General features: G+C 73.7%; 55 protein-coding genes and 3 riboswitches (1 of these 58 running past the window's edge). Of the genes, 29 read left to right on the top strand and 26 right to left on the bottom strand.

Translation table 11 applies throughout. The features are described 5' to 3' along the window. Positions 1-167: the final stretch of an iron-sulfur cluster insertion protein ErpA gene (gene erpA, locus OO57_RS12095; protein ID WP_033219641.1), read on the top strand. The gene continues 187 nt to the left of window position 1, outside the view; 167 of the gene's 354 nt are visible here — the last part of the coding sequence; its start codon lies off the left edge, out of view; the stop codon is at positions 165-167. A 95-nt stretch (positions 168-262) separates the two neighbouring features. On the opposite strand, the gene OO57_RS12090 is transcribed toward erpA, so the two are convergent. Next, positions 263-883: a hypothetical protein gene (locus OO57_RS12090; RefSeq protein WP_033252385.1), complete on the bottom strand. Its 621-nt coding sequence runs from the start codon at positions 881-883 to the stop codon at positions 263-265. Between the two features lie 104 nt (positions 884-987). Continuing rightward, positions 988-1206, bottom strand: coding sequence for a hypothetical protein (locus OO57_RS12085; RefSeq protein WP_033252384.1), 219 nt, complete (start codon positions 1204-1206; stop codon positions 988-990). A 204-nt stretch (positions 1207-1410) separates the two neighbouring features. Between OO57_RS12085 and OO57_RS12080 the strand changes: the two genes are divergently transcribed. Continuing rightward, a complete protein-coding gene (locus OO57_RS12080; protein ID WP_033252383.1) occupies positions 1411-2388 on the top strand; it encodes a carbohydrate kinase family protein in 978 nt (325 codons plus the stop codon). Positions 2389-2434: 46 nt separating this feature from the next. Here OO57_RS12080 and OO57_RS12075 read toward each other — a convergent pair whose 3' ends face one another. Then, a complete protein-coding gene (locus OO57_RS12075) occupies positions 2435-3850 on the bottom strand; it encodes a cysteine desulfurase/sulfurtransferase TusA family protein (RefSeq protein WP_033252382.1) in 1416 nt (471 codons plus the stop codon). A 365-nt stretch (positions 3851-4215) separates the two neighbouring features. On the opposite strand from OO57_RS12075, the gene coxB reads away from it, so the two are divergent. The 4 genes from coxB (at position 4216) to OO57_RS12055 (ending at position 8736) form a co-directional block, all read left to right on the top strand. Further along, the gene (coxB, locus tag OO57_RS12070; RefSeq protein WP_033252381.1) at positions 4216-5076 is read left to right on the top strand and encodes a cytochrome c oxidase subunit II; all 861 of its coding nucleotides are present in this window, start codon (positions 4216-4218) and stop codon (positions 5074-5076) included. Continuing rightward, positions 5073-6851 (top strand): cytochrome c oxidase subunit I, encoded by a 1779-nt coding sequence (ctaD, locus tag OO57_RS12065; protein ID WP_033252380.1) that lies wholly within the window; start codon positions 5073-5075, stop codon positions 6849-6851. The genes coxB and ctaD overlap by 4 nt, the downstream gene beginning before the upstream one ends. Beyond that, positions 6848-7264 carry a cytochrome c oxidase subunit 4 gene (locus tag OO57_RS12060; protein ID WP_033252379.1) on the top strand — a complete coding sequence of 139 codons (417 nt, stop codon included), beginning with the start codon at positions 6848-6850 and terminating at the stop codon, positions 7262-7264. The genes ctaD and OO57_RS12060 overlap by 4 nt, the downstream gene beginning before the upstream one ends. Before the next feature lie 230 nt (positions 7265-7494). After that, positions 7495-8736 (top strand): L,D-transpeptidase family protein, encoded by a 1242-nt coding sequence (locus tag OO57_RS12055; RefSeq protein ID WP_033252378.1) that lies wholly within the window; start codon positions 7495-7497, stop codon positions 8734-8736. A 60-nt stretch (positions 8737-8796) separates the two neighbouring features. On the opposite strand, the gene OO57_RS12050 is transcribed toward OO57_RS12055, so the two are convergent. From OO57_RS12050 to OO57_RS12030, 5 genes are all read right to left on the bottom strand, one after another. Continuing rightward, positions 8797-9162, bottom strand: coding sequence for a GntR family transcriptional regulator (locus OO57_RS12050; protein ID WP_033252377.1), 366 nt, complete (start codon positions 9160-9162; stop codon positions 8797-8799). Positions 9163-9267: 105 nt separating this feature from the next. Continuing rightward, positions 9268-10929: a cytochrome b gene (locus OO57_RS12045; protein WP_033252376.1), complete on the bottom strand. Its 1662-nt coding sequence runs from the start codon at positions 10927-10929 to the stop codon at positions 9268-9270. Further along, positions 10926-11981 (bottom strand): ubiquinol-cytochrome c reductase iron-sulfur subunit, encoded by a 1056-nt coding sequence (locus OO57_RS12040; protein WP_234337316.1) that lies wholly within the window; start codon positions 11979-11981, stop codon positions 10926-10928. The genes OO57_RS12045 and OO57_RS12040 overlap by 4 nt, the downstream gene beginning before the upstream one ends. A gap of 8 nt (positions 11982-11989) precedes the next feature. After that, entirely contained in the window at positions 11990-12811 is an 822-nt protein-coding gene (locus OO57_RS12035; RefSeq protein WP_033252374.1) for a c-type cytochrome, read from the bottom strand. 91 nt (positions 12812-12902) lie between these two features. Beyond that, positions 12903-13523 carry a cytochrome c oxidase subunit 3 gene (locus OO57_RS12030; RefSeq protein WP_030460978.1) on the bottom strand — a complete coding sequence of 207 codons (621 nt, stop codon included), beginning with the start codon at positions 13521-13523 and terminating at the stop codon, positions 12903-12905. Between the two features lie 304 nt (positions 13524-13827). Here OO57_RS12030 and OO57_RS12025 point away from each other — a divergent pair, with 304 nt between their 5' ends. From OO57_RS12025 to OO57_RS12015, 3 genes are all read left to right on the top strand, one after another. Further along, the gene (locus OO57_RS12025; protein WP_033252373.1) at positions 13828-14253 is read left to right on the top strand and encodes a hypothetical protein; all 426 of its coding nucleotides are present in this window, start codon (positions 13828-13830) and stop codon (positions 14251-14253) included. Between the two features lie 120 nt (positions 14254-14373). Then, positions 14374-15447, top strand: coding sequence for an anthranilate phosphoribosyltransferase (gene trpD, locus OO57_RS12020; protein WP_106973964.1), 1074 nt, complete (start codon positions 14374-14376; stop codon positions 15445-15447). Positions 15448-15680: 233 nt separating this feature from the next. Then, a riboswitch (SAM riboswitch) is annotated at positions 15681-15798 on the top strand. 48 nt (positions 15799-15846) lie between these two features. Continuing rightward, positions 15847-17211: an aminotransferase class V-fold PLP-dependent enzyme gene (locus OO57_RS12015; protein ID WP_033252372.1), complete on the top strand. Its 1365-nt coding sequence runs from the start codon at positions 15847-15849 to the stop codon at positions 17209-17211. A 3-nt stretch (positions 17212-17214) separates the two neighbouring features. On the opposite strand, the gene OO57_RS12010 is transcribed toward OO57_RS12015, so the two are convergent. Then, positions 17215-17496 carry an Lrp/AsnC family transcriptional regulator gene (locus OO57_RS12010; protein ID WP_033252371.1) on the bottom strand — a complete coding sequence of 94 codons (282 nt, stop codon included), beginning with the start codon at positions 17494-17496 and terminating at the stop codon, positions 17215-17217. Then, complete coding sequence (locus OO57_RS12005; RefSeq protein ID WP_081973626.1) at positions 17493-18296, bottom strand: rhomboid family intramembrane serine protease; 804 nt, start codon at positions 18294-18296, stop codon at positions 17493-17495. The genes OO57_RS12010 and OO57_RS12005 overlap by 4 nt, the downstream gene beginning before the upstream one ends. Positions 18297-18447: 151 nt before the next feature. Between OO57_RS12005 and OO57_RS12000 the strand changes: the two genes are divergently transcribed. The 5 genes from OO57_RS12000 (at position 18448) to OO57_RS11980 (ending at position 24406) form a co-directional block, all read left to right on the top strand. Then, on the top strand, positions 18448-18714 hold the full coding sequence (locus tag OO57_RS12000; RefSeq protein WP_033252369.1) for a hypothetical protein: 267 nt from the start codon (positions 18448-18450) through the stop codon (positions 18712-18714). A 180-nt stretch (positions 18715-18894) separates the two neighbouring features. Beyond that, positions 18895-20298 (top strand): NYN domain-containing protein, encoded by a 1404-nt coding sequence (locus OO57_RS11995; RefSeq protein ID WP_033252368.1) that lies wholly within the window; start codon positions 18895-18897, stop codon positions 20296-20298. Between the two features lie 186 nt (positions 20299-20484). Beyond that, complete coding sequence (locus tag OO57_RS11990; RefSeq protein WP_033252367.1) at positions 20485-21522, top strand: C40 family peptidase; 1038 nt, start codon at positions 20485-20487, stop codon at positions 21520-21522. A gap of 379 nt (positions 21523-21901) precedes the next feature. Next, positions 21902-22055, top strand: a riboswitch (cyclic di-AMP (ydaO/yuaA leader). A 10-nt stretch (positions 22056-22065) separates the two neighbouring features. Continuing rightward, a complete protein-coding gene (locus OO57_RS11985) occupies positions 22066-23136 on the top strand; it encodes a C40 family peptidase (protein ID WP_033252366.1) in 1071 nt (356 codons plus the stop codon). Positions 23137-23344: 208 nt separating this feature from the next. Beyond that, entirely contained in the window at positions 23345-24406 is a 1062-nt protein-coding gene (locus tag OO57_RS11980) for a C40 family peptidase (protein ID WP_033252365.1), read from the top strand. A gap of 1338 nt (positions 24407-25744) precedes the next feature. Here OO57_RS11980 and OO57_RS11970 read toward each other — a convergent pair. Together OO57_RS11970 and OO57_RS11965 are read right to left on the bottom strand one after the other, a co-directional pair. Next, positions 25745-26650 (bottom strand): carbohydrate kinase family protein, encoded by a 906-nt coding sequence (locus OO57_RS11970; protein ID WP_033252364.1) that lies wholly within the window; start codon positions 26648-26650, stop codon positions 25745-25747. 74 nt (positions 26651-26724) lie between these two features. Then, complete coding sequence (locus OO57_RS11965; protein WP_051777325.1) at positions 26725-28095, bottom strand: glycosyltransferase 87 family protein; 1371 nt, start codon at positions 28093-28095, stop codon at positions 26725-26727. A 257-nt stretch (positions 28096-28352) separates the two neighbouring features. On the opposite strand from OO57_RS11965, the gene OO57_RS11960 reads away from it, so the two are divergent. Next, positions 28353-29495, top strand: coding sequence for a glycosyltransferase family 4 protein (locus tag OO57_RS11960; protein ID WP_033252363.1), 1143 nt, complete (start codon positions 28353-28355; stop codon positions 29493-29495). A gap of 161 nt (positions 29496-29656) precedes the next feature. On the opposite strand, the gene OO57_RS11955 is transcribed toward OO57_RS11960, so the two are convergent. Further along, complete coding sequence (locus tag OO57_RS11955; RefSeq protein ID WP_033252362.1) at positions 29657-31453, bottom strand: AMP-dependent synthetase/ligase; 1797 nt, start codon at positions 31451-31453, stop codon at positions 29657-29659. A 248-nt stretch (positions 31454-31701) separates the two neighbouring features. Here OO57_RS11955 and OO57_RS11950 point away from each other — a divergent pair, with 248 nt between their 5' ends. From OO57_RS11950 to OO57_RS11930, 5 genes are all read left to right on the top strand, one after another. After that, positions 31702-32133, top strand: coding sequence for an SRPBCC family protein (locus tag OO57_RS11950; RefSeq protein ID WP_033252361.1), 432 nt, complete (start codon positions 31702-31704; stop codon positions 32131-32133). Positions 32134-32141: 8 nt separating this feature from the next. Beyond that, a complete protein-coding gene (locus OO57_RS11945) occupies positions 32142-33308 on the top strand; it encodes an ArsA family ATPase (RefSeq protein ID WP_033252360.1) in 1167 nt (388 codons plus the stop codon). Positions 33309-33335: 27 nt separating this feature from the next. Then, positions 33336-33674 carry a DUF5304 family protein gene (locus tag OO57_RS47375; protein WP_033252359.1) on the top strand — a complete coding sequence of 113 codons (339 nt, stop codon included), beginning with the start codon at positions 33336-33338 and terminating at the stop codon, positions 33672-33674. 196 nt (positions 33675-33870) lie between these two features. Then, positions 33871-34812, top strand: a complete 942-nt coding sequence (locus OO57_RS11935; protein WP_033252358.1) for an ROK family glucokinase — start codon at positions 33871-33873, stop codon at positions 34810-34812. Positions 34813-34989: 177 nt separating this feature from the next. After that, complete coding sequence (locus OO57_RS11930; protein ID WP_033252357.1) at positions 34990-35751, top strand: endonuclease/exonuclease/phosphatase family protein; 762 nt, start codon at positions 34990-34992, stop codon at positions 35749-35751. 65 nt (positions 35752-35816) lie between these two features. On the opposite strand, the gene OO57_RS39380 is transcribed toward OO57_RS11930, so the two are convergent. Together OO57_RS39380 and OO57_RS11920 are read right to left on the bottom strand one after the other, a co-directional pair. Then, entirely contained in the window at positions 35817-36488 is a 672-nt protein-coding gene (locus tag OO57_RS39380) for a hypothetical protein (protein WP_051777322.1), read from the bottom strand. Between the two features lie 10 nt (positions 36489-36498). Continuing rightward, complete coding sequence (locus OO57_RS11920; protein WP_033252356.1) at positions 36499-37278, bottom strand: alpha/beta hydrolase; 780 nt, start codon at positions 37276-37278, stop codon at positions 36499-36501. A 177-nt stretch (positions 37279-37455) separates the two neighbouring features. Here OO57_RS11920 and OO57_RS11915 point away from each other — a divergent pair, with 177 nt between their 5' ends. The 3 genes from OO57_RS11915 (at position 37456) to OO57_RS11905 (ending at position 40252) form a co-directional block, all read left to right on the top strand. Continuing rightward, positions 37456-38271 (top strand): lysophospholipid acyltransferase family protein, encoded by an 816-nt coding sequence (locus tag OO57_RS11915; protein WP_033252404.1) that lies wholly within the window; start codon positions 37456-37458, stop codon positions 38269-38271. 207 nt (positions 38272-38478) lie between these two features. Further along, the gene (gene macS, locus OO57_RS11910; RefSeq protein WP_051777337.1) at positions 38479-39591 is read left to right on the top strand and encodes a MacS family sensor histidine kinase; all 1113 of its coding nucleotides are present in this window, start codon (positions 38479-38481) and stop codon (positions 39589-39591) included. Further along, on the top strand, positions 39581-40252 hold the full coding sequence (locus tag OO57_RS11905; protein ID WP_033252355.1) for a response regulator: 672 nt from the start codon (positions 39581-39583) through the stop codon (positions 40250-40252). Before macS ends, OO57_RS11905 begins: the two co-directional genes overlap by 11 nt. A 13-nt stretch (positions 40253-40265) precedes the next feature. On the opposite strand, the gene OO57_RS11900 is transcribed toward OO57_RS11905, so the two are convergent. The 5 genes from OO57_RS11900 to OO57_RS11880 all read right to left on the bottom strand — a co-directional run bounded on the left by OO57_RS11900 (position 40266) and on the right by OO57_RS11880 (position 45422). Next, positions 40266-41141 carry a transporter substrate-binding domain-containing protein gene (locus OO57_RS11900; protein WP_033252354.1) on the bottom strand — a complete coding sequence of 292 codons (876 nt, stop codon included), beginning with the start codon at positions 41139-41141 and terminating at the stop codon, positions 40266-40268. A gap of 9 nt (positions 41142-41150) precedes the next feature. Then, entirely contained in the window at positions 41151-42128 is a 978-nt protein-coding gene (locus OO57_RS11895; protein ID WP_033252353.1) for a lipase chaperone, read from the bottom strand. A 1-nt stretch (position 42129) separates the two neighbouring features. Beyond that, positions 42130-43020 (bottom strand): trypsin-like peptidase domain-containing protein, encoded by an 891-nt coding sequence (locus OO57_RS11890; protein WP_033252352.1) that lies wholly within the window; start codon positions 43018-43020, stop codon positions 42130-42132. Then, complete coding sequence (locus tag OO57_RS43755; RefSeq protein WP_051777318.1) at positions 43017-43367, bottom strand: CU044_2847 family protein; 351 nt, start codon at positions 43365-43367, stop codon at positions 43017-43019. The genes OO57_RS11890 and OO57_RS43755 overlap by 4 nt, the downstream gene beginning before the upstream one ends. A 117-nt stretch (positions 43368-43484) precedes the next feature. After that, entirely contained in the window at positions 43485-45422 is a 1938-nt protein-coding gene (locus tag OO57_RS11880; RefSeq protein WP_033252351.1) for an anthranilate synthase family protein, read from the bottom strand. Between the two features lie 305 nt (positions 45423-45727). Here OO57_RS11880 and OO57_RS11875 point away from each other — a divergent pair, with 305 nt between their 5' ends. Beyond that, positions 45728-47059, top strand: coding sequence for a class II 3-deoxy-7-phosphoheptulonate synthase (locus OO57_RS11875; RefSeq protein ID WP_033252350.1), 1332 nt, complete (start codon positions 45728-45730; stop codon positions 47057-47059). A 136-nt stretch (positions 47060-47195) separates the two neighbouring features. Next, entirely contained in the window at positions 47196-47444 is a 249-nt protein-coding gene (locus OO57_RS11870; protein ID WP_033252349.1) for a (2Fe-2S)-binding protein, read from the top strand. A 17-nt stretch (positions 47445-47461) separates the two neighbouring features. Here the strand turns inward: OO57_RS11870 and bfr are convergent, their stop codons facing one another. Next, the gene (gene bfr, locus OO57_RS11865; protein ID WP_030461011.1) at positions 47462-47944 is read right to left on the bottom strand and encodes a bacterioferritin; all 483 of its coding nucleotides are present in this window, start codon (positions 47942-47944) and stop codon (positions 47462-47464) included. A 298-nt stretch (positions 47945-48242) separates the two neighbouring features. Here bfr and OO57_RS11860 point away from each other — a divergent pair, with 298 nt between their 5' ends. Then, entirely contained in the window at positions 48243-48872 is a 630-nt protein-coding gene (locus tag OO57_RS11860; protein WP_033252348.1) for a sulfite oxidase-like oxidoreductase, read from the top strand. Positions 48873-48897: 25 nt separating this feature from the next. Here the strand turns inward: OO57_RS11860 and pknB are convergent, their stop codons facing one another. From pknB to thiO, 5 genes are all read right to left on the bottom strand, one after another. After that, the gene (pknB, locus tag OO57_RS11855; protein ID WP_051777315.1) at positions 48898-50634 is read right to left on the bottom strand and encodes a Stk1 family PASTA domain-containing Ser/Thr kinase; all 1737 of its coding nucleotides are present in this window, start codon (positions 50632-50634) and stop codon (positions 48898-48900) included. A gap of 15 nt (positions 50635-50649) precedes the next feature. Beyond that, the gene (locus OO57_RS11850) at positions 50650-50973 is read right to left on the bottom strand and encodes a hypothetical protein (RefSeq protein WP_158715099.1); all 324 of its coding nucleotides are present in this window, start codon (positions 50971-50973) and stop codon (positions 50650-50652) included. Positions 50974-51124: 151 nt separating this feature from the next. Beyond that, on the bottom strand, positions 51125-51916 hold the full coding sequence (locus OO57_RS11845) for a thiazole synthase (RefSeq protein WP_033252346.1): 792 nt from the start codon (positions 51914-51916) through the stop codon (positions 51125-51127). 3 nt (positions 51917-51919) lie between these two features. After that, positions 51920-52129 (bottom strand): sulfur carrier protein ThiS, encoded by a 210-nt coding sequence (gene thiS, locus OO57_RS11840; RefSeq protein ID WP_063737541.1) that lies wholly within the window; start codon positions 52127-52129, stop codon positions 51920-51922. Further along, entirely contained in the window at positions 52126-53280 is a 1155-nt protein-coding gene (gene thiO, locus OO57_RS11835) for a glycine oxidase ThiO (protein ID WP_033252345.1), read from the bottom strand. Before thiO ends, thiS begins: the two co-directional genes overlap by 4 nt. Continuing rightward, positions 53276-53388: riboswitch (TPP riboswitch) on the bottom strand. Its footprint overlaps the gene before it by 5 nt. Before the next feature lie 82 nt (positions 53389-53470). Here thiO and OO57_RS11830 point away from each other — a divergent pair. The 3 genes from OO57_RS11830 to thiE are packed head-to-tail and all read left to right on the top strand — an operon-like array spanning position 53471 to position 55707. Continuing rightward, positions 53471-54676, top strand: a complete 1206-nt coding sequence (locus OO57_RS11830; RefSeq protein WP_051777312.1) for an NAD(P)/FAD-dependent oxidoreductase — start codon at positions 53471-53473, stop codon at positions 54674-54676. 21 nt (positions 54677-54697) lie between these two features. Then, positions 54698-55063 (top strand): Rv2175c family DNA-binding protein, encoded by a 366-nt coding sequence (locus OO57_RS11825; RefSeq protein WP_033216844.1) that lies wholly within the window; start codon positions 54698-54700, stop codon positions 55061-55063. Beyond that, the gene (thiE, locus tag OO57_RS11820) at positions 55060-55707 is read left to right on the top strand and encodes a thiamine phosphate synthase (protein ID WP_033252344.1); all 648 of its coding nucleotides are present in this window, start codon (positions 55060-55062) and stop codon (positions 55705-55707) included. The genes OO57_RS11825 and thiE overlap by 4 nt, the downstream gene beginning before the upstream one ends. Positions 55708-55802 lie beyond the last annotated feature (95 nt).

The following is a 55802-nucleotide window of genomic DNA, read 5'->3' as shown; positions in this document are numbered from 1 at the left end:
ACGTCGTCAAGGACTTCAACGGTGTCAAGGTCGTCACCGACCGGATGAGCGCCCCCTACCTGGGCGGCGCCACCGTCGACTTCGTGGACACCATCGAGAAGCAGGGCTTCACGATCGACAACCCGAACGCCACCGGCTCCTGCGCCTGCGGCGACTCGTTCAGCTAAGCCCCAGCAGGCTCGGCACGCGCCGAGGGCGGCTCCCCAGCACGGGGGAGCCGCCCTCGCGGCGTTCCGGGCGCGGTGACCGCGGTCACCGCGGCTCAGCGCGGGTCGCCGCCCGCGACGCCGGCCTGCGGCGGCACCTGCTCGCCCGTCGCGGTGTCGACCACGCCGCCGCCGGTCATCGGCTCCGACAGCGTGACGCCGACCTCCTGCTCCTTGACCACCTGCGGGCAGGCCTTGCCGGGCTCCGCGGTCTGGGTGATCACCACCCGCAGCCGCACCACCGGCGGGGCGTCCTCCTCGACCCGGACGCCGTACTTGTCGCAGATCCCGGCGGTGAAGAACACCGTCAGCCGGGTCGGGCCGTCCTGCCGGTAGCCGGTCGCGGGGATCTTCACCGCGGTCGGCGGGCGCTCGCCGACGGCTATCCCGGGCGTGGTCGACTGCGGCGCCGAGGGCTGCGGGCTCGCGGCCGCGGACGGGCTCGACTCCGCCGGGGCGGACGCGGACGCGGAGGGCGAGGCGGCGGCGGACGGCGAGACGACGGGGCTGCCGGGGACCGGGCTGACGGCCGCTCCCGACGAGGGCCCGGCGGCGGCCCCGCCGGAGCTGCCGCACGCGGTCAGCAGGCCGGCCGCGAGGGCCGCACCGGCGAGCGCGGCGGCCGCCCGGCGCGCGCGGGGGGTCTTGGTGGAGACGGCTGCGGTGCTGTCGTCCATGGTCTGCGTTCCTCCCGAGGGTCGTGCGGCACCGCCGGGAGCGGCACCGCGCGGGTTTGACGTGCCCCGGAGGAAACCGGTTCCGCGGAGGAAGGCCGGGACCCCTAGCCGCCGTACTCCGGCATGCCCGCGACCACCCGGCGCGCCGCCACCGGCACCCGGACGACCGGCGCGGGCGGGGCGGAGGCCGCCGGGAGCGGACCGGCGACCGGCCAGAACCGGCCCATCCGGCGCGAGGAGTCCAGCAGTTCGGCCAGCGTCTCGGACTCGGGGGCCTCGGGGCGGCGGCCCGGCAGCCACCCGGAGGACTGATCGATCACCATGCGCGAACCAGCTCCGATCGCCGTGCCGCGGCCACGGCGCCGCGGACTGGGCGGGGGCCGCGTCCGGCCCCCGTACTGGCGACCCTAGGCCGATGCGCGGCCGGAAGACAGCCTTACCGACCGGTAGCACCCCGTCGGTCCGGGTACCGTAGGCGGGTTGTTGCCCCCAGCTCCGGCCACGGCCGGGCCGCCAGAGGAGACCTCGTGCGCATCGCCGTCGCCGGCTCGATCGCCACCGACCACCTGACGACCTTCCCCGGACGCTTCTCCGACCAGCTGGTGCCCGAGCAGCTGCACACGGTCTCGCTGTCCTTCCTGGTCGACACCCTGGACATCCGCCGCGGCGGGGTCGGCCCCAACATCGCCTTCGGCATGGGCGTGCTGGGCCTGAACCCGATCCTGGTCGGCGCGGCCGGCGGCGACTTCGCCGAGTACCGCAGCTGGCTCGACCGGCACGGCGTGGACACCGACTCGGTGCACATCTCGGAGACCCGGCACACCGCCCGTTTCATGTGCACCACCGACCAGGACCACAACCAGATCGCGTCGTTCTACACCGGCGCGATGGCCGAGGCCCGCAACATCGAGCTCCAGCCGATCGCCGACCGGGTCGGCGGCCTCGACCTGGTCCTGATCGGCGCGGACGACCCGGCCGCGATGGTCCGCCACACCCAGGAGTGCCGCACCCGCGGCTACGCCTTCGCGGCCGACCCCTCCCAGCAGCTGGCCCGCCTGGAGGGCGAGGAGATCCGGGAGATCGTCGACGGCGCGGCCTACCTCTTCACCAACGAGTACGAGGCCGCCCTGATCGAGTCCAAGACCGGCTGGTCCGCGGACGAGATCCTGGAGCGCGTCGGCACCCGGGTCACCACCCTCGGCGCCAAGGGCGTGCGCATCCAGCGCCGCGGCGAGCCCGACGTCGTGGTCGGCTGCCCCGCCGAGGAGCGCAAGGCCGACCCGACCGGCGTCGGCGACGCCTTCCGGGCCGGCTTCCTGGCGGGCCTCTCCTGGGACCTCGGCCTGGAGCGCGCCGCCCAGGTCGGCTGCATGCTCGCCACCCTGGTGATCGAGACCGTCGGCACCCAGGAGTACGAGCTGCGCGGCGGCCACTTCCTGGAGCGCTTCGAGACGGCGTACGGCCCGGCGGCCGCGAAGGAGATCGCCTCCCGCATCGCCCGCTGAGCGGAGGGCCCGCCGGGGTCCGGCGGCAGCCCGGGCCCCTGGCGTCTCACGCCCTCCGCACCAGGTAGGCCGTGCCGCGGGCGCCCCCGTACTCCGTGGCGGGGGCCTCGCCCGCGTAGGTGTGGCCGCACATCTCGCACCAGGCGGGGATGTCGTGGCGGGCCGCCTCGTCGTCGGACAGGACGGCGACGCGGCCGCCGGGGGCGACCTCGCCGATGCGCTTGGCGAGCTCGATGACCGGGATCGGGCAGCGCTTGCCCAGGGTGTCGAGGACCAGCTCCGGCTCCGGCTCCGATCCCGCCGCCGGCTCCGCGGCCGCGGCCGGGCCGGGCGCCGGGAGGTCGAGGCCGAGCGGGGCGCGGACCTCGGCGACCACCCGGGGCAGCACGTCGAGGAAGGCGTCCACCTCGGCGCGGGTGGTGCCCGCGGGCAGCGAGACCCGGAGGTTGCCCTCGGTGAGCACGCCCATCGCGGCCAGCACGTGGCTGGGCGTCAGGGTGCTGGAGGTGCAGGAGGAGCCGGAGCTGACCGCGAAGCCCGCCCGGTCGAGCTCGGTGAGCAGCACCTCGCCGTCCACGTACAGGCAGGAGAAGGTCACGAGGTGGGGGAGCCGCAGTTCGGGGTGGCCGACCACCTCGACGGCGGGGACGAGCTGCGGGACGCGGTGGCGGACCAGGTCGACGAGCTCCCGCAGCCGGGCGTTCTCGGCCTCGGCCCCGGCCCGGACGGCGCGCAGCGAGGCCGCGGCGGCGACGATCGCCGGGACGTTGGGGAAGCCCGGCACCCGGCCGCCCTCGCGGTCGTCGGCGGGCAGCGCGGAGGAGAACCGGACGCCCTTGCGGACGGCGAGCACCCCGACGCCCGCCGGGCCGCCCCACTTGTGGGCGCTGGCGGCCAGCACCGACCAGCCCGCCGGGACGGGCAGCCGCCCGGCGCTCTGCGCGGCGTCGACCAGCAGCGGGACGTCGCCGAGCAGCGCGGCGGTCTCGGTGACCGGCTGCAGGGTGCCGACCTCGTGGTTGGCGGACTGCAGCACGGCGAGCGCGGTGTCGGGGCGCACCGCGGCGGCGAACTCCGCGGCGCCGACCCGGCCGTGGCGGTCGACCGGGACGGAGGTGGCGGCGCCGCCGTCGGCCTCCCAGCGCTCGGCGGCGTGCAGGACGGCGGAGTGCTCGACCGCGGAGTGCACCAGGTGGGCGCCGCGGCGGCGGTGGCCGCGCAGGGCGCCGAGGACGCCCAACTGGAGGGCCTGGGTGCCGGATGCGGTGAAGGCGATCTCGTCGGCCCGGGCGCCGAGCGCCTCGGCGACGGTCTCCCGGGCGGCGTCCAGCAGCATCCGGGCCTGCCGGGCGGAGCGGTGCAGCCGGGCCGGGTCGGCCCAGCCCTCGTCGAGGGCGGCGAGCAGGGCCTGCCGGGCGACGGGGTGCAGCGGGGCGGTGGAGGCGGCGTCGAAGTAGGGCACCCGGCCACCGTAGACGACGCCGCGGCTGCCCCTTACGGGGTGATTCCTCCCACCCCCGCGGGGTGGCCGACGGTCCGTCACCCGCGTGTCGTAGTACGGTCGCCCGTTCGGTCGTGAGAGGCTCGGACGTCCGCCATGACCTGCGACTCCATCCGTCCCGCGGGGGTGGTTCACCCCACGGGGTGCCGAACGGGTAGCCGGGCGGCGCGTTACCAGGGGCTGCCCGTGAGTGCCGCATAAGGATGGAGTAGCGTTTGGCCCGCATAAGCATTCAAACCGTGCCCGTGGCCGGACCGCCGAGGAGACCCTGACAACAGGCTCCTCCCGGTGGTGCGTTCGCGGGCGAGACTTCGGGAAGGCGCTACGTGAGTCCCAACGGCTCCGACCGCTCGCCGCGGCGCACGATGCGGCGGAAGCTGCCTCAGGCGCTGGCACTGGGCCTCGTCATCGCGACCGCCACCGGCTGCTCGGCCAACGACCTGCCCAGGCTTGGCCTCCCCAGTCCCGTCACCAAGGAAGGCCCGCTGGTCCTTCACATGTGGCAGGGCTCGTGGATCGCGGCCCTGGTTGTTGGTGCATTGATGTGGGGTCTGATCCTCTGGAGCGTGTTCTTCCACCGGCGCAGCCGCACCAAGGTGGAGGTCCCCGCTCAGACCCGGTACAACGTGCCCATCGAGGCGCTGTACACCGCGGTCCCCCTCGTCATCGTCTCGGTGCTGTTCTACTTCGTCGCCCGCGACGAGGCCACCCTGACGAAGGTCGACGCCAAGTCGCAGCACACCATCAACGTGGTGGGCTTCCAGTGGAGTTGGGCGTTCAACTACGAGAACTCCGAGATCCCGGACCCGGCGAGCACCACCGCCGCGTACGAGGTCGGCAGCACGGGGAACGCCCCGACGCTCTACCTGCCGATCAACGAGACCGTGAAGTTCCGGCTGACCTCCAACGACGTCATCCACGACTTCTGGCCCGTCAACTTCATGATGAAGATGGACGTCGTGCCCGGCGTGGTGAACGAGTTCCAGGTCACCCCGACCGCGCTCGGGACCTACCGCGGCAAGTGCGCCGAGCTCTGCGGCACCGACCACTCGCGGATGCTGTTCAACGTGAAGGTCGTGTCGGCCGCCGACTACGAGCAGCACCTCAAGGAGCTCCGCGACAAGGGCCAGGCCGGCGCGGTTCCCGCAGGCATCCTCCCCACCACGGGAAGTAGTGAAGAGAAGTGACCATCCTCAACGAGCCCGCCGCGGCCGGTGGGGGAGCCGGGGCCGTCACCTCGGGGACCCCGCGGGTGCGCAAGCCGGGCAACGCGATCATCAAGTGGCTGACCACCACTGACCACAAGACGATCGGCACGATGTACCTGGCGACCTCGTTCGCCTTCTTCCTGATCGGTGGCGTGCTCGCCCTGGTCATGCGCGCCGAGCTGGCCCGCCCCGGTACCCAGATCCTGTCGAACGAGCAGTTCAACCAGGCGTTCACCATGCATGGCACGATCATGCTGCTGATGTTCGCCACGCCGCTGTTCGCGGGCTTCGCCAACTGGATCATGCCGCTCCAGATCGGCGCCCCCGACGTCGCCTTCCCGCGCCTGAACATGTTCGCCTACTGGCTGTACCTGTTCGGCTCGATCATCGCGGTGGCCGGCTTCCTCACCCCGCAGGGCGCCGCCGACTTCGGCTGGTTCGCCTACTCGCCGCTGTCGGACGCGGTCCGCTCGCCGGGCATCGGCGCCGACATGTGGATCATGGGCCTGGCGTTCTCCGGCTTCGGCACCATCCTCGGCGCGGTCAACTTCATCACCACGATCATCTGCATGCGCGCGCCCGGCATGACGATGTTCCGGATGTCGATCTTCGTCTGGAACGTCCTGCTGACCGCCGTGCTGGTCCTGCTGGCCTTCCCGGTCCTCGCGGCCGCGCTGTTCGCCCTGGAGGCGGACCGCAAGTTCGGGGCGCACGTCTTCGACCCGACGAACGGCGGAGCGCTGCTCTGGCAGCACCTGTTCTGGTTCTTCGGCCACCCCGAGGTCTACATCATCGCGCTGCCGTTCTTCGGCATCGTCTCCGAGATCATCCCGGTCTTCAGCCGCAAGCCGATGTTCGGCTACTCCGGCCTGATCGCCGCGACCATCGCCATCGCCGGCCTCTCGGTGACGGTGTGGGCGCACCACATGTACGTGACCGGACAGGTGCTCCTGCCGTTCTTCTCGTTCATGACCTTCCTGATCGCCGTCCCGACCGGTGTGAAGTTCTTCAACTGGGTCGGCACCATGTGGAAGGGCTCGCTGAGCTTCGAGACCCCGATGCTCTGGACGGTCGGCTTCCTGGTCACCTTCCTGTTCGGCGGTCTGACCGGCGTGCTGCTGGCCTCGCCGCCGATCGACTTCCACGTCTCCGACTCGTACTTCGTCGTCGCGCACTTCCACTACGTGGTGTTCGGCACCGTCGTCTTCGCGATGTTCGCCGGCTTCCACTTCTGGTGGCCGAAGATGACCGGCAAGATGCTGGACGAGCGCCTCGGCAAGATCACCTTCTGGACGCTGTTCGTCGGCTTCCACGGCACCTTCCTGGTCCAGCACTGGCTGGGCGCCGAGGGCATGCCGCGCCGCTACGCCGACTACCTGGCGAGCGACGGCTTCACCACGCTGAACACCGTCTCGACCATCAGCTCGTTCCTGCTCGGCCTGTCGATCCTGCCGTTCCTCTACAACGTCTGGAAGACCGCCAAGTACGGCGAGAAGGTCGAGGTCGACGACCCGTGGGGCTACGGCCGCTCGCTGGAGTGGGCGACCTCCTGCCCGCCGCCGCGGCACAACTTCACCACCCTGCCGCGGATCCGCTCCGAGTCCCCGGCCTTCGACCTGCACCACCCGGAGATCGCCGCGCTGGACTACCTGGAGAACCACGGTGAGCCGGCCAAGCACTTCGAGGGTGTGACCCCCGCGCAGTACGACCGTCCGTCGCTGGGCAAGGGCAAGAATGAGGGTGACGCCCGATGAAGGAGCAGGGAAAGATCTTCGCCGGTCTGGCCGTGTTCGTGCTGGCGATCGCCATCACCTACATGGTCTGGACCGGTAAGTCGGACCACGGCCTGGAGGCCGCCGGCACCACCGCGCTGTTCCTGGCCTTCGGCCTGTGCGCCTTCATCGGCTTCTACCTGGCGTTCACCGCCAAGCGGGTGGACACCGGCGCGGGCGACAACCCCGAGGCCCAGGTCTCGGACGACGCCGGCGAGGTGGGCTTCTTCGCCCCGCACAGCTGGCAGCCGCTCTCCCTGGCGATCGGTGGCGCGCTGGCCTTCCTGGGCGTCATCTTCGGCTGGTGGCTGCTGTACTGGTCGATCCCGGTCATCCTGATCGGCCTGTTCGGCTGGGTCTTCGAGTTCTACCGCGGCGAGAACCAGAACCAGTAGGTTCCGGAGCGCGCCGACCGCGCGAGCCGCACGGCGGGCCGGGCACCCCCCTCGGGGGGTGCCCGGCCCCCGTCGTTCCCGGGGAGCGGCCGGGCGGTGTCCCCCGCCCGGGTTACCCGGAGTGCCGACCGGGTGACGCCTTCCTACGCTCTGAGGCAGGTTCACACCCCTGGGAGGTTCCGTTGAAGGGCTCTCGGATATCCGGCTCCAGCCGGACCGCACTGGCCGCGATGCTGGTGCTCGCCCCGGCCGCCGCCTGCTCGACCGACAGCGGCGCGCCGGAGCAGGAAACGGCCCGTCAGATCGACGTGGCCCCGCTGATCCACACCTCGGCCGCCGGGGAGAAGGCCGACCCGGCGAAGGCGTTCAGCGTCACCACGGACGGCAGCAGCAAGCTCGCCGCCGTCACCGTCACCGGACCCGACGGCCGACCGGTGGCCGGTGAGCTCGCCGCCGACCAGCAGCACTGGCGGACCACCGACCCGCTCCGGGCCGGAGCCGCGTACACCGTCAAGGTCGCGGCCGAGGACGGCAAGGGCGGCCACGGCGAGACCGACTCCACCTTCACCACCGCCGACGCGCAGCACGTCGTCACCGCCGAACTCGGCCCCGACAGCTCGGGCAGCGGCGTCTACGGCGTCGGCCAGCCGCTCACCGTCAAGCTCTCCGAGGCGGTCACCGACCCGGCGGCCCGGCAGCAGATCGAACGCGGCCTCACCGTCACCTCGCAGCCCGCCGTCACCGGCGCCTGGTACTGGGTCGACGACGAGAACCTGCACTTCCGGCCGCAGGAGTACTGGCCCGCCAACACCACCGTCGAGCTCGCCTACGACCTGCCCGGCATCCGGATATCCGACGGCGTCTACGGCGGCGAGCAGCAGAGCCTGGCCCTGCGCACCGGCGACCGGATCGAGGCGCTGGTCGACGCGGGCACCGACCAGCTGACGTACAAGCGCAACGGCGAGGTGGTGAAGACCATCCCGGTCACCACCGGCAAGCCCGGCTTCGACACCCGCAACGGCGTCAAGGTGGTGCTCGGCCAGGAGTCCGACGTCCGGATGAGCAGCGAGACGATCGGCATCGCGGCGGGCAGCAGCGAGTCCTACGACCTGGACGTGAAGTGGGCCACCCGGGTCACCTGGAGCGGCGAGTACGTCCACGCCGCGCCCTGGTCGGTGTGGGCGCAGGGCAAGGAGAACGTCAGCCACGGCTGCACCGGGATGAGCACCGACGAGGCGAAGTGGTTCTTCGACAACACCCGCGTCGGCGACATCGTGCAGGTGGTCAACAGCAAGGGCGACGAGATGGAGCCGTTCGGCAACGGCTTCGGCGACTGGAACATCGCCTTCGACGAGTACGTGAAGCACAGCGCGCTGGGCAAGCCGGTCAGCACGGCCGCCCCGGACACGGGGGTGAACGCGATGCCGAGCCCGTCGGTGAACACGGGCCCGAGCCCGAGCGCGAGCCGGTGAGGCGCCGGGACCCCGCACCCCTGACCGGGGGGTGCGGGGTTTCTGCCGTCCGGCGGGTCGTCAGCGGTAGGCCACGCCGAGGGCGGTGGCGACGGCGGCGAGGGCCTCGTCGTGGGTGAGGCCGAGGCGGGCGGCGCGGGCCGCGTACTCGGCGGCGGCGGCCGCCGCCTGGCGGTGGGCGGTGTCGCCGGTCGGGGCGACGGTGGTCCCGGCCCGGCCGTGGGTCTCGACCACGCCGTCGGCCTCCAGCTCGCGGTAGGCGCGGGCCACCGTGTTCGCGGCCAGGCCGAGCTGCTCGGCGAGGGCGCGGACGGTGGGGAGCTTCAGGCCGACCGGGAGCTCGCCGGCGCGGGCAAGGGCCGCGATCTGCGCGCGGACCTGCTCGTAGGGCGGGACGGGGGACTGGGCGTCGATCACCAGGTGCACCCGGTCAACATAACAGGGTGCCGCGGCGGTGCCCCCGGTATGCCAGAACCCCCCACCGGCCGGGGCCGGTGGAGGGTTCTGACGTGGCGTGACAGCTACGCGGGATCAGTGGTGGCCGTGGCCGCTGGTGATCTCGTGGTACTCCTCGGTGGTGGGCTTGGCGATCTGGTTGCCCTCGCCGTAGAAGCCCTCGGAGAGCTTCACCCGGGTCTTGGCGATCACGCCGGCCTTGCGGGCCACACCGTTCTCGTCCGTCTCGGCGGGCAGCTCCAGCGGCTGGGGCTGCTCGTGGGCGGTGAGGGTGTGCAGGTCCTTCTGCGCCAGCGGGGTGTGGACCTCGATGAACTCACCGTGCGGCAGGCGCTTGATGATGCCGGACTCGCGCCCGTGCAGCACCTTGTCCTTGTCGCGGCGCTGCAGGCCGAGGCACCAGCGCTTGGTGACGATGAAGGTGAGGACCGGCACCACGAAGAAGCCGACGCGGACCGCGTAGGTGATCGTGTTGATCGACATGTGCAGGTGGGTGGCGAACAGGTCGTTGCCACCGCCGACCAGCAGGACCAGGTACAGCGCGATCCAGGCCGCGCCGAACGCGGTGCGGACCGGGGCGTTGCGCGGGCGGTCCAGGATGTGGTGCTCGCGCTTGTCGCCGGTGACCCAGGACTCGATGAACGGCCACACCGCGATCGCGACCAGGACCAGCGGGAAGATCATCAGCGGGATGAACACGCCCAGGTTCAGCGTGTGGCCGCCCCAGACGGAGACCTCCCAGCCCGGCATGAAGCGGATCAGGCCCTCGGCGAAGCCCATGTACCAGTCGGGCTGGGCGTCGGTCGACACCTGGTCCGGACGGTACGGGCCGTACGCCCACACCGGGTTGATCGTGGCGACCGCGGACATCACCGCGATGATGCCGAAGACCAGGAAGAAGAAGCCACCGGCCTTCGCCATGTAGACCGGCATCAGCGGCATGCCGACGACGTTCTTCTCGGTCTTGCCCGGGCCCGCCCACTGGGTGTGCTTGTGGTAGAAGACCAGGATCAGGTGCGCCACCAGCAGGCCCAGCATGATGCCCGGGATGAGCAGCACGTGGATGGTGAAGAAGCGCGGGATGATGTCCGTGCCCGGGAACTGGCCGCCGAACAGGAACATCTGGATGTAGGTGCCGACCAGCGGCACCGCGAGGATCGCGCCCTCCATGAAGCGGATGCCGGTGCCCGACAGCAGGTCGTCCGGCAGCGAGTAGCCGAAGAAGCCGTCGAAGAAGCCCAGGCAGAGCAGCAGGAAGCCGAACAGCCAGTTGATCTCGCGCGGCTTGCGGAACGCGCCGGTGAAGAAGACGCGCATCATGTGGACGAACATCGCGGCCACGAAGACCAGCGCGGCCCAGTGGTGGATCTGGCGGATCAGCAGACCGCCGCGGACCTCGAAGCTGATGTTCACCGTGGAGGCGTACGCCTCCGACATCCGGATGCCGTTCAGCGGCAGGTAGGTGCCGTGGTAGACGGTCTCCGCCATGCTCGGCTTGAAGAACAGCGTCAGGTACACACCCGTGAGGATGATGATGATGAAGCTGTAGAGGCAGATCTCACCGAGCATGAAGGACCAGTGGTCCGGGAAGATCTTGCGCAGGTTGGCCTTGGCCAGGGAGTAGATCCCCAGCCGGCCGTCGACCCAGTCGGCGGTCGCCTCGGCCTTGTTGGCGGGCTTGGCGCGGGTGCTGGCCGGCTTGGAGGCACTGTTCTTGGTGCCGCTTGCGGAACTCATCGCGGACGCTCCCAGTAGCTCGGGCCGACGGGCTCGTCGAAGTCGCCGGTGGCGACCAGGAAGCCCTCCTCATCGGTGGTGATCTTCAGCTGCGGCAGCGGGTGGCCGGCCGGGCCGAAGATGACGCGAGCGCCGTCCGCCAGGTCGAAGGTCGACTGGTGGCAGGGGCAGAGCGCGTGGTGGGTCTGCTGCTCGTACAGCGAGATCGGGCAGCCGACGTGGGTGCAGATCTTCGAGTAGGCGAGGATGCCCTCGAAGCCCTTGTCCCGGGACTCGGAGTCCTTGATGTTCTCCGGGGCGATCCGGATGAGCATCAGGGCGTCCTTGGCGATCTGCTGCTGGAAGTCCTCGGCCGACTCCTCGAGGCCCTCGGGCTTCGCGAAGGTCAGCGAGCCCTGGATGATGTCCTCGGGCTTCATGGCCGTGTCGGTGTTCATGTTGACCAGGCGGATCGGCTGGCTCGGCTTCGCCTTGTCCCAGCCGGTGTGCGCCAGCTTCTGCTCCGGCAGCGGGCCGAGGTCGCGCAGCAGCACCACGCCGGACAGCGGCACCAGGGCCATCGAGCCGATCAGGGTGTTGCGGATCATCTTGCGGCGGCCGAAGCCGGACTCCGCGGCACCGGTCTTGAACTGCTCGATGACGTCGTTGCGGACGTCGTCGTCGGCCTCGATCGGGTGGCGCTCGGCCGGCAGCTCGTGGTCCGACATCAGGGTGCGGGCCCAGTGGACCGCGCCGGCGCCGATGCAGAACAGCGCGACGCCGAGGGTCATGCCCAGGGCGAAGTTGAGCGCGCTGACCTTGCCCAGCGGGAAGATGTAGACCAGCTTGTCGGCGTCGATCGACGCGTAGGACGCGATGAAGCCGATCGTCGCCAGCATCGAGACCACGAACAGCAGCGACACCTGGCGCTCGGCCCGCTTGGCGGCCCGCTCGTCGATGTCGGTCCGACGCGGTTCGTGGGCCGGCAGGCCCGGGTCGGCGAAGGGGTCGTCGTGGGAGACGACGTCCGTGCCGTGGGAGGCGCCGTGCGCCTCCGGCAGGTTCTCTGACATGTCGTGGCTCATGACTTCTTGGCCTTGGTGGTGTGGGCGGCGACCCAGATCGCGATGGCGATCAGCGTGCCGAGACCGAAGATCCAGCCGAACAGGCCCTCGGTCACCGGACCGAGGCTGCCCAGGGCGAGACCACCCGGGTTGGGCTCGTCGTTCGTGTGGCGGACGAACGCCACGATCTCGCGCTTCTGCTCCTCCGGCATGGTGGTGTCGGGGAAGGACGGCATGTTCTGCGGGCCGGTCTGCATGGCCTCGTAGATGTGCTTCGCGTCCACGCCCTCCAGGGACGGCGCGTACTTGCCGTTGGTCAGCGCGCCGCCCTTGCCGGCGAAGTTGTGGCACTGGGCGCAGTTGGTGCGGAACAGCTCGCCGCCCTTGGCGACCTGCTCGGCGTTGGTCTTCGCGTCCGTGGACGGCTCGTACTGCTCGGTGGTGGGAGCCACCGGGCCGGGGCCGAGCGAGGCCACGAAGGCGGCCAGCTGGTCGATCTCGGTCTGGGAGTAGATGACCTTCTTGCGCGGGACCTGGGCGCCCGGCTGCTGGGCCGGCATGCGACCGGTGCCGACCTGGAAGTCGACCGCGGCCGAGCCGACGCCGACCAGCGACGGGCCGTCGGAGGTGCCCTGGCCGTTCAGGCCGTGGCAGGAGGAGCAGCCGACGGCGAAGAGCTTCTTGCCCTCGTCGATGGCGAGCGACTGCGCCGAGCTGTCGGCCTGCGCCTTCTCGGCGGGCGCGAAAGCGGCGTACAGCCCCCCGGTGGCCGCCAGGGCGAGAAGTAGGACGACGACCGCCGCCAGTGGGTGGCGCCGTCGTGCGGAGAGCTTTTTCACGGAATAACCCCGGTGTCAGGATCTGGTCGGCAGCAGCCTGCCCCTGACGCCCAGGCGTCGAGGTGACGCCGGGTCAGGGGCGGGGCGGCTGTTACTTGATCAGGTAGATGGTCGCGAACAGGCCGATCCACACGACGTCGACGAAGTGCCAGTAGTACGACACCACGATCGCCGCGGTGGCCTGCTCGTGCGTGAAGCGCCGCGCCGCGTAGGTCCGACCGAGGACCAGCAGGAAGGCGATCAGACCACCCGTCACGTGGAGTCCGTGGAAGCCGGTGGTCAGGTAGAACACCGTGCCGTACGGGTCGGAGGACAGCGACAGGCCGTCCTTCTTGACCAGCTCGGTGTACTCGAAGATCTGGCCGCCGATGAAGATGGCGCCCATCACGAAGGTGATCGTGAACCACGAGCGCAGCTTCTTCACGTCACCGCGCTCGGCGGCGAACACGCCGAGCTGGCAGGTGAGCGAGGAGAGCACCAGGATCGTGGTGTTGACCGAGGAGAACGGCACGTTGAGGGCATGGGCCTTCTCGTGCCAGAACTCGGCGCCCTTGACCGAGCGGAGGGTGAAGTACATCGCGAACAGGGCCGCGAAGAACATCAGCTCCGAGCTCAGCCAGACAATGGTTCCGACGCTGACCAGGTTCGGCCTGTTGACCGCTCCGTGCGCGTGTCCGGTTTCTGTTGCTGTTGCTGTCGCCACGACGGACATTATGTCGGTCCCTTATTCCGTCTTCACGCCGGGGGGTCTCCCTCGGAGTGTCCGGTGCGTGAGGTATGCCCGCCTCGCGCACCGCCCGTTTTCTGACGGTTGTTCGGACGGGTGAGCGCGCTGGGCCGCCGGGGTGAGTCCAGGGCGCGGCGGCTTGAGCGAGATCGCGTCGGGGTCTCCGCAGGACGGGCCCGCGGGAGTAGCATCCGTCCAAGGACGTGGCCCGGGTCACACTGGGCCGTTCGGTCGGGGCCGCCCGGCGTGGGCACACATATAAGAGGACGAGCACCAGGAAGCAGGGGCCATGGCGCAGCACTCCGACGAGACGCTCACCGTTCTCGTCTACAGCGACGACCGCAACACCCGTGAGCAGGTGACCCTCGCCCTCGGCAGGCGGCCCGCCGCGGACGTCCCCGCCCTCGACTACCTGGAGTGCGCCACCGCGCCCGCGGTGCTGCGCGCCCTGGAGAAGGGCGGGATCGACCTGTGCGTGCTGGACGGCGAGGCCGCCCCCGTCGGCGGGCTCGGGCTGACCCGGCAGCTGAAGGACGAGATCTACGGCTGCCCGCCGGTCCTGGTCGTGATCGGCCGCCCGCAGGACTCCTGGCTCGCCGCCTGGAGCCGGGCCGACGCCGCCATCTCGCACCCCGTCGACCCGGTCGCGCTCGCCGACGCCGCGACCGCGCTGCTGCGGGCCCGGCTGGCCCGGCGGGCGCCCGCGGGGCGCTGACCGTCCCACCGCCGCGTCTCAACTGGAGAGAAGGGGACGGCAACCCCGGGCGGCCGTCCCCGCTCGCTCGATAGGCTGACGTCCATTCCTCTGGGACGTAGACGAGAGCTGGAGTCGGCCATGGTGAACGCGCACTCTGCGAACGGCGGTAGCGACCCCGCGCAGGTGGTCCGCACCTGGCCGGACCTGCTGAGCTCGCTGCTGCAGGGCAACGACCTCGCCCAGGCGGACACCGCCTGGGCGATGGACCGGATCATGAGCGGCGAGGCCAGCCCCGTCCAGGTCGCCGGGTTCCTGGTCGCCATGCGCGGCAAGGGCGAGACCGTCGAGGAGATCGCCGGCCTGGTCGAGACGATGTACGCGCACGCCCTGCCGCTGGACATCCCCGGCCCGGCGGTCGACATCGTCGGCACCGGCGGCGACCGGGCCAAGACCGTCAACATCTCCACCATGTCTGCGGTGGTCGCCGCCGCGGCCGGGGCGAAGGTCGTCAAGCACGGCAACCGGGCCTCCTCCTCGGCCTCCGGCTCCTCGGACGTGCTCGGCCGGCTCGGGGTCAACCTGGAGCTCTCCGCGGAACGGGTCGCGGCGGTGGCCGAGGAGGTCGGCCTGACCTTCTGCTTCGCCGCGAAGTTCCACCCCGCGATGCGCCACACCGCCCAGGCGCGCGCCGAGCTGGCCGTCCCCACGGTCTTCAACATCCTCGGCCCGCTCACCAACCCGGCCAAGGTCACCTCGCACGCCATCGGCTGCTTCGACACCCGCCTCGCCGGGCTGATCGCCGGCGTCCTGGCCCGGCGCGGCGCGCAGGGCCTGGTCTTCCGCGGCGACGACGGGCTCGACGAGCTGACCGTCACCACCACCTCGCACGTGTGGGTCATCCGCGACGGCGAGGTCACCGAGACCCGGTTCGACCCGCGCGAGGTCGGCATCGACCTGGTCGGCATCGAGGCGCTGCGCGGCGCCGACCCCGAGTACAACGCGGAGGTCGCCCGCCGGGTGCTGGGCGGTGAGCGCGGGCCGGTGCGGGACGCCGTCCTGCTCAACAGCGCGGCCGCGCTGGTCGCGCTGGAGCTGACGGACGCGCCGCTCACCGGGCAGATCGCGGCCGCGATGGTGCGGACGGCGGCGGCGATCGACTCCGGCGCGGCGGGGGAGCTGCTGAAGCGCTGGGCGGAGACCACGCAAGCCTGAGGGCACGTCAGGGGCCCGGGGAACGGCGGGCTCGGGGCTGCTGGCGGTGCACTGCCGGTGCGTGCGGTGGCTTCGGGTTCCGTTAGTACGGCCCGAAGCAGCACGGACGCATCGGTGGGCTCCGGCCGCCAGCAGCTCGGACTCGCCGTTCCCCGAGCCCCTGACGGGGCTGGGCGCTCTCGGCATGTGGACGGGTGTTGGGACGGGGCGGGGTTCGTGTAGTGTCTTCGCCAGGTCATGAGTGACAGCGCGAAGCCCCAGCTCGCTGTCCGGCAACCCTCCGTCCGTGGCGGGGTGCCCTGGGTGAGGACCGGGCTGCGTGGCGACAAGTCCGCGTGGCAAGCGCGGACTTCCGGGTGTACTGCCTCCGGGGTCCTGACCCCGTGGAGGAGTGCACCCATGTCCGTGAACACCGAGATCTGCGAGCCGCTGGCGGTGCTGGGCGGGGACGTCGAGGTTCCGCTGGCGTCCGGCGAGAAGGTCGGGTACGCGGCGCTGGACTACGCGGCGAGCGCCCCGGCGCTGAAGCGGGTGTGGGACGACGTCGCGGCGTACGCGCCGTACTACGGGTCGGTGCACCGCGGGGCCGGGTACCTGTCGCAGCTGTCGACCGACCTGTTCGAGCAGAGCCGGCGGACCGTCGCCGAGTTCCTGGACCTGCGGGACGGCGACCAGGTGGTGTTCACCCGGGCGACCACCGACTCGCTGAACCTGCTGGCGGGGGCGCTCCCGGCCGGGACCGAGGTGTTCGCGTTCGAGACCGAGCACCACGCCTCGCTGCTGCCGTGGCGCCGCGAGGGCCTGACGGTCAGCTACCTGCGGGCGCCGCGTTCGCACGCGGAGGCGGTGTCGGCGCTGGAGGAGGCGCTGCTGGGCGCGGCCGAGGGCCCGAAGCTGTTCTGCGTGACCGGCGCGTCGAACGTGACCGGCGAGCTGTGGCCGGTCAAGGAGCTGACCGCGGTCGCGCACCGCCACGGCGCCCGGGTGGTGCTGGACGCGGCCCAGCTGGCGCCGCACCACCGGGTCTCGGTGCGGGAGTTGGGCGTCGACTGGGTGGCCTTCTCCGGTCACAAGCTGTACGCGCCGTTCGGCGCGGGCGTGCTGGCGGGCCGCTCGGACTGGCTGGACGCGGCGGAGCCGTACCTGGCCGGCGGCGGGGCGAGCCGGACGGTGGCCCGCGAGCTGGACGGCTCGGTGGCGGTGGAGTGGCACAGCGGCCCGGCGCGGCACGAGGCCGGTTCGCCGAACGTGATCGGCGCCTACGCGATCGCCTCGGCCTGCCGGGCGTTGGACGAGGCGGGCTTCGAGGCGCTGGAGGCCCGGGAGCGGGCGCTGGTGGCGAAGCTGACCGAGGGCCTGGCGGCGATCCCCGAGGTGCGGGTGCTGAGCCTGTTCGGCGAGGGTTCCGACCGGGTCGGCGTGGTGTCCTTCGTGGTGCGCGGCTGGAACAGCTCGCACTTCTCGGCCGCGCTGTCCGCCGAGTACGGCATCGGCGTCCGGGACGGGCTGTTCTGCGCGCACCCGCTGGTGCGGACCCTGCTCGGCGGCGAGGAGGCCGCTCCCAGCCAGTGCGGGGCGCCGGAGCCGTCGCTGCCGGGGGAGCGCAGCCTGAACGCGATCCGGGTCAGCTTCGGCGCCGGGACCCCGGTCGAGCACCTGGACCGGTTCCTGACCGCGGTGGGCGAGCTGGTCAGCGACGGCGCGAAGTGGACCTACCGCAACGAGGGCGGCCGCTGCGTCGTCGACACCCAGCAGCAGCGCTGAGGCTCAGCCGTCCAGGCCGAGCGAGAACGCGGCCTCCAGGTCGTGCTGGGAGTAGGTGCGGAAGGCGATGTGGGTCTCGGTGTCGGTGACGCCCGGGACCTTGTTCAGGCGGCCGGGGATCACCTCGGCCAGGTCCTCGTGGCTCCGGACCCGGACCATCGCGACCAGGTCGTAGGTGCCGGTGACGGAGTAGACCTCGCTGACGCCCTCGATGGCGGCGATCGCCTCGGCGATCTCGGGGATCCGGTCGACGTCGGTGCTGATGAGGACGATCGCGGTGATCACTGGGCAACTCCCGTTCGAGAAGGTGCGCCCAGGGTATCGCCCGCCGGACGGGCGGCCCACGCGAACAACCAGCCCGTCACGAAGCCGATCACGTGCACCAGGTAGGCCACCCCGTCGCCCCCGGAGGTGACCGACCAGAACTGCAGGACGAACCACAGGCCGAGCACCAGCCAGGCCGGGAAGCGCAGCGGCAGGAACAGCAGCAGCGGCACCAGCGCGGTCACCCGGGCCCTCGGGTGCAGCCGCAGGAACGCGCCCAGCACCCCGGCGATCGCACCGGACGCGCCGACCAGCGCCCGCACCGCGTCCGGGGTGCCCGCCTCGGCCAGCGCGTAGCCGTACGTGGCCAGGCAGCCGATCGCCAGGTAGCCGACCAGGAAGCGGACCCGGCCCAGCCGGGCCTCCACGGCGGGGCCGAAGACGAACAGGAACAGCAGGTTGCCGATCAGGTGCAGCCAGCCCGCGTGGACGAACAGCGCGGTCAGCACCGAGAGTTCGGGGATCTTGCCGGGAGTGGCCGGAAGCACGCAGCCGGGCGCCGCTGGGGGGAGCGCCGACAGCTGGGCGGCCGTCAGGGGGCGGCCGCCCAGCAGCTCGGTCGGGACGGCGCCCCAGCGGTGCTCGTAGCGCTGCTCGGCGCAGGCGCGGGCGTCGCCGCTGCCGTACAGCGGGTTCAGGCCGGCCGGGCCGGTCAGCATGACCAGTGCGGCCAGGGCGATCAGCAGGTACGTGGCGACCGGGGTGCCGGCGGCCCGCTCGGCCGCCGGCGAACCGGCCCGGGCGGGGGCGGAGAGCACCATGCCGGTCAGCATTCCTCGGGGGCGCACCCGCGACACCGGGCGCTGCTCCGGCCGGGTGAGCGTCCGGGCTGTGGACCGGTGATCCGGCCGTCCACCGACAGGCAATAGGCTGGAGGCCCGGAACCGGGACCAGCCGAGAGGGACCACACTGATGAGCATTGCCGCGCCGACCGCCGAGACCCGCTGGCGCTGCACCCTGTGCGGCAACCTGACCCGGTTCGACGTCACCCGTTCGTCCCGGGTGACCGACTTCCTGCACTTCGACCTCTCCGGCGAGTCCAAGGTCGAGGAGACCCAGGTGCTGTCCGAGACCATCGAGTCGGTGCGCTGCCGCTGGTGCAACGCCGTCGACCAGGTCGAGCTGGTGGCCCGTCCGGGCGCCGAGGAGCCCGCGGAGGGCGACGCCCCGCAGGGCTGAGGCAGCACCCGACCGCCCCGCGTCCCCGTCCGGCCCGGACGGGGACGCGGGGCGGACTCGTCGGCGGGGTGCTGTCGGTGCGGCACGGTAGACGGGACAATTGCAGCAGCGGCGGACCCAGCGCCCCGCCCGGCACCCGCCGGGAGGGCCCCGCCCGGACCAGGATCGGAGCCGAGGACAGTGGCGGAGGCAGCGAACGCGCCCGCGGGCACGGACGGGACCGCGCCCGCCCCGGCCCCCGACGCGCAGGACGGCCCGGAGGCGCAGGACGGCCCGGAGGCGACCGGCCGCCCCCTGCCCGAGGGCGTGCGCCGCCGGGTGGTCGGCATCGCCTCGGACGCGCTCGGCGGCATCGCGCCGGGCGAGCTGCCCGCCTCGCTGCGCCCGTACGCCAAGTTCACCCCCGCCCGGCGGGCCAAGTACGCGGGGACCGCGCTGGCCGCCGCGCTGGAGTCCGACCCGGCGTTCCGGGTCCGGATAGCCGAGCGGCTGCGGCTGGGCCAGCCCGACCTGGTGCAGGCGCTGGAGGCGGGCACCGTTCCGGCCGCCGCCGACCCGATGGACGTCGCGGCCGCCGCCTACCTGGTGCGCCCGTCCGGCTGGGCCCGGCTGGTGGAGGAGGCCGGGGAGGAGGCCGAGCGGGTCGACGCCGAGGGCGCCGCCGCCGAGGCCGCCCGGCTGGCCGGGAAGCTCCAGGAGGAGCTGGCGGAGGCCCGGGCCGCGGCCCGCGGCGAGCTGGAGCGGCACCGGGCCGAGGTCGAGGGCGTCCGCCGGGAGGCGGAGTCGCTGCGCAAGAAGGTCCGCTCGCTGGAGGCGGACACCCGCCGGGCGCAGGCGGAGAGCCGCCGCCTGCTCGGGGAGCTGGAGGCGGCCCGGGCCACCGCGGCCGCCGAGCGCAGCGCCGCCGAGGGCGAGGCCCGGCGGCTGCGGCACCGGGTCGCCGAGCTGGAGGCCACGGTGGAGAGCGGGCGGCGCACCGCCCGCGAGGGCCGCAGCGTGGAGGACATGCGGCTGCGCCTGCTGCTGGACACCGTGCTGCAGTCGGCCCAGGGCCTGCAGCGGGAGCTGGCGCTGCCGGTGACGGCGCTGCGCCCGGCCGACCTGGTGGAGGCGGTGGAGCCCGCTTCGGCCTCGCCGCACGACGTGGCCCGGCGCGGCCTGGCCGAGGACGACCCGGCGCTGCTGGACCAGCTGCTGGCCCTCCCGCAGGTCCACCTGGTGGTGGACGGCTACAACGTCACCAAGACCGGCTACCCCCAACTGCCGCTGGAGCAGCAGCGGATGAGGCTGCTGGGCGGCCTGGCGATGCTGGCCCAGCGGACCCAGGCCGAGGTGACCTGCGTGTTCGACGGCCAGGACCTGGACGTCCCGGTGATCATGGCGCCGCCGCGCGGGGTGCGGGTGCGGTTCAGCCGCACCGGGGAGACCGCGGACGAGCTGATCCGCCGACTGGTGCGGGCCGAGCCGCAGGGGCGGCCGGTGGTGGTGGTCTCCGCGGACCGGGAGGTCGCGGACGGGGTGCGCAAGGCCGGTGCCCGGCCGGTGGCCTCGGTGCTGCTGCTGAACCGGCTGGCGCGCAGCTGAGGTGCGGTCAGGGGGGCGGACGGGCGACCGGCGTGTGACGGTCCGGTGAAGGGCGTCGTGCGGGGTGGACCGGAAGCCCCCCGGGAGTGGACGCGGGGGTGGGGACTTCACTAGGGTCTGGCGTCAAACCTATATTCCGGACTATCACTCGTTGGGGTGAGTCCAGCAGGAAGAAGGAGCACCCCCTTGGCCTCCCACCGCCGTCCCAAGCAGCCGAGCCGTGCGCGGATCTCCGTGTTCACCGCCGCCGCCGCGACCGCGGTCGCCCTGACGGCCCAGGCCAGCGCGCACGCCGCCCCGGCCCAGCCGAACAAGGACGAGGTCAAGGCGCAGGTCGACAAGCTGCTGGAGGAGCAGGAGCAGGCGGCCGAGAAGTACAACGGCGCCAAGGAGCGGGCCGACCAGCTGCGCAAGCAGGCCGCCGACCTCCAGGACCAGGTGGCCCGCGGCCAGGAGCAGCTGACCGAGCTGGCCTCCGGGCTCTCGGTGGTGGCCGCCGACCAGTACCGGCAGGGCGGCGTCGACCCGTCGATGCAGCTGATGCTCTCCTCCGACCCGGACCAGTACCTCACCAAGGCGTCCTCCTTCGACCAGGCCGCCACCACCCAGGCCGACACGCTGAAGTCGCTCAAGGACCAGCAGCGCCGCCTGGACCAGCAGAAGCAGGAGGCCGCGCAGGTCCTCAGCGAGCTGGACAGCCAGACCCAGGCGCTCAACGACGCCAAGAACGACGTGAACAGCAAGCTCGCCGAGGCGCAGAAGCTGCTCTCCAAGCTGAACGCCGCGGACCGGGCCGCGATCCTGCGGGGCAGCGGCGGCAGCGCCTCGCGCAGCGCCTCCCGGGTCGACCCGGCCACCCTGCCGAAGGCCAGCGGCTACGCGGCGACCGCGGTGGCGGCGGCGCTCGGCAAGCAGGGCTCGCCGTACGTCTGGGGCGCCACCGGGTCGAGCACCTTCGACTGCTCGGGCCTGATGGTGTGGGCGTACAAGCAGGCGGGCGTCTCGCTGCCGCGCACCTCGCAGTCGCAGGGCAGCTACGGCGTGAACGTGGGCACCGACTGGCACAACGCGCAGCCGGGCGACCTGGTCGTCTACTACAGCGACCGGCACCACGTCGGCATGTACATCGGCAACGGCCTGGTGGTGCACGCGCCGCGCACCGGTGACGTGGTGAAGACGATGAAGGTCGACACCCTGCCGATCTCCACCATCCGCCGGGTCTGACCGGGCCGGTCTGACGGTCCGACGAATCGGACAAACGCCCCACGGGGCGACAACTGACGCATCGTGACACGCCCGGACGGGTCGAGATCCCCCTGTGATCTGTGACACGTCCGGGCGAGGCGTTTCTCGACCACATGGTGAGAATTACTACGCTCCGCGTAATGAAGTGATCACTTTCGGTCAGATTCTCCGCGGTATTTGATCCAGAATCAGATTTTTTTCCGACAAGGATTTGAACGGATCACGGATCGGTTACTAGGGTCGTGCCTCGACCACCGCAGAGTCGATCGCCCAAGGGGGGCGGCGGCGGGGGTCGCCGCCGAGTCCGTGACGCAGCGGGCAGACCGTCACCACCGGGTCTGCTGACGGGGATACCCCTGCGGGGGTGCTGTCGAACGGAGCCGGGGAACCACGTTCCCCCGGGGTGAATCGGCGCCAGGTCGACCGCCGCGCGCGGTCGGTGAGGCGCCGTAGGGCATCTCTTCCAGCCCGAACCCGTCAGCTCACCCGGTAGGCGGTGTGAGGAAGAAGGAGTCCGCCTTCGTGGCGTCCCATCGCCGTCCCAAGCCCGTCGGCCGTGCCCGGGTCTCGATTCTCACTGCCACCGCCGCCGCTGCCGTGGCGCTGTCCGCCCAGAGCGGCGCGCACGCCGACCCCGCGCCGACCAAGGACCAGGTCAAGCAGCAGGTCGACCAGCTCAACGAAGAGGCGGAGGTCAAGACGGAGGCGCTCAACGCCTCGGTCGAGAAGCAGCAGGACCTGCAGAAGCAGGTCGGCCAGCTCCAGGACCAGCTCGCCCGGCAGCAGGAGCAGGTGACCACCGCCCAGGAGGGCCTGGCCGGCATCGCCGCCGAGCAGTACCGCACCGGGAGCATGCCGCAGACCATGCAGCTGATGCTCTCCAGCAGCCCGGACGCCTTCCTCGGCCAGGCCGGCACCATGAACGCGGTCGGCTCCACCCAGGCCGACCTGCTGAAGACCTTCAAGGGCGAGCAGGCCAAGCTCGACGCCCAGCGCAAGGAGGCGGAGTCCAAGCTCGCCGAGCTGGACGCCACCACCAAGTCCCTGCAGGCGGACAAGGAGGAGGTCAAGGCGAAGCTGGCCAAGGCCCAGGACCTGCTCAACACGCTGACCCAGCAGGAGCGCGAGCAGCTCGCCGCGGCCGAGGCCAAGGCCGCCGCGGACGCCAAGGCGAAGGCCGACGGCGCGCAGCGGGCCTCCCGCGACACCGTCCGGGTGGAGCTGAACGCCCCGGCGTCCTCCAGCTTCTCGGGCAACGCGGTCGGCGCGGCGGCCTCCAAGCTGGGCAGCTGGTACTCGTACGGCGCGGCCGGTCCGAGCACCTTCGACTGCTCCGGCCTGATGCAGTGGGCCTACAAGCAGGCCGGGGTCTCCATCCCGCGCACCTCGCAGGCGCAGGCCGGGGCGGGCACCAGCCTGGGCACCAACATCGCCAACGCCCGCCCGGGCGACCTGATCATCTACTACGGCGACCAGCACCACGTCGGCATGTACGTCGGCAACGGGCAGATCATCCACGCCCCGCACACCGGCGCGCAGGTCCGCTACGAGTCGGCGACGGCCATGCCGATCAACCGGATCGTCCGGATCTGACGGCCCGTCCGAGCCTTCGGCCCGGTGCCCCCTCGGGGGTGCCGGGCCGTTCTCGTTCGGGCGTCCGATTCGCGGTCAAATATTCGTGACTGTCGGGGTTTGGACTGGATCGATCCGACTCGCTAACCTCTGCCCCCGGGCCCCCGCGAGGACGGCCGTCCGACCGCGGACGGCGGCGGAGGCCGGCCGCAGAACGGAGCCGTCGCACGTGTCCGTGCACCGCCGCACCCCACTGCCCGGCGTCCAGCGCCTCGCCCGCGCCCTGGCGCTCACCGCCGCGGCCACCAGCGCGCTCGGGCTGACCGTGGGCGGGGCCGCCGCCGCCCCGCTCAGCCCGGCCGACCCGCCGAGCCGCAGCGAGGTCAAGCAGCAGGTCGACCAGCTCTACGAGGAGGCCGAGCGGGCCTCGGAGAAGTACAACGCCGCCCAGGAGCAGCAGAAGCGGCTGCAGTCCGAGGCCGGCTCCCTGCAGGACCAGGTCGCCGCCGGGCAGGAGGAGCTCAACCGGATGCGCGGCGACCTGGCCGCCGTCGCCGCCGCCCAGTACCGCAGCCAGGGCCTGGACCCCACCCTCCGCCTGATGCTCGACCAGGACCCGGCCGGGTACCTGACCGGCGCCCGCTCGCTCGAACAGGCCACCGTCCGGCAGGGCGACAGCCTGCGCGAGCTCGCCGAGCGGCAGCGGCGGCTCGACGAGCGGCGGTACGAGGCCGGGGCCAAGCTCGCCGAACTGGAGCAGGCCCGGCAGCAGCTGGCCGCCGCCAAGGAGGACGTCCACCAGCGGCTCGCCCGGGCCCAGCAGCTGCTGAACGGCCTCGCCCCCGCCGAGCGGGCCCGGATGGTCGCCGACGACGCCCGGGAGGCCAGGCAGCGCGCCACCCGCGGCACCGACCGGATCGACCTGGGCGACCAGCCGCCCTCCTCCGACCGCGCCGCCGCCGCGCTGGCCGCCGCTATCTCCAAGATCGGCTCCCCGTACGTCTACGGATCCACCGGCCCCCGCACCTTCGACTGCTCCGGTCTGATGTACTGGTCGTGGCGGCAGGCCGGAGTGACCCTGCCGCGGACCTCGCAGGCGCAGGCTTCGGCCGGCCGGCGGGTGAGCCTCGCCGACGCCCGGCCCGGAGACCTGGTGATCTTCTACAGCGACAGGCACCACGTCGGGATGTACGCCGGCGGGGGCGTCGTCGTGCACGCGCCCTACCCCGGCGCCCGGGTCCGCTACGAGAGCGTCAGCGCGATGCCGGTCAACACGGTGGTGCGGGTCTGAGCCTCGTCGACGAACCCCTGGTCACCGACCTGCCGCCGGACGCCGGGCCGCCGCCGCGGGCCGGCGCTCCGCTGTCCCGGCGCGCCGCCCTGCTGCTGGCCGCCGCCGGGGCCGCCCAGCTGTCGCTGCCCCGGGCCGCGCCGCCCCGGCCCGCCCCCGCCGCCCCCGCCGGGCCCGCGCCCGGCGGCCGCCCGGCGTCCTCCGGGCTGCGGCAGGACGTCGAGCAGCTGCTGGCCCGGCGCGGCCGGGCCGTCGCCGCGCGGGACACCGCCGGGCTGCTGGCGCTGTCCGCGGCGGGCTCCGAGGAGGCCGACCGCGACCTGCTGACCCGCACCGCCGGGCTGCGCCTGACCGAGTACGCGCTGCGGCTGACCGGTTTCGCCGAGCCGCCCGCCGACGCGGACCGGTTCACCGTCGGCGCCGAGCTCGGCTACCGGATCGGCGGCGTGGACGACTACCCGGCGCTGCTGGAGCGGCAGGTCGAGCTGGTGCGCGAGCCGGGCGGGTGGCGGGTGGCCCGGGAGACGCCGACCGGCGCCGCCGCGCCCTGGGACCTGGGCACCGTCCGGGCGGTGGAGGGGAAGCACAGCCTGGTGCTCGGCCTCGGCGAGGGCGCCGAGCTGACCGCGCTGGCCGGGCTCGCCGACCGCGCGGTGCCCGCGGTGGAGGCGGTCTGGGGCCCGTCCGCGGCCCGGTTGCTGCTCGAACTGCCGCTCACCGAGCAGCAGTTCGCCCGCCGGATGGACGTCTCCGCGGACGCCTACCAGGGCATAGCCGCGGTCACCCTGGCGGTCGGCGGCGCCCCCGTGCACACCCCCGCCGACCGGATCGTGGTCAACCCCGACGCCTACCGGCAGCTCAGCGAGCTCGGCCGCCGGGTGGTCGTCACCCACGAGGCCACCCACGTCGCGACCCGGGCCGACACCAGGTCCTGGACGCCGCTGTGGCTCTCCGAGGGCGTCGCCGACTACACCGGCTACCTGGGCACCGGGCGCACCGCCCGGCAGGTCGCCCCCGAGCTCGCCGAGGACGTCCGGGCCGGGCGGGTGCCCGTCGCGCTGCCCGCCGACGACGCGTTCACGGCCGGGGCGGCGGGCATCGCCCAGGCGTACGAGCAGGCCTGGATGGCCTGCGACCTGATCGCCCGCCGCCACGGCCAGGACCGGCTGGTGGCGTTCTACCGCACCGTCGGGGCGTTCGGCGAGGGCGGGCTGGAGCGCGCGATGAGGGCCCAACTCGGGGTCGGCCTGCTGGAGTTCACCAAGACCTGGACCACCGAGGTGGCCGGGCTCCGGGACTGACCCGGGCAGGCCGGGGCTGGCCCGGGGCCCGGGGCGCTCAGGAGGCGCCCAGCGCCCGCTCCAGGCCCGCCGCGTCCAGGAACGCGGTGTGGGTGCCTGCGACGGTGCAGGTGTACGCCCCGGCGACCGCGCCGGCCCGCATGCACTCCTCCACCGGGCGGCCCGCCAGCCGCCGGTGCAGGAAGCCGGAGACGAAGGCGTCGCCCGCGCCGTTGCTGTCCACCACCGGTGCGCCCGGGTCGACGGTCGGGAAGTGCCGGGGCGCGTCGTCGTCGCGGGTCAGCAGGAAGGCGCCGTCCGCGCCCGCGGTGGCCACCACCAGCTCGGCCCGGCCCTGCGTCAGCACCGCGCGCATCGCCGCCTCCGGGCGGTTCGCCAGGCCCGCGGCGGAGAGGAACACCACGTCCGAGCGGAGCGCGTAGTGCAGGTGGTGCGCGTCGGCGCCGTCCCAGGCGTGCAGGTCGGTGGAGCTGCTGCGGCCCAGGCGCTCGATGTCCGGGTACATGTCCCGGTTGACGCCGGTGATCGACAGGTGGACGTGCGCCGAGCGCTCCAGCAGCGGCAGCCAGAACTCGCGCGGCAGCCGGGCGTCCGCCGGGTGCCGGCCGTCGTAGAAGGAGAACCGCAGGCCGTCCCGGTCGACCAGGTTGACGCTGCGCGGGGTGCCCGCGGGGGCGGGCAGGTGGCTGAAGTCGAGGCCGCGGCGGGCGTACTCGGCCAGCACCAGGGCGCCCTGCGGGTCGTCGCCGAGGAAGTCGGCGAACTTGGTGCGCAGGCCGAGCGCCAGGCAGGCCAGGGCCACGCCGTTGCCGGTGTGCGCCGGGTAGTCGAGCACCGCGGGGACGCCGACCGAGTCGCGGCCGGGCGGGACCTCCAGCCGGTCCACCCGCACGATGGTGTCCACGCCGACGCCGCCGACGATCAGGATGTCGTAGTCGATCATTCGGCGATGGTGGCAGCCCGGAACCCCGCTCTGCAAGGTCTTTCAGAAACTTGCAAAGCGGTGGAGGGGCCGGGTCAGGCGCGGTCCGCCGGGGTCAGGTCGTCCAGCAGGTCCTGCTCGTAGGCGATGCCCGGACGCACCGGGTACTGCGGGGCGACCTGCTCGGCGGGCAGCACCACCGTGGTCAGCGCCTCCCGCCGCCGGGTCGAGCGCCACAGCCGGTGCGCCGAGACCACCGTGGTCACCACCAGCAGCAGGTTGCGGGCGGTCAGCACCAGCACGCCGCCCAGCTCGCTGCGGTTCACCGCGCCGAACATGATCGGGAACTCCATGGTGGTCAGCACCGCCGTGAACAGCACCAGCACCGCCACCGGGCGCTGGCTGGTGCCGCGCACCGTCAGGCACACCGCCGCCAGGCCGACCACCCAGATCATGTACTGCGGGGAGATCACCCGGCTGGTCGCGGTGAAGACCAGCAGCGCGCACAGCGCCGCGTCGAAGGTGGTCGCCGACGTCCAGCGGGCCGCCCGCAGCCGCCACACCAGCAGCCAGCCGAAGCCCGCCACCGACAGCCCCACCATCACCTTGGAGATCACCGGCACCCACGGGCCCAGGAACTCCACCGAGCCGTAGTTCATCGTCACGGTGCCGTCCCACGACCCCGCCAGCTTCGCGAAGTGCAGCGGCAGCGCGCCCACCGACTCGATCTCGATGCCGCGCTCCGACTGGAACTTCAGGAACTCGAACGCCCCGTTCATCCCCGCCGTCAGCAGGAAGCCCAGCGCCGCCGCGGACGCCGCCGCCGACGTCCACGCCCGCCTGGTCCGCCGACCGCGCGGCGAGCCGATCAGCGCCAGCAGCGGCCACACCTTCACCATCCCGCCCAGGCCCAGCAGCAGCCCGCTGACCGCCGGACGCCGCAGCATCACCAGCAGGCCCGCCACCGCCAGCGCCGTCACGATGATGTCGTACCGGCAGTACACCGTCGGCCCGAGCAGCGGCACGCCCACCACCCAGTACCAACCGCCCAGGTAGCTGCGGCCCTTGCGGACCCCCGCGCGCATCAGCAGCGCCATCGCGGCCGCGTCCACCACGCCGCAGATCACGAAGAACGACACCAGGTACGACCAGGGCAGCAGCCCCGGCGCCAGGATCACCAGCGCCGCGCCCGGCGGGTACTGCCAGGTCACGTCGTCCAGCGGGAACGTGCCGGTGCGCAGCACCTCGTACCAGCTGTGGTAGATCACCGAGATGTCGGTGGTCACGTCGGTGTCGGCGATCCGCAGCACGCCGGCGACCATCAGGACGATCAGCGTCCGGGTCGCCACCCAGCCGGCGGCCAGCGCCCACAGCGGACGACGGCTCGGCACGGCACCGGCACCGGCCTGGGGCGACGGAGCCGACGGCTCCGCGCCACCGGCCTTCTCGGCCTGGGCTGACTCCACTGCGCTCCTTCGGGTCGTCGCGTGCACGCCGGAACAGCCGGGCACGTCGGGGCCTCACCGGTTAAGGACCACCGCCCCGCCCCGAAGGTTGCGACGGCGCCCCCAACCTTCACCGAACCGTGTCCGGGGCGGCCCCGCGGGGCCGCCGCCCGGCCCGGTCGGCGGACCGGCCGCGTTCCCGGCGAACGGGCACGGTGACCTATCGTACGGACCACTCACAGGTAGTCCGAGCACCCCCCGACCGAGCGAGCCGCGGCATGCACAAGACACTCATCGTCACCAACGACTTCCCGCCCAGGCCCGGCGGCATCCAGGCGTTCGTCCACAACATGGCCGTCCGCCAGCCCGCCGACTCGGTCGTGGTGTACGCCTCCACCTGGAAGGACGGCCGGGAGGTCGCCGAGTTCGACGCCCGGCAGCCCTTCCAGGTGGTCCGCGACCGGACGCGGATGATGCTGCCGACCCCGCGGGTCACCCGCCGGGCCGCCGAGATCCTCCGCGCCGAGGGCTGCACCTCGGTCTGGTTCGGCGCCGCCGCCCCGCTCGGGCTGATGGCCCCCGCGCTGCGCCGGGCCGGGGCCGAGCGGCTGCTCGGCATGACCCACGGCCACGAGGCCGCCTGGGCCCAACTGCCGGTCTCCGCCCGGCTGCTGCGCCGGATCGGGGCCGGCACGGACGTGCTCACCTACCTCGGCGAGTACACCCGCGCCCGGATCGCCCGCGCGGTCGGACCGGACGCCGCCCGGCGGATGGTCCAACTGCCGCCCGGCGTCGACGAGTCCACCTTCCGGCCGGACTCCGGCGGCGACGCGGTGCGGGCCCGGCTCGGGCTCAGCGAGCGGCCGGTGGTGGTGTGCGTGTCGCGGCTGGTGCCGCGCAAGGGCCAGGACACCCTGGTCCGGGCCCTGCCGCGGGTGCTGGCCGCCCACCCCGACGCGGTGCTGCTCGTCGTCGGCGGCGGCCCCTACCGGGCCGAACTGGAGAAGCTCGTCGACACGGTCGGCGTGCGCTCCTCGGTCGTCTTCACCGGCCCCGTCCCCTGGGAGGAGCTCCCCGCCCACTACGGGGCCGGGGACGTCTTCGCGATGCCCTGCCGCACCCGCCGCGGCGGCCTGGACGTCGAGGGCCTCGGCATCGTCTACCTGGAGGCCTCCGCCACCGGACTGCCCGTCGTGGCCGGGGACTCCGGCGGGGCGCCGGACGCCGTCCGCGAGGGCGAGACCGGGTACGTGGTGCCGGGGGTCGGCGGTGAGGAGGTGCTCGCGGAGCGGCTGGTGCGACTGCTCGGCGACGAGGGGCTGCGGCGCGAGATGGGCGAGGCCGGGCGCAGGTGGGTGCACGAGGCCTGGCGGTGGGACATGCTCGCGGAGCGGCTGACGGGGCTGCTGCAGGAGCGGTAGGTCCGCGCGGGAGGCGGAACCGGGGGCGCGGGGAACTGCGCGCAGCTGAGGAGCACGTCAGCGAGATCGCGGGACGGTGCAGGTGGTCGTCCTGCGTCGCGATCCGGCTGCGGGTGCCGGGTCGGCCGCGCAGTTCCCCGCGCCCCTGTCGGGGCGCGCGACTACTTGGTGTAGAGGCCCTCGATCTCGGCGGCGAAGTCCTTGAGGACGACGTTGCGCTTGAGCTTGAGGGAGGGGGTGAGGTGGCCGCCGGCCTCGGTGAAGGTGGTGGTGAGGAGGTGGAACTTCTTGACCGCCTCGGCGTGCGAGACGGCCTGGTTGCCGTCGTCGATCGCGGCCTGGACGGCGGCGAGCAGGTCGGGGTCCTCGCGGAGCTGGTCGAGGGTCGCGTCGGCGGGCTTGCCGTTGAGGGCCTTCCAGCGGGGGAAGAACTCGTCGTCGACGGTGACCAGGCAGGCGATGAAGGGCTTGCGGTCGCCGACCACCATGACCTCGCCGATGATCGCGTGGGCGCGGATGCGGTCCTCGATCACGGCGGGGGCGACGTTCTTGCCGCCCGCGGTGACGATGATCTCCTTCTTGCGGCCGGTGAGGGTCAGGTAGCCCTCGTCGTCGAGGGTGCCGAGGTCGCCGGTGGCGAACCAGCCGTCCTGGAGGGCCTCGGCGGTGGCGGCGGGGTTGTTCCAGTAGCCGGTGAAGACCTGCGGGCCCTTGAGCAGGACCTCGCCGTCCGCGGCGATCCGGATCGCCGAGCCGGGCAGCGGCTGGCCGACGGTGCCGATCTTGGGCTTGTCGTGGGGGTTGAAGGCGGTGGCGGCGCAGGACTCGGTGAGGCCGTAGCCCTCCAGGACGACGAAGCCGATGCCGCGGTAGAAGTGGCCCAGGCGCTCGCCGAGCGGGGCGCCGCCGGAGATGGCGTAGCGGCAGCGGCCGCCGAGGGCGGCCCGGAGCTTGCGGTAGACGAGCCGGTCGAAGAGCGCGTGGCGGATCCGCAGGCCGAGCCCGGGGCGTCCGGCGTCGAGGGCGCGGCTGTAGGCGACGGCGGTGTCGGCGGCGCGGTCGAAGACGCCGCCCTTGCCGTCGGCCTGGGCCTTGGCGCGGGCGGTGTTGTAGACCTTCTCGAAGACCCGGGGGACGCCGAGGATCAGGGTCGGCTTGAAGGAGCCGAGCTCCTCGGTGACGTTCTTGACGTCGGAGACGTGACCGAGCTTGACCGGCGCGATGGCGGCGGCGATCTCGGCGATCCGGCCGAGCACGTGGGCCAGCGGCAGGAACAGCAGGACGGAGGACTCGCCGGTGCGGAACAGCTCGGGCATCCGGGCGGTGACGTTGCCCAGCTCGGCGAGGAAGTTGCCGTGGGTGAGCTGGCAGCCCTTGGGGCGGCCGGTGGTGCCGGAGGTGTAGACGACGGTGGCGATCGAGTCCGGCCCGGCCAGGGCGCGGCGCTCGGCGATCACCGCGTCGTCCACGCCGGTGCCGGCCGCGGTGAGGGCGGCGACGCCGTCCCGCTCGATCTGCCAGGTGTGCTGGAGCCCGGGCAGGTCGCCGCGGACCTCCTCGACCACGGCGGCGTGCTGGTCGGTCTCGGTGACGACGGCGAGCGCGCCGGAGTCGCCGAGGATCCAGCGGACCTGCTCGGCGGAGGAGGTCTCGTACACGGGGACGGTGATCGCGCCCGCCGTCCAGATCGCGAAGTCGAGCAGCGTCCACTCGTAGCGGGTGCGGGACATCACGGCGACCCGGTCGCCGGGGCCGATGCCGGTGGCGACCAGGCCCTTGGCGACGGCGTGCACCTCGGCGAGGAACTGGGCGGCGGTGAGGTCCTGCCACTGCCCGGCGGTCTTGCGGCTGAGCACAGCGACGCCCGGGTGCCGCTCCGCGTTCTGGTGGACCAGGTCGGCGAGGTTGCCGCCGCTCGGAACCTGGTAGCGGGCCGGAAGGCTGAACTCGTCGAGCAAGACTGCTCCTCGTCTGCGACGCTGCGGGACGACTGGACGTTACTGCCGGGTAGGTGCGTTCGACCAGAGGGGTCGGCCCCGGTGTTCCGATCGTCACACCGCAGGTCGGGCGTGCGGGTGGACCGGTTCGAACCCTACGACAGCCCGCAGGTGACCCGCCGGTAGGTGCCCGCGCGGGAAGCGCGCCGCCCCGCCCGCGATAGCCTCTGCTGGGCGCACAGCAGCACAGGGAGATCGCGGAGGCCGCAATGGCGGAGCACACCAGGTCGAGCATTGTCATCGACGCCACCCCGGCCGAGGTCATGGCGGTGATCGCCGACTTCGCCGCCTACCCGCAGTGGACCGGCGAGGTCAAGGAGATCGACGTCCTGGAGGCCGGCCCCGACGGCCGCGCCGCCAAGGTGCGCCTGCTGCTGGACGCCGGGGCCATCCGCGACGAGCACACCCTCGCCTACACCTGGGACGGCGACCGCGAGGTCAGCTGGACCCTGGTCAGCAGCCAGATGCTGCGCGCCCTGGACGGCTCGTACGCGCTCGCCCCCGCCGGGAAGGGCACCGAGGTCACCTACCAGCTGGCCGTGGACGTCAAGATCCCGATGCTCGGCATGATCAAGCGCAAGGCCGAGAAGGTCATCATCGACCGGGCGCTGGCCGGGTTGAAGAAGCGCGTCGAGGGCTGACCGGGCCCGTGGCCACCCGCACCGTACTGGTCAGCGGCCCGGAGTCCGGCCGGATCGCCGCCGCCACCGCCCTGCACCACGCCCGGCGGGGCAGCGACACCCTGCTGCTCGCCGCCGACGACCCGCACCGCGCCGTCGACGACCTGCTCGGCGTCCGGCTCGGCCCCGAGCCCGTCGAGCTGGAGCGGCACCTGGCCGCCGCCCGGATCGACGAGCAGGCCGCCTTCCGCGCCGCCCTCGACGGCTGCCGCGACCGGCTCGCCCCCGCCCTCGACCTGATCGGCGCCCAGCCGCTCGACCCCGAGGAGCTCGCCCCGCTGCCCGGCACCCGCGCCCTCGCCCTGCTGCGCGCCCTGCCCCGGGCCAAGGCCGAGGTGCTGGTGGTCGCCGCCCCGCCGCCCGCCGAACTGGTCGCCACCCTCGCCCTGCCCGCCCAACTGGAGCGCTACCTCGCCCGGTTGCTGCCCGAGCAGCGCCAGGCCGCCCGCGCGCTGCGCCCGCTGCTGGCCAACCTGGCGGGCGTCCCGATGCCCACCGACCGGCTGTTCGAGGCCCGGGCCGCCGCCTCCGCCGCGCTCGCCGGGGCCGCCGCCGCGATCACCGCCCCCGGCACCACCGTCCGCCTCGTCCTGGACGCCGCCCGGCCCGCCCCCCGCGCCCTGGCCCGGATCCGGGCCGGACTCGCCCTGCACGGCCTCCCGCTGGACGCCGTCGTCGCGCACGGCGCGCTGCCCGCCGCCGCGGTCGGCTCGCCCGACCCCTGGCTGGCCGCCGCGGCCGCCCGGCAGGACGAGCAACTCGCCGCCGTCGCCGAGGAGTTGGGGGAAGTCCCGGTGCTGGTCGCCCGGCAGCCGGACGGCGGCCTGGAAGAACTCGCCGAACGGCTCTACGCCGCGGGCGCCCCGCGCCCGCCCGCCCCCGCCGACCCCCGCACCGAGGACCGGCTCGCCGCCGAGAACCTCCTGCTCTGGCACCTGCCGCTGCCCGGCGCCGACCGCGGCGAGCTCGAACTGCTGCGCCGCGGCGACGAGCTCGTGCTCGGCGTCGGAGGTTACCGGCGGGTCCTGGCACTCCCGTCCGCGCTGCGCCGTTGCACGGTCAGCGGGGCCGGACTGGCGGACGGGGTGCTGTCGGTGCGGTTCACGCCCGACCCGGCGCTCTGGCCGCGCGGGTAGCCCGTACCGATGGAGAGGAGTGGCGCGGTGAGCACCGAGCAGCAGCAGGAGCAGGGGCGGCAGGACCAGCGGCAGCAGGAGCAGGAGCAGGGGCGGGAACGGCCGGGCGGGGCGGGGGAGTTCGCGCCGCTGGTCGAGGAGGTGCGGAAGTTCGCCGCCGCGCTGGGCGGCAAGGCCGTGGAGGTCGGCGGCCGGCTGCGCGAGTCCAACCCCGAGGTGTACGGCCACCTCGCCGCCGCGGGCGGCGAGCTGCTGGCCGCCTACCGGGCCGCGGTGGCCGGCCACGAACGGCGCTGGTCGGCGGCCCAACACGCCGAGACCGAACGGGTGGACCTGGACGGGCCCGCGGAGGCGTCCGACAAGTAGTTAATCCGGCCCGGCGGCGACGTCACACTACGGCCACGATCCATTACTGAACGGTACCGTTGGTATGACTTCTGAAGGCACCATGACCAATGGGTCTGGAATTGCCTTCGAATAATGTACGCCAGGCTGTATACGTGGGGACCCCTCAGCGGGTACGGTTCCGCTGAGCGGGAACGAGTGAATAGCTGAGGGACACATGGCTCTGACCATCGGCGTGGACGTCGGCGGTACCAAGATCGCAGCAGGCGTGGTCGACGAGTCCGGCGAGATTCTGGCCAAGACCCGGGTGCCGACCCCGGCCGACCCCCAGTGGGCGGTCGATGCCATCGCCCAGGGCGTACGGGAGTTGAAGGAGCAGTACCCGGACGTCGCCGCGGTCGGCGTGGGTGCCCCCGGCTTCGTCAGCCGGGACCGCTCCACCGTCCTGATGGCGCCCAACATCGCCTGGGAGAACGAGCCCCTCAAGCAGCGCGTCGAGGAACTCACCGGCCTGGAGACCGTCGTCGAGAACGACGCCAACTGCGCCGCCTGGGCCGAGTTCCGGTTCGGCGCCGCCGCCGCGTACGAGGACATGGTCCTGATCACCGTCGGCACCGGCATCGGCGGCGGCATCGTCCTCGACGGCCGCCTGCACCGCGGCCGGTTCGGCGTGGCGGGCGAGATCGGCCACCTCAACATGGTCCCCGACGGCCTGGAGTGCGGCTGCGGCGGCCACGGCTGCTGGGAGCAGTACGGCTCCGGGCGCTCCCTGCGCCGCTACGGCCGCGAGCGCGCCGCCGCCGACCCGATCGCGGGCAAGCGGATGCTCGAACTCAACGACGGCGTCGCCGAGACCATCCGCGGCATCCACATCACCGAGGCCGCCGCGGAGGGCGACGCGCTGGCGCTCTCCTGCTACGCGGAGCTCGCCGACTGGCTCGGCCGCGGCATGGCCGACCTGGCCGCGCTGTTCGACCCGGGCGTCTTCGTCCTGGGCGGCGGCGTCTCCGACTCCGGCAGCCTGCTGCTCGACCCGGTCGCCGCCGCCTTCGAGAAGTACCTGACCGGCGGCCCGGCCCGGCCCCGCGCCAACGTGGTGCTGGCGTCGATGGGTTCGGCCGCGGGCATCGCGGGCGCGGCGGACCTGGCACGCACCTGACCCACCCCGGGTGAACGCACCGCAAGGCCGCGACGGAGGGCAAGTCACCGCTCCCGTCGCGGCCTTGTCGGCGTTCACGGCCCGGGCCGCGCGGCGCCCCGCCCTCCCGGACGCGCCTCCCGGGCGCACCTCCCGGGGTCGCACCCCGGGCGGGCGGGGGCTGTTACTGTCGGTCAAATGACGGACACTGATGTTGCGTTGGCGCCGTCCGGGGCGGAGCCGGACGGGGCGCGGCGGGTACGGGTGCTGACGTACAACGTGCGGTCGCTGCGGGACGACCGGGCCGCGGTGGCCCGGGTGATCCGGGCCTGCGAACCGGACGTGGTGTGCGTGCAGGAGTCGCCGCGGTACTGGAAGACCGAGAAGGCCGCCGCCTGGCTGGCGCGCCGGACCGGGACGGTCATCCTGGCCGGGGGCGGCCGGGTGGCGGCCGGGCCGCTGCTGCTGGGCAACCTGCGGGTGGACCTGCTGGAGCTGCGGGACGCGCTGCTGCCGAAGACCCGGGGGCTGCACGCGCGCGGCTTCGCGAGCGCACTGCTGCGGATCGGCGGGAGCCGCCCGTTCTCGGTGACCAGCTGCCACCTCAGCCTCGAACCGGCCGAGCGGCTGCGGCAGTTCGCCCTGCTGCGGGGCCAACTGCGGCCGGGGGAGCCGGGGGTGGTCGCCGGAGACTTCAACGAGCCCCCGGACGGCCCGGGTTGGCGCGCGCTCGCGGCGGAACTGACCGACGCGCACGCCGCGGCCCCCTGGGGCGGGACGTACACCTCGGTGCCGAAGGAGCCCTACCAGCGGATCGACGGGGTGTTCGCCACGCCGGACGTCGAGGTGCTGGGCTGCGGGGTGCCGTACCCGCTGCCGGGCGTCTCGGAGGCGGACCTGCGGGCGGCCACCGACCACCTGCCGGTGCTCGCGACGCTGCGGATCCCCGCGCCGGAGTGACCGGCCGCCCGGCCGCCCGGGCCGGTGGCTGAGCGGTCGTCAACCCCCGGGCCCGGCACGGCCGTTCAGACGACGGCGCCGCCGTGCGGGTCCTCCGGCTCGTCCTCGTCGCGGTCCTTCATCCGGGCGACCAGGGTGCCGAAGCCGCCGAGGAAGGACAGCAGGCCGACCCAGGCGGGCCAGCCGGAGACCTCGTGCCACACCACGGCGTCGAACAGCAGCAGCGCGGGGCCGCCGAGGACGGCCAGCCAGGCGAACTTGGTGGTCACCTCGGCCTCGGGCAGCGGCGGCGGCTCCGGCGGCACGAAGTGGCCCTCGTCCGGGTCCTCGGCCGGGGTGTAGTCGCGCGGCCCGTCGCCCGGCCGGGGAACGGGCCGCGGGGTGAAGTCGCCCAGCCCCCCGAGCCCCCCGTTGCCCGTGGTGGGCGCGGTCGGCCCCCGCTGCCCGCGCTCCCGCTGCCGCTCGTTCTGCGCCCGCAGGTTCTCCACCTCGGGCCAGGCCGGGTCGGTGAGGTCCACCGGGTCGTCGAACTGGGCCACCAGCGCGGCGAAGATCGCGTCCTGTTCGGCCTGGCTGCCCGCGGCCGGACGCCGCTCCTTCGCGGCGGGCGAGGGAGCGGGCCCGGGGGCGGGAGCGGGCGCGGCGGTCTCCGCCCCGGCTGCCCCGGCGGGCTCGGCCGTCCCGGCGTCCTCGCGGGGCAGGTCCTCGTCGTCGTTCGCCTTGCTGGTCTCGTTCACGTTCGGCCTTTCAGCCCGAGTGGTTCCCGGCATCGACCGCCGCTGCCGGGGCCAGTCGCCGGACGAAGTCGAGGCTCGCGCCGAAGATCCGGCCGGCGTCGTGGTCCAGCGTGGCCACGTGGAAGCTGCGGCTCAGCAGCAGCTCCGTCACATCGGTCGAGGATATCCGGGCGAGGACCAGGGCCGAGTTGCGCGGCGAGACCACGTGGTCCTGCGGACTGTGCATCAGCAGAACGGGTTGGGTCACCGACGGCATTCCCGCCCGGGCGGCGTCCCACAGCCGGGCCAGTGACCAGGCGGCGTGCAGCGGGACGCGGTCGTAGCCGACCTCGGCGGCGCCGGGGAGGGCGATGTCGCCGGCCACGCCGGGGAGGGAGGGGAGCAGGTGGCGCAGCAGCGGAAGGAGTACCGTCGCGGGGTTGTCGGAACGCACCGAGGGGTTGACGAGCACCAGTCCGGAGACCCGGTCGCCGTGCTGCGCGGCGAGCCTCAGGGCGAGCGAGCCGCCCATCGAGAGCGCGCAGACGAAGACCTGCTCGCAGTCGGCGGCGAGTTCCGCGAAGGCGGCCTCGACGGTGGCGTACCAGTCCTCCCAGCGGGTGTGCTGGAGGTCCTGCCAGCGGGTGCCGTGGCCGGGCAGCAGGGGGACGGAGACGGTCAGTCCGGCGTCGGCGAGGTGTTCGGCCCACGGGCGCATGGACTGCGGGGAACCGGTGAAACCGTGGACCAGCAGCACACCGACCGGACCGCCCGCTCGGCGGTACGGCTCGGCTCCCGGCAGCAGCGGCATGCAGGACTCCTGGAAGGGCGGGCAGGGGTGAGGGTGGCTCGATCGTCCCACGGGCGGGATGCCCCGTACAGGGGCCCGGTGCGCGGACGGAGGGTTCGCCGGTGCACCGGGCGGGAGGCGGGGGCATTAGGATCGTCCGGTCCGCACCACAGGAGGCCCCGGTTGTTCTACCGACTGATGAAGATGATCGTCGCCCCGCTGCTGCGGATCTTCTTCCGGCCGTGGATGGAGGGCGAGGAGAACATTCCGGACGAGGGTCCGGCGATCCTCGCCAGCAACCACCTCTCGTTCTCCGACTCGTTCTTCCTGCCCGCGCTGCTCAAGCGCCGGGTGACCTTCATCGCGAAGGCCGAGTACTTCACCACGCCCGGCATCAAGGGCCGGCTGACCGCCGCGTTCTTCAAGGGCGTCGGCCAGCTGCCGGTGGACCGCTCGGGCGCCCGCGGGGCCGGTGAGGCGGCGATCCGCAGCGGCATCGCGGTGGTCGAGCGGGGCGAGATCTTCGGCGTCTACCCGGAGGGCACCCGTTCGCCCGACGGCAAGCTGTACCGCGGAAAGGTCGGCGGCCTGGCCCGGGTCGCGCTGGCCACCGGCGCGCCGGTGATCCCGGTCGCGATGATCGACACCGAGAAGGTGCAGCCGCCCGGCCAGGTGATGCCCAACTTCGGCGTCCGGCCCGGCATCCGGATCGGCCGCCCGCTGGACTTCTCCCGCTACCAGGGCATGGAGAACGACCGGTTCATCCTGCGCTCGGTCACCGACGAGGTGATGTACGAGATCATGCGGCTGTCCGGCCAGGAGTACGTGGACGTCTACGCGACCGCCGCCAAGCGGCAGCTCGCCGAGGAGAAGAAGGCCGCGGACGCCGACCGCAAGGCGCAGCAGAAGGCCGAGAAGGCCGAGGGCGCGGAGAAGGCCGGGCAGGCGGAACGGGCCGGGCAGGCGGAACAGGCCGGGCAGGCCGGGGACGTCGAGAAGGACGCCGGGGCCTGACGGGCCGTCACGGGGGAGCGCAGGGTGATGGAGGACCACAGACCCGTCGTCGCACCGACCGCGGCCGCACCGACCGCGGCCGCACCGACCGCGGCCGCACCGACCGCGGCCGCACCGACCGCGGCCGCACCGACCGCGGCCGCACCGGCCGCGGCACCGGCCGGCCCGGCGCCCGCCGGGGTGGCGGCGGCGGTGGTGGCCGGCGGGATGTCGGTGGAGCTGCCGCTGTGGCGCGCCATGGGGTACTTCCGGGTGCTCGCCCTGGCGTACGCGGTGCTGCGGTACCTCACCTCGTACCACCACTTTCTGCACCCGGTCTCCGGCTGGATCTACCTGGGCGCGCTGAGCCTGTGGACGCTGGCCTCGACCCGGGCGTTCGCCGGGCCGCAGCGGTGCACCTGGCCGGTGCTGGGGACGGACCTGGCGGCGGCGGTGACCGGCATCGTGATGAGCGGGGTCATCGACACCCCGGCGCGGATCCACGGCGGCGCGCCGACCCTGCCGACGATCTGGGCGGCCGGGACGGTGCTGGGCTTCGCGGGCAAGGGCGGCTGGCGGGCCGCCGCGTTCGCGGGGGCGGTGATCGGCGCGGCGAACATCCTCGGGCACGGCGGGGTCAGTCCCGACAACCTGCACAACATCGTGCTGCTGCTGCTCGCGGGCTGCGCCATCGGCTACGTGATCGAACTGGCCCGGGCCAGCGAGGCGGTGCTCACCCGGGCGCTGCAGGTGGAGGCCGCGACCCGGGAGCGCGAGCGGCTCTCCCGGGACATCCACGACGGGGTGCTGCAGGTGCTCGCCCTGGTGCACCGCCAGCAGGGCGACGCCGCCGAGCTGGGGCGGCTGGCCGGCGAGCAGGAGCGCGCGCTGCGGGCCCTGATGACCGGCGGGCGGCCGTCCGAGGAGGAGCCCGCGGGCGGCGAGCGGGACCTGCGTCCGCTGGTCTCCCGGCACGCGGACGAGCGGATCACCGTCGCCGCGCCCGCCACGCCCGTCCTGATGCCCGCCCCGGCGGCGTCCGAGCTGGCGGCCGCGGTGGCGGCGGCGCTGGACAACGTCCGGCGGCACGCGGGGGAGTCGGCCCGGGCGTGGATCCTGGTCGAGGACGAGCCGGACGCGGTGACGGTGTCGGTGCGCGACGACGGCCCGGGCTTCCCGGCGGGGCGGCTGGCCGAGGCGCAGCGCGACGGACGGCTCGGGGTCGCGCAGTCGATCCGCGGCCGGATGCTGGACCTCGGCGGCAGCGCCGAGCTGTACTCGGTGCCCGGGGAGGGCGTCGAGGTGGAACTGCGGTGGCCGAGGAGCGGGCATGACGACTGAGCAGCCGGTGCGCGTGATGGTGGTGGACGACCACCCGATGTGGCGCGAGGGGGTGGCCCGGGACCTGGCGGAGGCCGGGTTCGCGGTGGTCGCCACCGCGGGGGACGGCGAGGAGGCGGTCCGCCGGGCCCGGGCCAGCACCCCGCAGGTGGTGGTGCTGGACCTCAACCTGCCGTCGCTGTCCGGCGCGGAGGTGTGCCGCCTGGTGGTGGCGGCCGACCCGGCGGTGCGGGTGCTGGTGCTGTCGGCGAGCGGCGAGCACGCGGACGTGCTGGAGGCGGTGAAGTCCGGGGCGACCGGCTACCTGGTGAAGTCGGCGGGCCGCGAGGAGCTGCTCGACGCGGTGCGCCGCACCGCGGTCGGCGACCCGGTGTTCACCCCGGGCCTGGCGGGCCTGGTGCTCGGCGAGTTCCGCCGGCTGGCCGCCGAGCCCGGCACCTCCGCCGAGCCGGCCGCCCCGCAGCTGACCCCGCGGGAGACCGAGGTGCTGCGGCTGGTCGCCAAGGGCCTGTCCTACCGGCAGATCGCCGACCGCCTGGTGCTCTCGCACCGCACCGTGCAGAACCACGTCCAGAACACCCTGGGCAAGCTCCAGCTGCACAACCGGGTGGAGCTGGTCCGGTACGCGATCGAGCAGGGCCTGGACGAGGAACTGGGCTGACCCGCGCGGGGGTTCAGGCCGAGCAGCGGTCGCCCGCGGAGGTGGTGACGGGCTTGAAGGTGTCGCGCAGCTCCTTGTCGGTGAAGTCGGGGCCGAAGGCGAAGGAGCTGCGCAGGGCGTTCATCCAGTCCGGGTCCTGCAGGTAGTCGTTGATGGCCTCGCGGAGCAGCTCGCAGGCCTTCCGGTGGCCCTTGGGCAGCACCATCATCAGGAACTGGGTCTTGCCGATGTGGGCGTCCCGGGCGACCCGGTAGGCGCGGGTGCCGCCGCTGCCGGAGTTGGCGGCGACGCCCTGCAGGACCAGGTAGTCGGAGAGCACGGCGTCGGCGGTGTCGTCGTCGACCCGGGCCAGGCACTCCTTGAGGTTGGTGCCGGTGACGGTGACCCGGGGGCCGATGTCCCGGAGCTGGGCCTCGGCGGTGGTGCCGGGGGAGACGCAGACCCGCAGCGGCCTGAGGTCGTCGGACTTGGCGACCGTCCTGGTGTCCCCGGCCTTCAGCAGGACACCCAGCGGGGTCTGCAGGTAGGGCCCGGCCAGGTTGTAGTCCTGCTTGAGGCTGTCGCGCTCGGAGATGTCGGCGACCACCAGGTCGACCTTGTTGTGGTTGGCCTTGCCGTCGGTGAGGGCGTCCTCCCAGTTGGCGGTGGTCACCGTCAGCGAGGTGTAGTCGATCTTGCGGGAGCCGAGCACCTTCATGGTCAGGTGCGGTTCGAAGCCGTCGTACACGCCCTTGTCGGTGAACTCGGACATGCCGGGGCGGTCGGTCTTGAAGCCGACCTTGACCGGCAGGTTGTCGAACGGCTTCGGCTCGTCGCCGGAGCAGCCGGACGCGGCGGTGGCGAACAGCAGCAGGCCGACGGCCAGGCGGGCGGAGCGCGGGGTGGGCACGGGGGACTCCTAGCGGGTGAATTCGACGCGTTGGATGTCGACCTTCTGGGTGCAGCCCGGCGTCTCGCTCAGCTCCAGGGTCAGGTGCAGGCGGGTGAGGCCGGCGGGCACCGGGAGCGAGACCTCGGCGCCCGGGGGCCGCCAGTCGCTGCTGTCGTGCTGGTCGATGCCGAGCCGGGCGGTCAGCTCGGTGCAGCTGCCGCTGTCCGGGTTGACGTCGGACAGCAGCAGGCGGGCCTTCAGCCGGGCGGCGCCCGCGGGGACGTCGACCTCCGCGGTGCTGGTGCCGCCGGGGCCGACGGTGGGGTCGCTCCAGACGGCGCTCCGCGCGGGCAGCGGCGACGGGCCGCCCGACCAGGCCAGGACGGCGGCCAGGGCGACGACGGCGAGCACGGCCAGGCCGGCGGCGGCCCGCACCAGGGGGCGCCCGTGCCGGGGCAGCTCCTCCTGCCGGTCGAGCGGGGGCGGGCCGGTGCGGACGCGTTCCGCGGCCTCGCGGGCGTGCTGCGCCAGCTGCGGCTCCTTGAGGGCGAGCTCCTCCAGCAGCAGGCCGGGGCTGCCGATCACCCGGGCGTGGGTGGCCATCTCGACCAGGCGGCGGCCGTCGGTGCGCAGCGGGGCCACCGGCGGGAAGCACAGCACGTCGGCGATGGCGACGAGCTCGGCCCGCTGGTCGACGGCCAGCCCGGGCGCGTTCTGCACCAGGGCGAGGAAGGACACCCAGTCGCCGCGCAGCTGGTTGCCGTGGACGTTGACCAGCCAGTCGTGCAGGTGGCCGATCGCGGCGGCGGGCTGCCGGTGGTCCTCGGCCAGGAACTTGGCGATCCGGGTGGCGGACACCGACAGCGGGCGGGGCTGCACCTGGACGGGGTAGCCCGTGGTCTCGGCCAGGTGCTGCTCCAACTCCGGCAGCACCGGAGCCAGTTCGAACCATCCGGCGAGGATGCGCTGCAGCATCTGCCGGGTCTCCCAGGTGCAGCGGTCCATCTCACTCCTCCGGTTCGGAGCCCAGCAGGGCGTCCAGTTCGTCCAGCGCCCGGTGCGGGCCGCACAGTTCGCGGGCCCCGGCCAGCAGGGCGCGCAGCGCGGCGCCCGGACGGCGGTGCTGCAGGCAGCAGGCGGCGAGGGCGCGCAGGTGCAGGGCGGCGAGCGCGTGGTACGCGACCCGGACCTCCTCGCCGGGGCCGAGCCGCTCGTTGACCGCCTGCACCAGCTCCAGCCGCACCGCCGGGTCCTGCAGCGGGGCCGGCGCGGCGAGCAGCCGGGCGACCTCGCCCGCCGTCACCGCCGGACGGGGCGCCGGGGGCGGGGCGGCCGGCGGCAGCAGCGGCAGCAGCTCGGACAGCGGGGTCAGCCAGCCGCCGACCGGGTCGTCGCCGTCCGCGGTGGCCTTGACCACGCCGACCACCCGGCCCTGCCCGTCGACCGCCATGCCGCCGCTCAACCCGGGCTGGATCCAGCCTCCTTGGACGCGTATCCCGAGACCGGAGGGGCCCGCGACGGTCAGCCGGGCCGACTCCGGGCCGACCTCGCCGGTGACCGGGTTCCTCGCGAAGCCGCGCACCAGGACGACCGCGCCGCTCGCCGGGTCGCGCCCGGCGAGCGGGACGGCGGGGGCGTCGGCCAGGCCGGGCGCGGTGAGCAGGGCGAGGTCCGGCCGCGGGTAGGCGGCGGCGCCGGGCACCGGGCCCGGCGGGAACAGCCGCGCGGTGCGCACCGGGTGGGCGTCCGCGCCGGGCCCGGTGGCCGCGGTGAGCCCCGGGCGGCCGTGCACCACGTGCGCGCAGCTGACCAGCAGGCCCGCGCCGAGGTGGAAGCCGCTGCCGCGGAAGTTCCCGGCCGGGTCGGCGAGCAGGACCGCCGCGCTGTCCGGGCTCACTCGGCGCCGCGGTCGTCCGGCCGCCGCCAACTCAGCCGGACGACCAGGCCGGCCCGGGCGGAGGCCTCCGCGAGGACGCCGACCAGGCGGCCGGACTTCACCTCCAGGTCGAGGCCGAACTCCACCTCGAACTCGTCCGGGTCGCCCGCCTCCAGCGCCGTCTCGCGCGCCCACCGCCCGACCGCGCGCACCGTGCGCCGGACTTCGCCGAGGCTGTGGGTGACCGCCGCGGAGACCGCCCCCGCGTCCCCCGCCCGGCGGCCGGGGCCGTGGCGGAGGGCGGCGTGCAGGACGGTGCCGTCGTCGAGGGCGATCTCGACGCTTCCGGACTCGGGTGCGTTCGTCATGCATCCCCCAATTCATGACCGACGGGCAGGATATGAATACCAGTCAGCCTCGGGGGAGATCCAGACCTTTCCGTCGGCCGCCCGGCGGCGGGGCCGGGCGGCCGGCCCCGGCGGGATTCAGCCGCGCACGGCCGCGGCGGTGCGCAGCAGCCCGGCGACGATCTCCACCCCCTCCCGGGTGAGCACCGACTCGGGGTGGAACTGCACCCCGGCGAAGCCCGGCCCGCGCAGGGCGTGCACGTCGCCGGTGCGGGCGTCCCGGGCGAGTTCGACGCCCTCGGCGGCCAGCCGCGCGGCGGTCGCCGCGTCGCAGCGGGCGGTGAAGGTGTTGTAGAAGCCGACGGTGCGGCGGGTGCCGAACAGGTCGATCGCCTCCTGGGCGCCCTGGTACGGCACCGCCTTGCGGGCCAGCTCCAGCCCGAGCTGCGCGGAGAGCAGCTGGTGGCTGAGGCAGACCGCGAGCAGCGGCGCGGTGCGCGCCCCGGAGCGGACGGCGGCCAGCGCGTCGGCGACGACCGGGCGCAGCAGGGCCATCTTCGGGTCGGCGGGGTCGGCCGGGTCGCCGGGGCCGGGGCCGAGCACCAGCGGGCCGCGGTGCGCGGCGGCCCGCTCGCGCAGCCCGGGGGCGTCGTAGCGGACGACGGAGACGGTGTGGCCGAGCGAGCGCAGCAGGTGGGCGAGCATCGCGGTGAAGGTGTCCTCGCCGTCCACCACCAGGGCGTCGGCGCCGGGCAGCGGCGCGGCGGGCTGCTGCATCCGCAGCCAGAACGGGGCCAGCCCGGCCCGCCGGGAGTCGAGGGCGGCCTGCACCCGGTGGTCCTCGCCGAGCCGGGGCCGGGCGGCGGCCTCCTTGGCGGAGCGGGCCGGGCGGGCGCCGATCGCGGAGAGCACCCCGGCGGCCTTGGCGTGCGTCTCGGCGACCTCGGAGTGCGGGTCGGAGTGCCGGACGAGGGTGGCGCCGACCCGGACGACCAGCGAGCCGTCGGCGGGGTCGATGTCGGCGGCCCGGATGCAGATCGGCGAGTCCAACTGCTGGCCGCCGCTGGCGGAACGGCCGATCAGGGCGAGCGCGCCGGAGTAGTAGCCGCGCCCGCCGCGCTCGTACCGGTCGATCACCCGGGTGGCGTTCTGCACCGGGCTGCCGGTGACGGTGGCGGCGAACATGGTCTCCCGCAGCACCTCGCGGACGTCCAGCGAGGTGCGGCCGCGCAGTTCGTACTCGGTGTGCGCGAGGTGCGACATCTCCTTCAGGCGCGGGCCGAGCACCTGCCCGCCGAGGTCGCCGACCGCGCACATCATCTTCAGTTCCTCGTCGACCACCATGGTGAGCTCCTCCAGCTCCTTGGGGTCGCGCAGGAACTCCAGCAGCGACCCGGCGGTCGGGCCGCCCGCCGGGTAGCGGTAGGTGCCGGAGATCGGGTTCATCACCACGGTGCCGCCGGACTGCCGGACGTGGACCTCGGGGGAGGCGCCGACCAGCACCCGGTCGCCGGTGTGCACCAGGAAGGTCCAGTACGCGCCGCGCTCGTGCTCCAGCAGCCGCCGGAACAGGGTCAGCGCGGTCGCGGTGGAGTACCCGGCCAGTTCGGCCCGGAAGTCGCGCCGGATCACGAAGTTGGCGCCCTCGCCGCGCCCGATCTCGTCCCGGATCACCCGGCGGACGATCTCCGCGTACTCCTCGTCGTCGATGTCGAACTCCCCGCCGCGCAGCTCCACCGGCGCGTCCGGCAGCGCGGCCAGCACCCCGGCCAGCGGCAGCGCGTACTGCTCGGTGACGGACAGCGCCCGCAGCGGGGTGCCGTCCTGCCGGGCGGCGAAGCCGCGTTCGCGGATCTGCGCGTACGGGACGAGGGCCAGCAGGTCGTGCCGGGGGCCGCCGTCGGGGGTGCCGGCCGGGACGGGCAGGTCGGCCAGCGCCTCGTGGTCGGAGACCTCGCCGACCAGCAGTTCGACGGTGTCGGGGGCGAGCCGGGGGGCGCGGCGGTGCAGCAGGGCGAAGGCCGGGGCGTCGGGGGCGGTGAGCCGGGCGAGCAGGTCGGCGGCGGTGGTGGTCACGACTGCGGTGTTCCTTCCGGGAGGTTGCGCTGCGGGGGTTCCGCCGCCTCCGGGAGGCCGTGACGCTGCACACACGCGTCGACGGCCGCCCCGGAGGGCGGCCGTCGTTCGTCGCTAGGGACGCGCGATCCGTGGGCCGCCCAACGGGCTGGCCCACCACCAGGAGAAGGTGTGCGGCGCGGTCACGGAGCAGACCTTAGCCCACCGGCGGACGGTGCGGGGAGGGATCGGCGGGATGTCCACGAGCCGTCTCACCCAGCGGGCGGCATCCCCGGATCGCCTGTCCCACCCCGTAGCCTTGCCCTGTGACCGTGACTAACCACTCCTGGCAGTCCCTGCCCGCGGCGCAGCAGCCTGAATGGCCGGACCAAGAGGCTCTGCGCAAGACCCTTGCGGAGCTGGCCTCCTATCCGCCCCTCGTCTTCGCCGGCGAGTGCGACCAGCTGCGCGCCCGGCTCGCGGCCGTCGCGCGTGGTGAGGCGTTCCTGCTCCAGGGCGGCGACTGCGCCGAGGCGTTCGACGCCGTGTCGGCCGACCAGATCCGCAACAAGCTGAAGACCCTGCTGCAGATGGCCGCCGTGCTCACGTACGCCGCGTCCGTCCCGGTGGTCAAGGTCGGCCGGATCGCCGGACAGTACTCCAAGCCCCGCTCGAAGGGCACCGAGACCCGCGACGGCGTGACCCTGCCGACCTACCGCGGCGACTCGGTCAACGGCTTCGAGTTCACCGCCGAGGCCCGCATCCCGGACCCGGAGCGCCTCAAGCGGATGTACAACGCCTCCGCGGCGACGCTCAACCTGGTGCGCGCCTTCACCACCGGCGGCTACGCCGACCTGCGCCAGGTGCACGCCTGGAACCAGGACTTCGTGCGCAACTCCCCGGCGGGGCAGCGCTACGAGCAGCTGGCCCGGGAGATCGACCAGGCGCTGGCCTTCATGAACGCCTGCGGGGTGGCCCCGGAGGAGTTCAAGACGGTCGAGTTCTTCTCCTCGCACGAGGCGCTGATCCTGGACTACGAGACGGCGCTGACCCGCACCGACTCGCGCACCGGCGAGCTGTACGACGTCTCCGGCCACATGGTGTGGATCGGCGAGCGCACCCGGCAGCTGGACCACGCGCACATCGAGTTCGCGTCCAAGATCCGCAACCCGATCGGCGTCAAGCTCGGCCCGACCACCACGGTCGACGACGCGCTGACCCTGATCGACCGCCTCGACCCGGAGCGCGAGCCCGGTCGGCTCACCTTCATCACCCGGATGGGCGCGGGCAAGATCCGCGACCACCTGCCCACCCTGGTGGAGAAGGTCACCGCCTCCGGCGCCCAGGTCGTGTGGATCACCGACCCGATGCACGGCAACACCTTCGAGGCCTCCAGCGGCCACAAGACCCGCAAGTTCGACGACGTGCTGGACGAGGTCCGGGGCTTCTTCGAGGTGCACCGCGCGCTCGGCACCCACCCGGGCGGCATCCACGTGGAGCTGACCGGCGACGACGTCACCGAGTGCGTCGGCGGCGGCGACGAGGTGCTGGTCGACGACCTGCACCAGCGCTACGAGACGGCCTGCGACCCGCGGCTCAACCGCAGCCAGTCGCTGGACCTGGCGTTCCTGGTCGCCGAGATGTACCGCGGCCAGTAGGTCCTGAGCCCCCCGGGGCAGATGTGACGAAGGCCCCTCCGCTTTCGGGTGATCCGGGACGGAGGGGCCTTTTTCGTACCCGGAGCACCAGGTAAGGTAAGGCTCAGTAAACCGCACCAACCGGAAGGGGCCGCACATGTACGTGTGCATGTGCCACGCGGTCACTGAGGCCCAGGTCAAGCAGAAGATCGACGAGGGGGCCAACACCCCCCGCCAGATAGCCCAGGGCTGCAAGGCCGGCACCGACTGCGGCTCCTGCGTGCGGCGCATCCAGGCGCTGCTCGGCGAGCACGGCGCCCGCCCCTGCCCGACCGCCCGGCTGGCCGAGCGCCTCGGCCTGGCCGACCCGGCCGCCGCGCCCGCCGTGGTGCCGAAGGCCGCCTGAGGTCGCTCCCGCCCGGGTCAGCTGCTCTCGGGCTGCTCGATCAGCTGCGCGATGTAGAGCGCCTCGCCGAGCTTGTCCAGCAGCTCCAGCTGGGTGTCCAGGTAGTCGATGTGGTGCTCCTCGTCGGCGAGGATGGACTCGAAGATGTTCGCCGAGGTGACGTCGTTCTTGGCGCGCATCACCACGATCCCGCGGCGCAGCCGGTCGATCGCCTCGACCTCGACCTGCCGGTCGGCCTCGAACATCTCCTTGACCGTCTGCCCGATCCGGACGTGGAACAGCCGCTGGTAGTTCGGCAGGCCGTCCAGGAAGAGGATCCGGTCGGTCAGCACCTCGGCGTGCTTCATCTCGTCGAAGGACTCGTGCCGGGTGTACTTGGCGAGCTTGGTCCAGCCGAAGTTCTCCTGCATCTTCGCGTGCAGGAAGTACTGGTTGATGGCGGTGAGTTCGGCGGTCAGCTGCTCGTTGAGGAACTCGATGACCTCGGGGTCGCCCTGCATGGCCTGCCTTCCTGTGCGCATTCCGGTCGGTGTCCGGCTGCCCCGAATCGTGGCAGCTGAACGGGTGCACTTCCAGTAAGTTCACGCTCACAGCCGCCGCCGGAAACGATATTCCTGTCCGCCGTTCAAGGCTCTGACCTGCGGTGATGCCGAACGGATTGGGCCGATCGGGGGTATCTCACCCGAACGGCTGCGCGGATTCCCCCCGCGTTTCCCCCCACCGCCGCGGCGGATTCCGCGGGGGGCGCGCGGCGGGGGCGCGTGCGGTTCGGCGCCCGCCGTCTGTCACCATGGAGGCATGGGTCAGCACGAACCGGAACAGCCGCCGCCGACTGACCCGAGGCTCCCCCCGGGGCAGCGGCCGCAGCGCGGCTGGCCCGTCCTGCACTACGGGCCGGTGCCCCGGTTCAAGCCGCAGGGCTGGGACTTCCAGGTGTTCGGGGCCACCGCCGACGCGGAGAAGGCCAGTTGGGACTTCGCCGCCTTCCACGCCCTGCCCAAGACCACCGTCCGCGGCGACTTCCACTGCGTCACCAAGTTCTCGATGCTCGGCAACGAGTGGACCGGCGTCGCCGCGGGGACGGTCCTGGACCTCGTCCCGCCCGACCCGTCGGTCACCCACGTGATGGTCTGGGCCGAGTACGGCTACAGCGCCAACCTGCGGCTCGCCGACTTCGCCGACCCGGCCACCGTCTTCGCCACCCACCACGACGGCCGCCCGCTCACCCTGGAGCACGGCTTCCCGGTCCGCCTGGTGGTGCCCCACCTGTACGCCTGGAAGGGCCCCAAGTGGGTGCGCGCCGTCGAGTACATGCGGGCCGACCGGCGCGGCTTCTGGGAGGAGCGCGGCTACCACAACCTCGCCGACCCGTGGCGCGAGCAGCGCTACTCCTACCAGGAGCAGCCCGGGGACGGCCCGCTGCGCTGAGGCGGCGGGCCCGGGGCGGGAGGGCCTAGAACAGGCTGACGGTGATCGTCACGGTGCTGCCCTGCTTGGCGGGGGTGCCCGCCGCGGGCGACTGGCCGGTGACCTTGCCGATCGGGAACAGCCCGGCGACCTCCGGCACGAACCCGGCGTCCTGGAGGGCCTGCGAGGCCTCCTCCTTGCTCAGGTCCTTGACGTCCGGCACCAGGTGCATGCCCTTGGAGACGGTCAGCGCCACCGGCGAGTCGGGCGCCAGCCGGCTGCCGGCCGACGGGGCGGTGGAGATCACCGAGCCCTTCGGCACGGTGTCGCTGAACTCCTCGTTGCTGGTGCCCGCCGTCAGCCGGGCCTCGCCCAGCGCCTTGGCGGCGTCCGCCTGCGGCCGGCCCGTCACGTCCGGCACCTGCACCCGCTCCGGGCCGCGCGAGAGCACCACCTTGACCGCGTCGCTCTTGCGGACCCGGGTGCCCACGCCCGGGTCGGTGGAGATCACCTGCCCGGACTGCACCGACTCGCTGAACTGCTCGCTGAACGTCCCGTGCAGGCCCGCGTGGTCCAGCGTCGCCACCGCCTGCTCCCGGTCCTGCCCCAGCACGCTCGGCACCGTCGCGTACACCGCGTTGGACAGCGCGTACGTGATCCCGCCGACCAGCAGCAGCACCACCGCCAGCACCGCCGACCAGACCAGCGGGCGGCGGCCGAAGCCCGAGCGCAGGGCCCGGCCGGGCAGGCCGCGCGGCGGGTCGTCGTTCACCACCGGGCGCACCGGCGGCAGCAGCTCCGGCGGAACCTCCAGCACGCTGGTGCGGTCCAGCGCCGGGACCCTCTCGATCACCGCGGTGGCCTCGCCCGGCCCGTACTGCGGGGTGGGCCGGGTCGAGGCGGGCGGCTCGGCGTCCAGCTGCGCGGCGGGCAGCGAGCGGCGGGCCCGCTGCACCGAGGCCAGCAGCTCCACCGCGTCCCACGGCCGGGCCCGCGGGTCCCGGGCGGTCGCCGCCGCCACTATCGCGTCCAGCTCCGGGCCCACCGCGGGGGCGGCCGACGACGGCGGCGGGACGTCCTCGTGCAGGTGCCGGTACATCACCTGGGCGGCGTTCTCCCCGGTGTGCGGCTTGGCGCCGGTCAGCATCTCGTACAGCAGGATGCCCGCCGCGTAGACGTCCACCCGCTGGTCGGTGGGCTCCTGGCGGATCTGCTCCGGCGCCAGGTACGAGACGGTGCCCATCAGTTGGCCGGTCTCGGTGGTGGACGCGGAGGTGGCGTCGCCGGTCGGCAGGATCCGGACCAGGCCGAAGTCGGCGACCTTCACCATGCCGTTGTCGGTGATCAGCACGTTCTCCGGCTTGACGTCCCGGTGCACCAGACCGGCCCGGTGCGCCGCGCCGAGCGCCGCCAGCACCGGCTCCAGCACGTCCAGCGCGGCCCGCACCGACAGCGCCCCGCGGTCGCGCAGCACGTCGCGCAGGTTGCGGCCGGGCACGTACTCCATCGCCATGAACACGGCCCGCGGATCGGCGCCCTGGTCCAGCACGTTGACCACGTTGGGGTGCGCGAGCCGGGCCACCGCCTTGGCCTCGCGGATGAAGCGCGCCGAGAAGTCGGCGTCCCCGGCCAGCGAGGGGTGCATCACCTTCAGCGCCACGGTCCGGTCCAGCCGGGTGTCGGTGCCCCGGTAGACGGTCGACATGCCGCCGACCGCGATCCGCTGCTCGACCCGGTAGCGGCCGTCGAGCAGCACGCCGTGCAGGGGGTCGTCGAGGGTCATGTCCACCTGAGGAGTCTAGGGGTTCGGCATCGGGACGGGCCCGTCGGCGGGGCGGTGCAGCGCGAACAGCACCAGCAGCAGGGCGGCCAGCAGCAGGTGCGCGACCAGGGCGCCGGTGCCGGCCCGCAGCAGCCGCGCCGAGGGCGGCGAGCCCGACGGCGCGGTGCCCGCACCGATCCCGGCGCCGAGCAGCACCGGGACCATCAGCAGCAGGACCAGCCCGGCCGCCCGGGTGCCCAGGGCGTGGGACAGCGCCCAGCCGTCGAGCAGCACCACCGGGCCGCAGGTCAGTACCGCGCCCGCGCCCGTGGCCCCGGCCCCGCGGTCGTTCTCCCGCACCACTCGGATCCCCCCGTCCGCACAGTGCTGCCATGCTGGCAGCCCGCCCGCGGTCCGGGCACGGCCGCGGGGCGAACCGTTCCCGAACCGGGACACGCGGGCCGGGGGTGCAGCGTGCGGGGCTCAGAACGCGGGGCTCAGAACGCGGGGCTCAGAACGCGGGGCGCTCGCGGGTGTCGGCCAGGCCCGCGGTGGGGGAGGAGGCCTCGGCGTAGTAGCGGCGCGGGATCCGCCCGGCCCGGTGGGCGAGCCGCCCGGCCTCGACGGCCTTGCGCATCGCCTCCGCCATCAGCACTGGCTCCTGCGCGCGGGTCACCGCGGAGGCCAGCATGACGGCGGAGCAGCCGAGTTCCATCGCCAGCGCGACGTCGCTCGCGGTGCCCGCGCCCGCGTCCAGCACCACCGGGACGTTCGCGGCCTCCACGATCAGCTGGAAGTTGTGCGGGTTGCGGATGCCAAGCCCGGAGCCGATCGGCGAGCCCAGCGGCATGATCGCCGCGCAGCCGACGTCCTCCAGCTTGCGGGCCAGCACCGGGTCGTCGTTGGTGTACGGCAGCACGGTGAAGCCGTCGTCGACCAGCGTCTCGGCGGCGTCCAGCAGCTCGATCGGGTCGGGCAGCAGCGTCCGCTCGTCGGCGATCACCTCCAGCTTCACCCAGTCGGTGCCGAGCGCCTCGCGGGCCAGCCGGGCGGTCAGCACGGCCTCGCCCGCGGTGTAGCAGCCCGCGGTGTTCGGCAGCACCCGGATGCCGTTGCGGGCCAGCACCTCCAGCACCGAGCCCTGGGTGGCGGTGTTGACCCGGCGCATCGCCACCGTGGTCAGCTCGGTGCCGGAGGCCTGCAGCGCCTGCTCCAGCACCTCCAGGCTGGGCGCGCCGCCGGTGCCCATGACCAGCCGGGAGTGGAAGGTGGTGCCGCCGATGACGAGTGCGTCGTCAGCCATGGTTCAGCCTCCCTGGACGGCGGTGAGGATCTCGACCCGGTCGCCCGCGCCGAGCGGGGTGGCGGGCCACGAACTGCGGGGCACCACGGCCTCGTTGACGGCGGCGGCGACGCCGGTGTTGGCGGCCGACACCTCGGCCACCAGCACGTCCAGCGTGGTGGCGGCGGGCAGGGTGCGCGGCTCGCCGTTGACGGTCAGGGCGATGGTGTTCATGCGGCGGCTCTCGGGGTGAAGCGGTCGGGGGTGAAGTCGCTCGCCAGCGGCGGGAGTTCGCCGTCGGCCAGGTAGTCGGCGAGCAGGTCGGCGGTGACCGGGGTGAGCAGCACGCCGTTGCGGTAGTGGCCGGTGGCGGCGACCAGGCCGTCCAGCGCGGTCGGGCCGAGCAGCGGCGCGTTGTCGGGGGAGCCCGGGCGCAGGCCCGCGCCGGTCTCCACCAGCGGCAACTCGGTGATGCCGGGCACGAGTTCGTGCGCGTCCCGGAGCAGCTCGTAGACGCCGCCCGCGGTGACGGTGGTGTCGTGGCCGAGCTCCTCGGTGGTCGCGCCGATCACCAGCTCGCCGTCGGCCCGCGGCACCAGGTACAGGTGCTGCCCGCGCACCACCGCCCGCACGTTGCGGGACAGGAACGGCCCGTGCGCGGTGGGCATCCGCAGCCGCAGCACCTGGCCCTTGACCGGACGGACCGCGGGCAGCACCCCGTCCGGCAGCCCCGGCAGCAGGTGGCTGCGCGAACCGGCGGCCAGCACCGTGCGCCCCGCCGCCAGCCGCTCGCCGGTCGACAGCCGCACGCCCGCCGCCCGCCCGTCCTCGACCAGCAGTTCGGCGGCCTCCGCCCGGTGCAGCACCACGCCCGCCCGCTCGCAGGCGGCGACCAGCGCGGCGGCCAGCCGGCGGCCGTCCACCTGGTGGTCCTCGGCGACGTGCAGTCCGCCGCGCACGCCCGGGGCCAGCATCGGCTCCAGGCGGCGGCACTCGCGGCCGGTCAGCCACTCGGACGCCAGGCCCAGGCGGCCGTGGAAGGCGTGCAGTTCGCGCAGCTCCGCCCGGTCGTCGGAGTCCAGCGCGACGGCCAGCGTGCCGGTGCGCCGGTAGCCGGTGTCCAGCCCGGTGGCCTCGGTCAGTTCGGCGGCGAACGCGGCGTACCGCTCGTTCGACGCCATGCCCAGGCGCAGCAACGGCTCCTCGCCGTACTGCAGTTCGGTGACGGGGGCGAGCATGCCCGCGGCGACCTGCGCCGCGCCGCCGCCCGGCCGCGGGTCGACCACCGCGACCGACAGGCCGCGCTGCGCGGTGCGCCAGGCGACGCCCAGACCGATGATGCCCCCGCCGACCACCAGCACGTCGGGCGCGTGGGAAGGTGCCACAGCCGCTGATTCTCCCTTCGCCGGCATGACCCGGATCAGGTTCGGACGGTCGCGGGCCGCCGCAGCCCGCCTCTCAGCCCGGTGCACCGGGCTCCCGTGATGAAGTACCCCCACCATAACGCCGGGCCGTCCCGGGCCAGAAGGCGCGTACGCAGCACGGACACCGCGGCCCCGCCCGGCCGGGGATAGGGTGGGCGGCGTGGCTGAGCTGAGGGCAACGGACCGGGTCGTCGTGGTCGGAGCGGGCATGGCGGGCGCCCAGACCGCCCTGAACCTGCGCCAGGGCGGCTGGCGGGGCCCGCTCGCGCTGGTCGGCGCGGAACTCCACCTCCCGTACGACCGCCCCCCGCTCTCCAAGGACGTCCTGCTCGGCAAGGCCGACGCCACCGCCTTCGAGATCGACTGGCACGAGCTCGACGTCGACCTGCTCACCGGCCGCCGCGCCACCGGCCTGGAGCCCGGCCTGCTGCGCACCGACCGCGGCGAACTCCCGTACGACGCCCTGGTGATCGCCACCGGCGCCGAACCGCGCACCCTGCCCCACCTGCCCGGCGCCCGCACCCTGCGCACCGTCGACGACGCCCACGCGCTGCGCGCCGCGCTCACCCCCGGCCGCCGGATCGTCCTGGTCGGCGCGGGCTGGATCGGCGCCGAGACCGCCACCGTCGCCCGCCGGCTCGGCTGCGAGGTCACGGTCGTGGAGGCCGCCGCCGCCCCGCTCGCCGGAGCCCTGCCCGCCGAACTCGGCGCCCTGATGGCCGACTGGTACGCCGCCGCGGGCGTCGACCTGCGCTGCGGCACCGCCGTCTCCGGCGCCGCCGACGGCGGCGTGCTGCTCGCCGACGGCACTCACCTGCCCGCCGACGAGGTCGTGGTCGGCATCGGCGGCCGCCCCGCCACCGACTGGCTGGCCGGCGGCCCGCTCGCCCTCGCCCCCGACGGCACCGTCCCGGTCGACGACCGGCTGCGCACCGCCCTGCCCGGCGTCTGGGCGGCCGGCGACTGCACCTCCTACCCCTCCGCCCGCTCCGGCGCCCGCCTCGCCGTCCAGCACTGGGACCACGCCCTGCACTCCGGCGCCGCCGCCGCGGCCTCCCTGCTCGGCACCCTCGACGCCCCCTACGACCCCGTCCCGTACTTCTGGTCCGAGCAGTTCGACCGCATGGTCCAGTACGCCGGGCGGCACGCCGGGGCCGACCACCTGCTGTGGCGCGGCTCCCCGTCCGACCCCGACTGGACGGTGCTGTGGCTGCGCGACGGTGCCCTGGTCGCGCTGCTCGCCGTCGGCCGGCCGCGCGACCTGGCCCAGGGCCGCCGCCTGATCGAGCGCGGCGGCGCGCTCGACCCGGCCCTGGCCGCCGACCCCGCCGTCCAGCTGAAGGCGGCGACCCGGTAGCGGCTCGGTAGGCTGGGGACCGTGAGCGAGATTGATCCCAAGATTGACGCCCTGGTCCCCGCGTGGCTGTACCTGCCCGACATCTCGGAGCGGTGGGGCGTGGTGATCACCGAGGTCCGCGACATGGTGCGCAACCGCACCCTGCTCGCGGTCCGCCGTGGCCCCAACAAGTCCCTGCAGGTCCCCGCCGACTTCATCGAGGACGACGGCCCGGTCAAGCACCTGGTCGGCACCCTCACCGTGCTGCGCGACTGCGGCTTCTCCGACCAGGAGATCCTGGAGTGGATGTTCACCGAGGACGACTCCCTCCCCGGCAGCCCGATCCAGGCCCTGCGCGAGAACCGCGGCACCGAGGTCAAGCGCCGCGCCCAGGCCATGGCCCTGTGACGGCCGCGCCCACCGCCCGGCAACGCCTGGCCGACGCCCGGCTCTACCTCTGCACCGACGCCCGCCGCGAGCAGGGCGACCTGCCCGAGTTCCTGGACGCGGTGCTCGCGGGCGGCGTCGACGTCGTCCAGCTCCGCGACAAGGCCCTGGAGGCCAAGCAGGAACTGGAGCACCTGGAGGTCTTCGCCGACGCGGCCCGCCGCCACGGCAAGCTGCTCGCCGTCAACGACCGCGCCGACGTCGCGCACGGCGCCCGCCCCGACGTGCTGCACCTCGGCCAGGACGACCTGCCGGTCGCCGTCGCCCGCCGCATCCTCGGCGAGGACGTGCTGATCGGCCGCTCCTGCCACGCCGAGGGCGAGGTCGACACCGCCCTCGCCGAACCCGGCGTCGACTACTTCTGCACCGGCCCGGTCTGGCCCACCCCCACCAAGCCCGGCCGCCACGCCCCCGGCCTCGACCTGGTCCGCTACGCCGCCGCGCAGCGCCCCGAACGCCCCTGGTTCGCCATCGGCGGCATCGACCACGACAACCTCCAGCAGGTCCTGGACGCGGGCGCCACCCGCATCGTCGTCGTCCGCGCCCTCACCGCCGCCGAGGACCCGGCCGCGGCCGCCGCCGCCCTGGCCGCCCGCCTCCGCTAGAAGACTGATGAAGATCTTGGCGTGGTCTGGGCTGCCGCCGTCAGGTGGTGGTCTGGATGTGCCAGGTGGTGCCGTTGTGGTCGAGTCCGAGGTTG

The sequence above is a fragment of the Kitasatospora phosalacinea genome (assembly GCF_000717185.1).
In the GTDB taxonomy this organism is placed as follows: domain Bacteria; phylum Actinomycetota; class Actinomycetes; order Streptomycetales; family Streptomycetaceae; genus Kitasatospora; species Kitasatospora phosalacinea_A.
This window is presented reverse-complemented; position numbering and strand designations above follow the sequence as displayed.

Excerpts from the sequence above, each read along its gene's own strand:
- OO57_RS12090 (WP_033252385.1), bottom strand. The coding sequence starts at position 883 with ATGGACGACAGCACCGCAGCCGTCTCCACCAAGACCCCCCGCGCGCGC.
- OO57_RS12085 (WP_033252384.1), bottom strand. The coding sequence starts at position 1,206 with ATGGTGATCGATCAGTCCTCCGGGTGGCTGCCGGGCCGCCGCCCCGAG.
- OO57_RS12060 (WP_033252379.1), top strand. The coding sequence starts at position 6,848 with ATGAAGGAGCAGGGAAAGATCTTCGCCGGTCTGGCCGTGTTCGTGCTG.
- OO57_RS12055 (WP_033252378.1), top strand. The coding sequence starts at position 7,495 with ATGCTGGTGCTCGCCCCGGCCGCCGCCTGCTCGACCGACAGCGGCGCG.
- OO57_RS12045 (WP_033252376.1), bottom strand. The coding sequence starts at position 10,929 with ATGAGTTCCGCAAGCGGCACCAAGAACAGTGCCTCCAAGCCGGCCAGC.
- OO57_RS12040 (WP_234337316.1), bottom strand. The coding sequence starts at position 11,981 with ATGTCAGAGAACCTGCCGGAGGCGCACGGCGCCTCCCACGGCACGGAC.
- OO57_RS12030 (WP_030460978.1), bottom strand. The coding sequence starts at position 13,523 with ATGTCCGTCGTGGCGACAGCAACAGCAACAGAAACCGGACACGCGCAC.
- OO57_RS12025 (WP_033252373.1), top strand. The coding sequence starts at position 13,828 with ATGGCGCAGCACTCCGACGAGACGCTCACCGTTCTCGTCTACAGCGAC.
- trpD (WP_106973964.1), top strand. The coding sequence starts at position 14,374 with ATGGTGAACGCGCACTCTGCGAACGGCGGTAGCGACCCCGCGCAGGTG.
- OO57_RS12015 (WP_033252372.1), top strand. The coding sequence starts at position 15,847 with ATGTCCGTGAACACCGAGATCTGCGAGCCGCTGGCGGTGCTGGGCGGG.
- OO57_RS12005 (WP_081973626.1), bottom strand. The coding sequence starts at position 18,296 with ATGGTGCTCTCCGCCCCCGCCCGGGCCGGTTCGCCGGCGGCCGAGCGG.
- OO57_RS12000 (WP_033252369.1), top strand. The coding sequence starts at position 18,448 with ATGAGCATTGCCGCGCCGACCGCCGAGACCCGCTGGCGCTGCACCCTG.
- OO57_RS11970 (WP_033252364.1), bottom strand. The coding sequence starts at position 26,650 with ATGATCGACTACGACATCCTGATCGTCGGCGGCGTCGGCGTGGACACC.
- OO57_RS11960 (WP_033252363.1), top strand. The coding sequence starts at position 28,353 with ATGCACAAGACACTCATCGTCACCAACGACTTCCCGCCCAGGCCCGGC.
- OO57_RS11950 (WP_033252361.1), top strand. The coding sequence starts at position 31,702 with ATGGCGGAGCACACCAGGTCGAGCATTGTCATCGACGCCACCCCGGCC.
- OO57_RS11935 (WP_033252358.1), top strand. The coding sequence starts at position 33,871 with ATGGCTCTGACCATCGGCGTGGACGTCGGCGGTACCAAGATCGCAGCA.
- OO57_RS11930 (WP_033252357.1), top strand. The coding sequence starts at position 34,990 with ATGACGGACACTGATGTTGCGTTGGCGCCGTCCGGGGCGGAGCCGGAC.
- OO57_RS11920 (WP_033252356.1), bottom strand. The coding sequence starts at position 37,278 with ATGCCGCTGCTGCCGGGAGCCGAGCCGTACCGCCGAGCGGGCGGTCCG.
- OO57_RS11915 (WP_033252404.1), top strand. The coding sequence starts at position 37,456 with ATGAAGATGATCGTCGCCCCGCTGCTGCGGATCTTCTTCCGGCCGTGG.
- macS (WP_051777337.1), top strand. The coding sequence starts at position 38,479 with ATGTCGGTGGAGCTGCCGCTGTGGCGCGCCATGGGGTACTTCCGGGTG.
- OO57_RS11905 (WP_033252355.1), top strand. The coding sequence starts at position 39,581 with ATGACGACTGAGCAGCCGGTGCGCGTGATGGTGGTGGACGACCACCCG.
- OO57_RS11895 (WP_033252353.1), bottom strand. The coding sequence starts at position 42,128 with ATGGACCGCTGCACCTGGGAGACCCGGCAGATGCTGCAGCGCATCCTC.
- OO57_RS43755 (WP_051777318.1), bottom strand. The coding sequence starts at position 43,367 with ATGACGAACGCACCCGAGTCCGGAAGCGTCGAGATCGCCCTCGACGAC.
- OO57_RS11870 (WP_033252349.1), top strand. The coding sequence starts at position 47,196 with ATGTACGTGTGCATGTGCCACGCGGTCACTGAGGCCCAGGTCAAGCAG.
- bfr (WP_030461011.1), bottom strand. The coding sequence starts at position 47,944 with ATGCAGGGCGACCCCGAGGTCATCGAGTTCCTCAACGAGCAGCTGACC.
- OO57_RS11860 (WP_033252348.1), top strand. The coding sequence starts at position 48,243 with ATGGGTCAGCACGAACCGGAACAGCCGCCGCCGACTGACCCGAGGCTC.
- pknB (WP_051777315.1), bottom strand. The coding sequence starts at position 50,634 with ATGACCCTCGACGACCCCCTGCACGGCGTGCTGCTCGACGGCCGCTAC.
- OO57_RS11845 (WP_033252346.1), bottom strand. The coding sequence starts at position 51,916 with ATGGCTGACGACGCACTCGTCATCGGCGGCACCACCTTCCACTCCCGG.
- thiS (WP_063737541.1), bottom strand. The coding sequence starts at position 52,129 with ATGAACACCATCGCCCTGACCGTCAACGGCGAGCCGCGCACCCTGCCC.